The sequence below is a fragment of the Mycoplasma testudinis ATCC 43263 genome, from assembly GCF_000687795.1.
GTDB classification, from domain to species: domain Bacteria; phylum Bacillota_I; class Bacilli_A; order Mycoplasmatales; family Mycoplasmoidaceae; genus Mycoplasmoides; species Mycoplasmoides testudinis.
In genome coordinates this window covers 1-54,616 of the sequence record NZ_JHXT01000009.1, presented here as the reverse complement: position 1 = coordinate 54,616, position 54,616 = coordinate 1, and the positions used below count along the sequence as shown (strand labels likewise).

The 54,616-nt window shown below is 30.6% G+C and carries 52 protein-coding genes and 1 pseudogene; 27 read left to right on the top strand and 26 right to left on the bottom strand.

Features of this window, described 5'->3' with window-relative positions; genetic code table 4:
• Positions 1–205: 205 nt before the first annotated feature.
• Positions 206–691, bottom strand: a complete 486-nt coding sequence (locus tag T384_RS06985) for an IS30 family transposase (protein WP_052663467.1) — start codon at positions 689–691, stop codon at positions 206–208.
• 634 nt (positions 692–1,325) lie between these two features.
• Here T384_RS06985 and pgmB point away from each other — a divergent pair.
• Positions 1,326–2,015, top strand: a complete 690-nt coding sequence (pgmB, locus tag T384_RS0103005) for a beta-phosphoglucomutase (RefSeq protein ID WP_027119790.1) — start codon at positions 1,326–1,328, stop codon at positions 2,013–2,015.
• 4 nt (positions 2,016–2,019) lie between these two features.
• On the opposite strand, the gene T384_RS0103000 is transcribed toward pgmB, so the two are convergent.
• The 4 genes from T384_RS0103000 to T384_RS0102985 form a co-directional block, all read right to left on the bottom strand.
• Entirely contained in the window at positions 2,020–3,315 is a 1,296-nt protein-coding gene (locus T384_RS0103000; RefSeq protein WP_027119789.1) for an ATP-binding protein, read from the bottom strand.
• 185 nt (positions 3,316–3,500) lie between these two features.
• The gene (locus T384_RS06305; protein WP_036498972.1) at positions 3,501–5,222 is read right to left on the bottom strand and encodes a glycoside hydrolase family 13 protein; all 1,722 of its coding nucleotides are present in this window, start codon (positions 5,220–5,222) and stop codon (positions 3,501–3,503) included.
• 10 nt (positions 5,223–5,232) lie between these two features.
• On the bottom strand, positions 5,233–7,521 hold the full coding sequence (locus T384_RS06300) for a family 65 glycosyl hydrolase domain-containing protein (protein ID WP_052663465.1): 2,289 nt from the start codon (positions 7,519–7,521) through the stop codon (positions 5,233–5,235).
• A complete protein-coding gene (locus tag T384_RS0102985) occupies positions 7,508–9,109 on the bottom strand; it encodes an alpha-amylase family glycosyl hydrolase (RefSeq protein WP_027119788.1) in 1,602 nt (533 codons plus the stop codon). Before T384_RS0102985 ends, T384_RS06300 begins: the two co-directional genes overlap by 14 nt.
• A gap of 124 nt (positions 9,110–9,233) precedes the next feature.
• Between T384_RS0102985 and T384_RS0102980 the strand changes: the two genes are divergently transcribed.
• The 4 genes from T384_RS0102980 (at position 9,234) to T384_RS0102965 (ending at position 12,262) form a co-directional block, all read left to right on the top strand.
• Positions 9,234–9,551: a hypothetical protein gene (locus tag T384_RS0102980; protein ID WP_027119787.1), complete on the top strand. Its 318-nt coding sequence runs from the start codon at positions 9,234–9,236 to the stop codon at positions 9,549–9,551.
• 120 nt (positions 9,552–9,671) lie between these two features.
• A complete protein-coding gene (locus tag T384_RS0102975; RefSeq protein ID WP_027119786.1) occupies positions 9,672–10,505 on the top strand; it encodes a bifunctional 5,10-methylenetetrahydrofolate dehydrogenase/5,10-methenyltetrahydrofolate cyclohydrolase in 834 nt (277 codons plus the stop codon).
• Positions 10,492–11,385 carry a RimK family alpha-L-glutamate ligase gene (locus tag T384_RS0102970; RefSeq protein WP_027119785.1) on the top strand — a complete coding sequence of 298 codons (894 nt, stop codon included), beginning with the start codon at positions 10,492–10,494 and terminating at the stop codon, positions 11,383–11,385. The genes T384_RS0102975 and T384_RS0102970 overlap by 14 nt, the downstream gene beginning before the upstream one ends.
• Position 11,386: 1 nt before the next feature.
• A complete protein-coding gene (locus T384_RS0102965; protein WP_027119784.1) occupies positions 11,387–12,262 on the top strand; it encodes an ATP-grasp domain-containing protein in 876 nt (291 codons plus the stop codon).
• On the opposite strand, the gene T384_RS0102960 is transcribed toward T384_RS0102965, so the two are convergent.
• From T384_RS0102960 to T384_RS0102860, 20 genes are all read right to left on the bottom strand, one after another.
• Entirely contained in the window at positions 12,263–12,733 is a 471-nt protein-coding gene (locus T384_RS0102960; RefSeq protein WP_027119783.1) for a low molecular weight protein-tyrosine-phosphatase, read from the bottom strand. It lies immediately after the preceding gene.
• Between the two features lie 2 nt (positions 12,734–12,735).
• Positions 12,736–13,398: a thymidine kinase gene (locus tag T384_RS0102955; protein WP_027119782.1), complete on the bottom strand. Its 663-nt coding sequence runs from the start codon at positions 13,396–13,398 to the stop codon at positions 12,736–12,738.
• Between the two features lie 129 nt (positions 13,399–13,527).
• Positions 13,528–13,758 carry a DUF2188 domain-containing protein gene (locus T384_RS0102950; protein ID WP_027119781.1) on the bottom strand — a complete coding sequence of 77 codons (231 nt, stop codon included), beginning with the start codon at positions 13,756–13,758 and terminating at the stop codon, positions 13,528–13,530.
• A 176-nt stretch (positions 13,759–13,934) separates the two neighbouring features.
• On the bottom strand, positions 13,935–15,038 hold the full coding sequence (gene ychF, locus T384_RS0102945; protein ID WP_027119780.1) for a redox-regulated ATPase YchF: 1,104 nt from the start codon (positions 15,036–15,038) through the stop codon (positions 13,935–13,937).
• Positions 15,039–15,113: 75 nt separating this feature from the next.
• Positions 15,114–15,998, bottom strand: coding sequence for a class II fructose-1,6-bisphosphate aldolase (gene fba / locus T384_RS0102940; protein ID WP_027119779.1), 885 nt, complete (start codon positions 15,996–15,998; stop codon positions 15,114–15,116).
• A 10-nt stretch (positions 15,999–16,008) separates the two neighbouring features.
• Positions 16,009–16,434 (bottom strand): DNA-directed RNA polymerase subunit delta, encoded by a 426-nt coding sequence (gene rpoE / locus T384_RS0102935; RefSeq protein ID WP_027119778.1) that lies wholly within the window; start codon positions 16,432–16,434, stop codon positions 16,009–16,011.
• A 260-nt stretch (positions 16,435–16,694) separates the two neighbouring features.
• Positions 16,695–18,077, bottom strand: coding sequence for an HD domain-containing protein (locus T384_RS06295; protein ID WP_052663464.1), 1,383 nt, complete (start codon positions 18,075–18,077; stop codon positions 16,695–16,697).
• Between the two features lie 4 nt (positions 18,078–18,081).
• Positions 18,082–19,542, bottom strand: coding sequence for a glutamate--tRNA ligase (gltX, locus tag T384_RS0102925; RefSeq protein ID WP_027119777.1), 1,461 nt, complete (start codon positions 19,540–19,542; stop codon positions 18,082–18,084).
• Entirely contained in the window at positions 19,535–20,269 is a 735-nt protein-coding gene (locus T384_RS0102920; protein WP_027119776.1) for a GHMP family kinase ATP-binding protein, read from the bottom strand. Before T384_RS0102920 ends, gltX begins: the two co-directional genes overlap by 8 nt.
• On the bottom strand, positions 20,262–21,083 hold the full coding sequence (gene rsmA, locus T384_RS0102915) for a 16S rRNA (adenine(1518)-N(6)/adenine(1519)-N(6))-dimethyltransferase RsmA (RefSeq protein ID WP_036498943.1): 822 nt from the start codon (positions 21,081–21,083) through the stop codon (positions 20,262–20,264). Before rsmA ends, T384_RS0102920 begins: the two co-directional genes overlap by 8 nt.
• On the bottom strand, positions 21,073–22,227 hold the full coding sequence (gene yidC / locus T384_RS0102910) for a membrane protein insertase YidC (protein ID WP_036498941.1): 1,155 nt from the start codon (positions 22,225–22,227) through the stop codon (positions 21,073–21,075). The genes rsmA and yidC overlap by 11 nt, the downstream gene beginning before the upstream one ends.
• Complete coding sequence (rnpA, locus tag T384_RS0102905) at positions 22,228–22,581, bottom strand: ribonuclease P protein component (protein WP_027119773.1); 354 nt, start codon at positions 22,579–22,581, stop codon at positions 22,228–22,230. It lies immediately after the preceding gene.
• A gap of 14 nt (positions 22,582–22,595) precedes the next feature.
• A complete protein-coding gene (rpmH, locus tag T384_RS0102900) occupies positions 22,596–22,742 on the bottom strand; it encodes a 50S ribosomal protein L34 (RefSeq protein WP_027119772.1) in 147 nt (48 codons plus the stop codon).
• A gap of 88 nt (positions 22,743–22,830) precedes the next feature.
• Complete coding sequence (locus T384_RS0102895; protein WP_027119771.1) at positions 22,831–23,694, bottom strand: ATP-binding cassette domain-containing protein; 864 nt, start codon at positions 23,692–23,694, stop codon at positions 22,831–22,833.
• Position 23,695: 1 nt separating this feature from the next.
• Complete coding sequence (locus tag T384_RS0102890) at positions 23,696–24,325, bottom strand: hypothetical protein (protein WP_156933121.1); 630 nt, start codon at positions 24,323–24,325, stop codon at positions 23,696–23,698.
• 144 nt (positions 24,326–24,469) lie between these two features.
• Positions 24,470–24,694 carry a hypothetical protein gene (locus T384_RS0102880; RefSeq protein WP_027119768.1) on the bottom strand — a complete coding sequence of 75 codons (225 nt, stop codon included), beginning with the start codon at positions 24,692–24,694 and terminating at the stop codon, positions 24,470–24,472.
• Between the two features lie 79 nt (positions 24,695–24,773).
• A complete protein-coding gene (gene dnaA / locus T384_RS06290; RefSeq protein WP_052663462.1) occupies positions 24,774–26,108 on the bottom strand; it encodes a chromosomal replication initiator protein DnaA in 1,335 nt (444 codons plus the stop codon).
• Positions 26,109–26,111: 3 nt separating this feature from the next.
• On the bottom strand, positions 26,112–26,585 hold the full coding sequence (locus tag T384_RS06980; RefSeq protein WP_052663460.1) for a hypothetical protein: 474 nt from the start codon (positions 26,583–26,585) through the stop codon (positions 26,112–26,114).
• Between the two features lie 3 nt (positions 26,586–26,588).
• Positions 26,589–27,371 (bottom strand): ParA family protein, encoded by a 783-nt coding sequence (locus T384_RS0102865; RefSeq protein ID WP_027119767.1) that lies wholly within the window; start codon positions 27,369–27,371, stop codon positions 26,589–26,591.
• Between the two features lie 750 nt (positions 27,372–28,121).
• Positions 28,122–28,661: a DapH/DapD/GlmU-related protein gene (locus T384_RS0102860; RefSeq protein ID WP_027119766.1), complete on the bottom strand. Its 540-nt coding sequence runs from the start codon at positions 28,659–28,661 to the stop codon at positions 28,122–28,124.
• A gap of 112 nt (positions 28,662–28,773) precedes the next feature.
• Between T384_RS0102860 and dnaN the strand changes: the two genes are divergently transcribed.
• The 12 genes from dnaN (at position 28,774) to T384_RS0102800 (ending at position 42,741) form a co-directional block, all read left to right on the top strand.
• Positions 28,774–29,886: a DNA polymerase III subunit beta gene (dnaN, locus tag T384_RS0102855; RefSeq protein ID WP_027119765.1), complete on the top strand. Its 1,113-nt coding sequence runs from the start codon at positions 28,774–28,776 to the stop codon at positions 29,884–29,886.
• A gap of 3 nt (positions 29,887–29,889) precedes the next feature.
• On the top strand, positions 29,890–30,867 hold the full coding sequence (locus T384_RS0102850; protein WP_027119764.1) for a DnaJ domain-containing protein: 978 nt from the start codon (positions 29,890–29,892) through the stop codon (positions 30,865–30,867).
• 71 nt (positions 30,868–30,938) lie between these two features.
• On the top strand, positions 30,939–32,048 hold the full coding sequence (locus T384_RS0102845) for a DNA adenine methylase (RefSeq protein WP_027119763.1): 1,110 nt from the start codon (positions 30,939–30,941) through the stop codon (positions 32,046–32,048).
• A 167-nt stretch (positions 32,049–32,215) separates the two neighbouring features.
• On the top strand, positions 32,216–32,428 hold the full coding sequence (yaaA, locus tag T384_RS0102840; RefSeq protein ID WP_027119762.1) for a S4 domain-containing protein YaaA: 213 nt from the start codon (positions 32,216–32,218) through the stop codon (positions 32,426–32,428).
• A gap of 41 nt (positions 32,429–32,469) precedes the next feature.
• Positions 32,470–34,425, top strand: a complete 1,956-nt coding sequence (gene gyrB / locus T384_RS0102835) for a DNA topoisomerase (ATP-hydrolyzing) subunit B (protein WP_027119761.1) — start codon at positions 32,470–32,472, stop codon at positions 34,423–34,425.
• 14 nt (positions 34,426–34,439) lie between these two features.
• A complete protein-coding gene (gyrA, locus tag T384_RS06280) occupies positions 34,440–37,049 on the top strand; it encodes a DNA topoisomerase (ATP-hydrolyzing) subunit A (protein ID WP_084266115.1) in 2,610 nt (869 codons plus the stop codon).
• Positions 37,050–37,060: 11 nt separating this feature from the next.
• Positions 37,061–37,786, top strand: a complete 726-nt coding sequence (locus tag T384_RS0102825) for a glycosyltransferase family 2 protein (protein WP_027119760.1) — start codon at positions 37,061–37,063, stop codon at positions 37,784–37,786.
• Between the two features lie 40 nt (positions 37,787–37,826).
• Positions 37,827–39,098, top strand: a complete 1,272-nt coding sequence (serS, locus tag T384_RS0102820; protein ID WP_027119759.1) for a serine--tRNA ligase — start codon at positions 37,827–37,829, stop codon at positions 39,096–39,098.
• Positions 39,098–39,778, top strand: a complete 681-nt coding sequence (gene tmk, locus T384_RS0102815) for a dTMP kinase (protein WP_027119758.1) — start codon at positions 39,098–39,100, stop codon at positions 39,776–39,778. Before serS ends, tmk begins: the two co-directional genes overlap by 1 nt.
• Before the next feature lie 2 nt (positions 39,779–39,780).
• Complete coding sequence (locus T384_RS06975; RefSeq protein ID WP_027119757.1) at positions 39,781–40,611, top strand: hypothetical protein; 831 nt, start codon at positions 39,781–39,783, stop codon at positions 40,609–40,611.
• The gene (gene mnmE / locus T384_RS0102805; protein WP_027119756.1) at positions 40,604–41,953 is read left to right on the top strand and encodes a tRNA uridine-5-carboxymethylaminomethyl(34) synthesis GTPase MnmE; all 1,350 of its coding nucleotides are present in this window, start codon (positions 40,604–40,606) and stop codon (positions 41,951–41,953) included. The genes T384_RS06975 and mnmE overlap by 8 nt, the downstream gene beginning before the upstream one ends.
• A 2-nt stretch (positions 41,954–41,955) precedes the next feature.
• Entirely contained in the window at positions 41,956–42,741 is a 786-nt protein-coding gene (locus T384_RS0102800; RefSeq protein WP_027119755.1) for a TatD family hydrolase, read from the top strand.
• Between the two features lie 9 nt (positions 42,742–42,750).
• Here the strand turns inward: T384_RS0102800 and T384_RS0102795 are convergent, their stop codons facing one another.
• Entirely contained in the window at positions 42,751–44,256 is a 1,506-nt protein-coding gene (locus T384_RS0102795; RefSeq protein ID WP_027119754.1) for a DUF2130 domain-containing protein, read from the bottom strand.
• 305 nt (positions 44,257–44,561) lie between these two features.
• On the opposite strand from T384_RS0102795, the gene T384_RS0102790 reads away from it, so the two are divergent.
• The 10 genes and pseudogenes from T384_RS0102790 to T384_RS07600 form a co-directional block, all read left to right on the top strand.
• On the top strand, positions 44,562–44,828 hold the full coding sequence (locus tag T384_RS0102790) for an HPr family phosphocarrier protein (RefSeq protein ID WP_027119753.1): 267 nt from the start codon (positions 44,562–44,564) through the stop codon (positions 44,826–44,828).
• A 137-nt stretch (positions 44,829–44,965) separates the two neighbouring features.
• Entirely contained in the window at positions 44,966–45,427 is a 462-nt protein-coding gene (gene ispF / locus T384_RS0102785; RefSeq protein WP_027119752.1) for a 2-C-methyl-D-erythritol 2,4-cyclodiphosphate synthase, read from the top strand.
• 69 nt (positions 45,428–45,496) lie between these two features.
• The gene (gene hpt, locus T384_RS0102780; RefSeq protein WP_027119751.1) at positions 45,497–46,069 is read left to right on the top strand and encodes a hypoxanthine phosphoribosyltransferase; all 573 of its coding nucleotides are present in this window, start codon (positions 45,497–45,499) and stop codon (positions 46,067–46,069) included.
• Between the two features lie 485 nt (positions 46,070–46,554).
• A pseudogene (ftsH, locus tag T384_RS0102775) lies at positions 46,555–48,444 on the top strand (ATP-dependent zinc metalloprotease FtsH); the annotation flags it as partial.
• A gap of 83 nt (positions 48,445–48,527) precedes the next feature.
• Complete coding sequence (locus T384_RS06970; RefSeq protein ID WP_027119749.1) at positions 48,528–49,160, top strand: DAK2 domain-containing protein; 633 nt, start codon at positions 48,528–48,530, stop codon at positions 49,158–49,160.
• Positions 49,138–50,193 carry a hypothetical protein gene (locus T384_RS0102765; RefSeq protein ID WP_027119748.1) on the top strand — a complete coding sequence of 352 codons (1,056 nt, stop codon included), beginning with the start codon at positions 49,138–49,140 and terminating at the stop codon, positions 50,191–50,193. The genes T384_RS06970 and T384_RS0102765 overlap by 23 nt, the downstream gene beginning before the upstream one ends.
• A 2-nt stretch (positions 50,194–50,195) precedes the next feature.
• Positions 50,196–50,729 carry a methylated-DNA--[protein]-cysteine S-methyltransferase gene (locus T384_RS0102760; protein ID WP_027119747.1) on the top strand — a complete coding sequence of 178 codons (534 nt, stop codon included), beginning with the start codon at positions 50,196–50,198 and terminating at the stop codon, positions 50,727–50,729.
• Between the two features lie 171 nt (positions 50,730–50,900).
• Entirely contained in the window at positions 50,901–52,133 is a 1,233-nt protein-coding gene (locus T384_RS0102755) for an ATP-binding protein (RefSeq protein ID WP_027119746.1), read from the top strand.
• Positions 52,134–52,615: 482 nt separating this feature from the next.
• Positions 52,616–53,872: a hypothetical protein gene (locus tag T384_RS0102750; RefSeq protein ID WP_027119745.1), complete on the top strand. Its 1,257-nt coding sequence runs from the start codon at positions 52,616–52,618 to the stop codon at positions 53,870–53,872.
• A gap of 493 nt (positions 53,873–54,365) precedes the next feature.
• Positions 54,366–54,616: transposase (locus T384_RS07600; protein WP_036498934.1), on the top strand; the 251-nt coding region annotated here is incomplete at its 3' end.

The window sequence follows — 54,616 nt, the reverse complement described above, 5'->3', positions numbered from 1 at the left end:
TGATCCACGCTGGTAAGAAGCGTATGCATCAGCAGAATAAATTGGTAGTTTGTGTTCTTCACGAATAATTTCAAGGTTTGTAAATTCTTTCCCATTGTCTACTGTCAATGATTTAAACGTTCCAAGTGGATGGTCACTAATTAATTCCTTGATTGTGCCATTCATTGATGCAGCTGTTCGGTCTATAATCGGGATTAAAAAATATTTACGTGACCGGCGACAGATGAAGGTTGCAACACAATTTTTGGTAAGCCTTGCGGGGCGCAACGACCGTATCCCCTTCTAAATCGCCATTTCTACCGCGATTATCGATGATTTTAGGCCTTAGATGAATACTTATCCCTATGTTTGTTTTTCCGCGCCTTTCTTCGCCTTTTTTACGTTTCCTCTTACAAATCAAATCTTTAGTCGTTACATCGATCAATCCGTTGTAGATTCAGTTGTAAATAGTCTTAAATGATAATTTTCCTTGATAATTTCTGCCAATAATAATTTCTGGAGACCATTTTAACTTGATGTGCTTTTCAATTTCAGCTTTTATGTCTTCCGTCAATTTGGTTTTCCTGCCACGTTTTTTCAAAAGTTCTTCGGATGTTTGCTGGGCTAAATCATGGTCGTAATTTTCTTTACCACCACAACGGTTTATTTCTCGTGTTATTGTAGAAGCAGCAACGTTGATTTTTTTTCGCAATTTGTCGTGCAGATATTTTGGCCTTAAGAAGAATTGAAATCTGACTTCGTGTGGACATGTTAAGATTATTAAAACCCATAAGAGTACCTCTGTTATTGTTTACGTTTTTCAATAACATTTTACAGAAACTCTTATGGGTTTTCTAATTTTTAGTGTTGTATTTATTATTAGAATCTACCTAAATAAAATTCAATGTTTCTTCAACACTTTTTTAACAAGTGCAATTTATTTTATTCATCTAACTTCTTAATAAAAAAGGGCTCATTCATTATTTGATAAATGACGTTTTAACTTTTAAATAAAAATTAAAGTTACATTAATTACAAGCTAAAAATCTGTTAAAAAGATGGCTATGAATCAAAACAGAGAATAAAATTACAGCATAATTAATCATATTGTTTAGTGATATTTTTACGATAAATTACGCAGTAAACCGAACTCTAGTTCGGTTAACTTCTACCGCGGCATCCACTTATAAATGATATCCTCAAATGATAAACTTTAGCTTAGACAAACAAGCAATTTATTAATTCTAAGCCTGTGAAACATTGTTAAAAGATTTTGCATATTCAACCCAAAAAATATAAATGTGATTAAATAGCAAGTGAACAAATCTTAAAAAAGCAGGAAAAATATGGCAAAAAAACTCAAAGGTGTAATTTTTGATTTGGATGGAATTATCACAGATACAGCAAAATATCACTATCTGGCTTGAAAAGCAATTATCAAACCTTTTGGAATGAACTTAACTATAGATATCAACGAAGAAATTAAGGGTCTTTCCAGAAAAGATACGCTGTTAAAAATATTAGAAATTTTTAATTACAGTAAATTAGATACACAAAAAATAGATGAATTGTGTTTTGAAAAAAATGAACTTTATAAAAAATTAATAACAAATTTATCTCCGCAAGATATCTTGCCTGGAATTGAAGACTTTATCAAACAAATTAAAGAAGCAAATCTAAAAATGGCAATTTCATCAAGTTCTAAAAATGCAGCGAACATTATGGAGTTACTAAAACTCAAGGATAAATTTGATTTTTTTGTAAATCCCGCAACAATTATCAATGGAAAGCCACACCCAGATATTTATTTAGCGGGTGTTAAAGGTTTGAATTTACTGGCCGAAGAATGTATTGGGCTCGAAGATGCTTCTGTTGGGATTGAAGGCTTAAATGCGGGCAACATTTTTTCTGTTGGCATTAATGCTCATGATGAATATGTAAAAAAATTTTCTAGATATTATTTAACAAAAACAGAATTACTAGATCTTGAAAAAATCTATCAAGCCTTTTCTGGTAATCAAACGGCCAAAAATTAAACCATTATTTGAAAATTGTGTCAACAGCATAAAGAGGCAAATCGACATAGTCTTTATGTTTTAAGTACTGTTTTAGTGAAATTTTATACGCTAATTTAGGGTAGAATTTAGACAAAAAGGCACTAAATGATTTTGACTTTGTGTTAAACGCAGCCTTAACTTCCAAAGGAACAATACCATTTTTATATTGAACTACAAAATCGACTTCACTAGTATTTTTGTCATTTGCGTAATAAAAAAACATCAAATCTTCCTTTGCTTTTAATTCTTGGCAAATAAATTGTTCTGTTAACGCTCCTTTAAAAGTTGATAACAAACTATTTTCCTTTAGGATTAAATCAGGTTCAACACCTGCTAAACATCCTAAAAGCCCTACATCTAACGAATAAAGTTTAAATATATTAATGTTTTCATAAATTTTTAGTGGTAATCCAATTTGGTTAACACAATTGACCTTAGTAGTCAGACCATATTCGGACAACCAAAGCATAGCTTGTTCAAACTCAGAAGCCCTTGCTCCCGTGCGCAGCAATTTATAAATAAATTTCTTATTTTCCTTTGCTAATTGGCTTGGTAAACTGCGCCAAACCTGTTTGATTTTAGGTACTTGGGCTAGCGGTGGATGTTTAGAAAAATCGTTTTCATAAGTTTTTAAAATATCATTTTGTGCTTGACGCACATGCAAATAATTTTGAGTTTGTAAATAAGAATTAATTGCTGCTGGCATTCCCCCAATAAGGTAATAAAGTTTTAAATAACGTTCATATGTATTAGAAAAACGATTCATTGTTTCGTAATCACATTGTTCCAGAATTTCAACAAGACGTGTTTCATTAAAGGCTAATAAAAATTCTGTAAATTTAAAGGGAAATAAATTTAAAAACTGTACTTTACCTACAGGGAATGAATTGTTTTTGTGAAGAGCTACACCTAATAACGATCCTGCAGCGACAACAAAATATTCAGGCGCATCTTCACAAAAATATTTCAAACTCTGAAGGCCTCCTTCTACCATTTGAATTTCATCGAAAAAAATTAACGACTTTTTAGGAACAATTTTCTTGCTCAAATAAATCTCTAAATCATTAATTATTCTTTTTGGATCTAGATCATTTAAAAACAAATTTGAAAGAATTTTATTTTTTTCAAAATTTATATACACAAGATCTTCAAATTCACTATTTCCAAACTCTGAAATAAGCCACGTCTTTCCAACTTGCCTTGCACCTTGAACAATCAAAGGTTTTCGGTCAAAGCTATTTTTTCATTTGATAAGTTTTTCTAAAGCAAATCTTTTCACTAAATTACACTTTCCAGGCCGAAAGAGGACCTTGTTTATTGTTTATAAATATAATTTTATATTTTATTAGTTAATTAATTACATTTATTCCCCACATAAAAATGTAATCCATAACACTTTTACCCCACATAAAAATGTTATAAATGTTTTGTTTATATATCTTCAAAAATCGAAAAATTTAATATTTAAGTCAATTTAATCTTTAAATTAGTTCAATCTATCTTAACGTTAATTTTTTTGTTTTTATATTTTTTAACTAGCGACGTTGAATGAAAATCACTTGTTTTTTCAAGAGTTCATTCCCCTTTCGCAAATATATCGTTTTTCTTTCTTTGTGCTATTAAGTTTTTAATTTCTGACAAAAGGTTCTGATTTTGTTCTTTTGAATCCCAAATCATACACTTGCGACACCCTGGATCTTGATCTCCATCCAGACCAATTTCATCTCCATAAAAAATACATGGCGAACCACTAAACAAAAATAATAGTTGATAAGCAAACAAGAATTTATGCTCATTACCTTTTAAAATTGTTAATAATCTCGGTACATCGTGACTGCTTAATATATTGAACATCCCTGTCGCATCGTACGCGTTATAAGAAAGTAAAAATTTAGAAAAGTTGGTTTCAAAAAATTTCTTGTTAGGGTGCAGTGCTGCATCTATAATTAGCCCTCGTAGCGGATAATTCATAACTCCATCAAACATATCCCCTGATATCCAGGGTGTAGAATCGTATCAAATCTCGCCTAAAATATAGATATTAGGATTAATTTCTTTAGCTCATCTTCTGAAATTTCTCCAAAACTCAAAAGCGGGTTCGTTGGCAACATCTAATCTTCATCCATCAATCCCTAATTTTGTTCATTTAGTAACAACTTTCTTTAAATATTCTTGAACCCCTGGATTCATTCAATTTAATCTAGGCATATAAGCTGCAAAAGCAAAAGTTTCGTACGGATAATAATTAAAATTGAAATTCTTTTCATCTGTTAAATCAATAGAAGATCGAAGCTTTTTTAACTGATTAAAATTATTAATATAAAACCAGTTTTTATATTTTGATTTATCTAAATTTTTAATAACATCTTGCCACGGCTGAAAAAATCATCCGCTATGATTAAATACAGCATCCAACATAACGCGAATACCCTTTTGGTGAGCACTATCAATTAATTGCTTTAAAACTTTTTCATCCCCAAAATCTGGTTCTATACTTAAATAGTCTGTCGTATCATATTTGTGATTAGATTCGGCTTTAAAAATTGGAGTTAAATATAATCCTGTAATTCCTAAATTTTTAAGATAATCTAATTTTTTTATTATTCCTTTAAGGTCACCACCAAAATAATTTAACCGTCCTGGTTCTTTGCCTCATAGATCTAAAGGTTTGCGTTTTTTCTTTCCAGTTTTAAAAAAACGATCAACAAAAATTTGATATCAAACGGTGTTTGGCAACCAATCTGGAATGGTTTTCAAATTTCCTTTTGTTAAATAAGCTCATGTGTAGCACTCGTCGTGAATATTTTTCGGTCATTCATCATATAAATTGAATCGCGTAAGATAAAGTGATTTTTTACCAACTTGTAATTCAAAAAAATAATGCAGACGTTTGGTTTTTATTGTTGTATTTGCACGATAATAGTCAAAGACTCCATCTGACACAAAGAACTCCATTTGCTGATTAAATGAGTGTTCTCATACCTGCATATTCCCTATTTTTTCATTTTTCTTAACTCAGGGAGAATCACTTCTTAAAACCGTATAAGGATCGCCATAATGTAATAAAACTTTTTTTAGTTTAATGTCCTTACGAATTTGGACAATTAAGCCTAGCGTATCTTCGTTAATTTGATAAGCTGTTTTCCAGTACGGATTGTGAAAAACAAAATCATTTTTAATAAACATAGAAATTTCCTTATTTAGTTTTTTTAGTTGTTGGTTGTAGTGTAACTGAATTGAATGAAATTAATTTATCTCCTGTTGCAATAATTTCTTTTCATTCATTTAAAAATTTAACTTTTGTTTTAATCTGTCCTAATTCTTTTGGAATATACGGGTTTACTTCAAGTTTTTTATTTTGGGAAAATCTTAATCCTAAAAACCCTTCTACCATCGCAAGCCAAGCTCCCGACATAGAAGTAATATGCAAACCATCGTCAGTGTCATCGTTGTAATTATCTAAATCTAAGCGGCAAGTGCGAGCCATCGTTTCTAATAAAGTTCCTGTTGGTTTATTTAAACGCGCTGCCAAAATCATATGAACACATGGAGATAATGAAGATTCGTGGACTGTATACGGTTCATAGAAAGAATAATTTCGTTCAACTTCTTCATTTGTAAATTTTTCTGGAAAGAAAAACATTGCTTGTAAAACGTCAGCTTGTTTGATATAACAAGAACGCAAAATTTTATCTCAGGACCAGTGCTTATTAATTGGTCTTTCGTTCTCAGGAATTTCGCTTTTGGGTTTTAAATCTTTATCTAAAAAAGTATCTGATTGAACAAATATTTTTTTCTTTTCATCATAAGGTAAATACATTTTTTTAGCAATCGCTTCTCATTGCTTTAAATCGTTGGCAGTGAGATTATATTTCTTAAGATTGGAAACTTGATATTTAGCAATACATTCTAATGCGTATTCCAAACATCATTTGGCCATATAATTAGTGTATCAGTCATTATTAACATTATTGTCGTATTCATTTGGCCCTGTCACGCCATGAATCATATATAGTTTTTTGGATTGAGCAAAATGGACACGGCTAGCCCAAAACTTGGCAACTTCAAAAATTACTGGGAAACCAAATTCTTGCAAGTACTTTTCGTCTTTGGTTCATCTAACATAATTGTAAATACCAAAAACCATCGAAGCATTACGGTGAATTTCTTCGAAAGTGATTTCTCATTCATTATGGCACTCAACCCCGTTGAAAGTAACCATCGGGTATAAAGCCCCGTTCAATCCAAGTTTTTTGGCGTTTTCAATTGCTTGCGGTAATTGCAAATAACGGTATTTAACCAAATTTTTAGTTATTTCTTGGTCTGCGGTTGCTAAATAAAATGATAAGCAAAAGGCCTCTGTATCCCAATAAGTAGCCCCACCATATTTTTCTCCCGAAAAACCTTTAGGACCAATATTTAATAAAGGATCTGCGCCAGAATATGTCGATAAAAGTTGATAAATACAAAATCGAACACCTTGTTGTAAAGGAATGTTTTTTTCTATTAAAATATCACTTTTTTCCCAACGAATCAATCAGGCTTTTGCTTGTTTCAATAATTGTTCATCAAAATCTGATTCGTTGAGTTTTTTTAAAGGGCTAACTACATAAGTTTTAGCTTTTTTAAAATCCATATTAAAATCTGATTTGATAAATACATGCTTATCAATATTTAATAAATCACCATCTTCTTTTGAAGTTCAAGATAAAGATGCTTGATATCCGGATATAAATTTTTTATAGATTATTTTTTTTGAATTTATTTGATTTGAAAAAATTTTAAAACCACTATAAACATTAAATTGTTTAACGTTAAAATCGTTTTCTTTAGTTTTTGTGTGCATGACGAACAAATCTTTGGAAATTGTTTCAATATCTATCAAATCTCAAAATGAAACTTGTTCAGCAGCATCATAATTAGTAATATCATTGCGAACACGAGTGCAAAACTCTATTTTTGTATCTTTTGGAACTTTAAAAGAAAAACGGGTTAAGACTCTTTCAGTATCTACAATACTATAAAATCGTAATACTTCGTAAGAAACTAATTTATTATTAATTTTGAATGTTACTTTTCGGGTGTATGTTCCTTTTTGCATGTCTAATTCACGAGAAAAAGAAGCAATTTTAAGTTTTGATAAATCTAATTCAATTTCATCAATAAAAATTTGAGTATCTAAAAAATCAACAGCATTAATCATTTTCCCAAAATATAAAGGATATCCGTTTTTTCATCACCCTACCCGAGTTGGAACTGGCAGCCAAACGCCTCCCAAATAATTTCCTAAATGCTTAAATGAACTAAAGGTTTCTTCAAATGTAGCGCGTGATCCGATCAACCCGTTAGTAGATGAAAAAATGGATTCACTAAAATAAATATTTTCTTCTTTTAAAGGCAATTCATTTTGAATAACTTTTCAGTTGTCATAAATTAGTCCGGTTCTGCTTTTTTGCTGTGTCTTTTTGATGCTATTTTTTTTCATAAATTCGTGCCTCGTATGGAAATAAATAATTAGATATGGATTTCTGGTAATTCGATTTAATTAATTTCTCTTTTGGAGATTCTACCCTCTTTATTTTTCTTTTGGAAAAATTAAATTCTAACCTTCAAATCTTTTTATTCTTGATAATTTCTACTATCCCTTTTTTGTTGTTAAATTCCACAATATTAAAACTTTTATAACTTGTTAACATTGAACCTTTAAAACTCTTTCTAAATAGAATTAACTCAGTCAAAAAACGAGATATGCTAAATTCTTTTTTAAAATCAGATACTTGGTTTGGATTTACAATTTTTTGCCCTAATTTTACTCAAGGAACGCCTTTCGAGAACCCACCATATTTTTTGTTATTATCTCAGTATAAAGGGGATCTTGAAAGTGCTCTGGCACCTGATTTTGCTGCTTTAATAAACTCTTCAGTTGTTAATTCTTTTCGTTTTAAAACCCGTCCGGAAAATTGATCTTTAATTGTGTAGTCGGGATATTCGTCTAAACTATTGTATTCGGGCTTAAGCATGCCAAATTCTTCACCTTGAAAAATAAAAGGTAATCCTTTATTAGTAAATAAAAACATGAACATTAACGATTGTGCATAAAAATGTAAGCTATCCGAAACATCAGGGAAATAACGAGAAATGGCTCTTGGAGTATCGTGGTTACTTCATGAATTAATGAATACCCCGCCATATTCAATGTATTTATACAAATTTTGCAAATCTTTAAAAACAGGTTTATTTTTTACTGGCGCAAAAGCGGCATACTTATTTCTTCAATCCAAATCATGTAACCCGCTATAAAAAAATCCTTCAACAATTTTGTTTTTAGAGTTTGTAAATTTTTTTGCAATTGATTTAGTTAATGACCAAGCTTCCGCAAAAACCTTTAATTTGTAAGGCCAAAAAACTTTTTCGGCAAGTTCATGCATATATTCGTAATGATGCTTACCATATTTGATAACAAAAGGTTTTATTGTTTTCCCAATATGTTCAAAAGCATCAAGTCTAAAATATTTAACACCTTGCTTTGCCCAAAAAACAATAATTTCTTGCATTCAAATGCGAACCTTTGGATTATCTCAATTGAGATCTGCCTGATTGCTCGCAAAAAGATGCAGATAATAACTTTTGGTCTTTTCGTTATACTGTCAGGCAGTTTCACCAAAATATGACTGTTGAGTAATATCAGGGTTGTCTTTTCAAATAAAAAAATCATATTCTTGGGCTGCCTTTGATAATTTGGCTTTTTGAAATAATTTTGAATTTGTTGAAATATGATTAATTACCAAATCCATCATAATTTCAATTCCTAATTTTTTTGCTTTAGTAACAAGTCTTTTAAAATCGTTTAGAGTTCCATATTTATGGTATATCTTAAAAAAATCAGTAATATCATATCCTGCATCAATCATATCGGACTTATAAATGGGGCATAGTCAAATTAAGTTAACACCTAAATTGTGAAGGTAATCAAGCTTCTCAATTAAACCTTTTATATTCCCGTTGCCTGTAGTTCCACCATCAAAAAAAGATCGTAAATAAATTTGATAGCCAACAATATTTTTGTTTTGCATACCTATATTTTACATCCTAATAAAAAGATTTAAGTGCATATGCAATATGAAAAACAAGAATTAAAAAATTACCTCTTATTGAGATTAAAGAGATTTCTTTTTGTAATAGGACAAAATAATAAAAATGGAGTTTCATATAAAGTATGTAACTATCTGTGTTATCGAAAGAACCTGTCCGGTCGGGGACATTGTTGGCAGTGCTTTAAAAGAGGTAAGAAGCGAGTTACGAATAGTTAATATTAAAAACTTAATCAAACACAACGGTTTCGTTTGAGTTTATATTACTCACAAAGATTTATTTTCTTACTACTTCAATAAATCAATTTGAGAATTAAAAGCAAAAAAATCAGACGATAATTCCCAGATTAAAAAATTAACTAAAATTATTGAAAGTAAAATAAAAAAGCGAAAAATAGATAACGGTTTAAATGGTAAACATTAATCTTTCGAGTAATCTGTTAGTCCAAAAAAATAAAACTTTGAAAAACTACATTGTTGTCTTATAATTCCAGAAAATATTTAAAATATCTTACTGCTTAGATTTATATTATCGAGATAACTTATGACAAGATTAGATGGAAAAAAATTAGCTTCAGAAATTGAACTAGAATTAAAAAAAGAAACAAGCAAAAGCTTGCATCATTTGGCCATCATTCAAGTCGGTAATGATTTTTCAAGTTCCATATATATTAAGAAAAAAATGGAAGTGTGCTCGCGCATAGGAATAAAGACATCTTTTTATAAACTTGAAAAACCCACTCAAGAAGAATTATTACTAACGATTGATAAACTAAATAAGAATCAAAGAGTTCATGGAATTTTATTACAATTGCCATTGCCAAAAGAAATGAACCCTGACGTTTTTTTACAAGCAATTGCTCCTGTGAAGGATGTTGATGTTTTTTTAAACCAAACTTTAGAATTAAAAACAAAAGACGGAAAATCTCCATTACCTTGCGTAATGAATGGAATACTTCATCTGAAACAAACTTACAAACTTTCGTGAGATGGTAAAAAAATTGTAATTATCGGGAAAGGTCGAACGGGTGGACAGCCCATAATTAATTGATTTAAAAAAAACAATTACCAAACTTATAATTATGAAAAAAACGATCCTGATATTAACGAAAAAATAAAAGATTCTGATATTTTAATTACGGCAATAGGCAATTCTTCAGTCATTGATACTACCAAATTAAAACCTGGCGTTATTTTCTTTGACATAGGTATATCGAGAAACCAAAATAATAAAGTAACAGGCGATATCAATTATCAAATTGCTGAAAAAATAGCATCATTTGGAACCCCTGTGCCTGGTGGTATCGGTCCGCTAACAATTGTGATGTTACTTAAAAATTTGATTATTCTAAAAAGGATTCAAGATGAAAAAAAATAATTTAACCATTATTTATAATCCTTTTATTAGCAAGAATAAAAGTTTTGAGCAAATTAAACTTTTAAAACAATCTACCAAAAATTTAAAAATAAAAACTAATTTCATAAGTGTAGAAACAGTAAATTGGTTTGCTGACAAAAAATTTGAATCAAATGCGTTTGGAAAAAAAATTTTATTTTTAGATAAAAACATTGCTGTTTCACAACTTCTTGAAAATTCTGGATATTGGGTTTATAACAAAACTTGCGCAATAAATTCATGCGATAATAAGGCCTTAACTCATGCGTCTATTTCGCACATAAAAATAAAACAGGTAAAAACCTTAATTGGACCCATGCTTTTCATAAACGGAAAAATTGATGAAACAAGTACTTTCATAAAAAACATAAACAAAAAATTCTCTTATCCACTAGTAATTAAAGATGTTTATGGATCGTTTGGTACAAATGTTCACTTAGTAAACGATCAAAAAGAGGCAATAAAAATTATCAATTCAACAAGTGGTGGGCAAGTTATAGTTCAACCTTTTTTAAACAAAAAAATAGGTGAAAGTATACGCGTAATTGTCGCCGGAAACAAAGTAATTGGAAGTTTACATCAAAAAAACAATAAAGATTTTCGTTCTAATTTAACTCTTGGGGCCACTAGTAAATACGTATCTTTAAATAAGTCTATCAAAGATTGTGCGACCAGAATCAGCAAGACTCTTGGTCTTTTTTACAGTGGAATTGATTTCTTGTTTGATAATAATCTACAATTACTATTTTGCGAGGCTAATTCTAATGTCCAATTATCAAACGCTTCCAAAGCATTAAATAAAAATATTGGAGATGAATTATTACAAGCCATAATGAGCGACAAGGAGTATTACAAAAACTAAGATGAATAAGCAAAAAAAAGAAAACAAAACAAGTATTGCTTTAATCTATGCAAAAAATGATTATCAAATTAATCATCACTTTGCGGATGCAATATTAAAAGAATTTGAAACACATAATCATTTAGCTAAATTAATATTAATTGATCCTAATAAAGATGAAAAAATTGACCTAACGGGATTTGACGTAATCATTAATCGCTCTAGAAAAATAGAATTTTTGGAAGGATTTCAAAATAAACGCCACATTTTCAATCAGCCTGATTTTACAAAAATGGCTAACGACAAATTCTTAACATTTCAATGAATGAAATTTAATTCTATAAGATGTCTAACAACTGAACTTCTAAACTTTAGAAAAGCTAAGGATTATAAATACCCTATAGTTGTCAAAAAACGCGACGGTCATGGTGGATCTGAAGTTTATAAATTTAATTCATATAAAGATTTAGAGCTAAAAAATCTAGACCCTCAAAGCCATATCGTGCAAGAATTTTTTAAAAATGGAGATGTTGATGTTCGGGTCTATGTAATGTTTGGCAAGATTCTTAGTTCGATAAAAAGACAATCACCGCAAGATGATTTCCGTAGTAACGTAAGCGTTGGTGGCGGGGGAAATGTTTACAAATTAACTTTTTGAGAAAAAATTTACATAAAAAAAATTATTAAAATGCTTCCGCTAGGATATTATAGCTTGGACTTTTTTTGAAAAGCGAATAAACTTATACTAAACGAAATCGAAGATGTCACAGGTTCAAGGATGATACAAAGACTTGGACTCAAAATAGATATTCCAAAAATCTTAGTTAAAAATATTATTCACAGATTAAAAAAGGCCGATAACTTTCAAAACGAAATTTTGACCAGTATAAAATATTAGTTAAATGAAACTTTTTTTAATAAATTGAAGAAGATTTTTGCACCCATGCAATAATGTATCATAGGTCTTTTTAAAATCTCGAGTGTACCACGGATCGGCTACTTCTGTCAAACCTAATTCACTAATAAATTGAGAAAATTTTAAAACTTTTGCTAAATCTTTACGAGACGAAAACTTATCTAAGACGTCCTGGTAATTTTGGTTGTCCATAACGATTACAAAAGTACTTCAGTCAAATATCTGGTTTGAAAGTTGTTGGCTTTTTCTGGGTAAATAAGTAATGTTATTCATTTCTAGTTGTTTTGTAGATCCATAATGCATAGGATCTCCGCGAACGAAATCAGCTGTTCCTGCGCTTTTTATTTCAATTAAGTGTTCGCTATGATCTTTAAACACTAAATCGCGAAAAATATGTTCTGCTAATGGAGAACGGCAAATATTACCCAAACAAACAAAAGTTATATTACACATGTTTAATTTTGTTTACCTAATTCGTACAATTCTCTAGTTTTTAATTTCTTTTTAAAATTAGTTGTACGATCATGAATTGGTCTACCAGGAACGCGATGGTGATGACGACATCTTGCAGTATAACTTTCTTGGTTACCAATTAAAATTTGAGGTGAGTTATATGGGGCTTCTTTGCCATCAATTAAACGTTGCGAGCGAGTTGCTTCAGCACCACATTCAGTACAGATGGCAGTCAATTTCGTAATTCGTTCTGCAATAGTTAATAAAGCTGGAATCGGACCAAAAGGTTCTCCTTTAAAATCTCTTTCTAAACCAGCAATAAGAACATTAATTCCATTATCTGCAAGTGTTTGAACTACTTCAATTATTTCGTTTCCAAAAAATTGTGCTTCATCAATAGCCACTAAATCTGGGTGCTTCTCATCAACATGATCATATATCTTGTAAGCATCTGAAACAACAATTGCATCTACATATCTGCCATCCCGGGATTCCACACCTTTAGAACGAGAATCAACTAAAGGCTTAAAAACTAGGAAATTAACTTCAGCATAACGCACTCGATTTATTTTTCTAATTAATTCTTCTGATTTTCCGGCAAACATCGGCCCACAAATAACTTCCACTCAGCCTGATTGATAAGATAAAGCGTTTTTTTTAGCCATAAATGTCTCCGTTTGTAAATTTTTAAATTAAGGAATAAATAAAATATTAAAAGGTATTTTAATACGTTTATAAATATTACAAAAATATTAAAAATATGGAACTTTTTTCGACAACTAAATCACTTAAATTTATTCCAAATTCCAATTAGTTTTTTTGAGACTTTCGATGATTACGGTGGCTGACTTGTTTTTAGCCATTCGTTGGGCTTTTTCAATGGCTTCTTCTTTAGTTTTGAAAAACCCAGCAATTTTTTTGGCTTTTTCTGATTTTACTACTCAGCCAATTCCTTTTTTAGTTATTTCATCGAAACGGCGGGTGATGTAATAGATATTACTCCTAATTCCATTTTTCTTTTTCATAGGATGCCTAGAAACTAAATTTTTTACATTTTTAGTTTAATTTATTTATGATTTCAAAATGTTAAAAATAAAACTAATGGGCAAAATATTTAAAAACAAAAATCGTTATTAAGTAAATATTTACTTACATGATAATTCCTTTTGTATTGTATATAAGACAAAATGCTTTACTTGACTTAAACGTTAAACCTGAAATTGCAAACATCTCCGTCTTGCATTTCGTAATCTTTTCCTTCTAAACGTAGCTTACCAGCTTCTTTCACCTTCAATTCAGTTTTATAATGAAGTAAATCTTCAACCCGCATAACTTCGGCTTTAATAAAACCTCGTTCAAAGTCCGTATGAATAATGCCAGCACATTCAGGAGCTTTCTTACCTTTTAAAAAAGCTCAGGCTCTAGTTTCTTTTTTTCCAAACGTAAAATATGTTCAAAGACCTAAAATATCATATGCACTTTTGATTATTTTATCTAATCCTGAAATACTTCCCATTCCTAGCAAATCCATCATTTCTTTCCGTTCTTCAGCAGAGTTGGCTTTTGCAAGTTCACTTTCAATTTTTGCACTAATTGCAATTATGGTTGCTTTTTTCTGGTTTAAGTGAGATTTAAGTTTAATGAAGAGTTCTGATTTTTCTGGTTCTGATATTTCTGATTCAGCGATATTTGCAACGTAAATAAAAGGCTTAGAAGTTAATAAATTATAAGATTTTACTAGTATTTGATCTTCTGTAGATTCAGTTACAGAAGAAGCAAATTCACCTTCATTCAAAGCTTCTTTTATGCGAATACAAAGTTCTAGTTCTTTTTGAGAAAGTTTATCACCAGATTGGGCCTTCTTAGAAATGCGGGCAATTCGGTTTGTTATAACATCTAAATCAGCAATTATTAATTCAGTATTTACAATTTCTAAATCCGCTATCGGGTCTACAACATTATTCACGTGAGTGATACTAGAGTCATTAAAACAACGAATAACATGACAAATACAGTCAACTTCTCTGATATTTGCTAGAAATTTATTACCCAAACCTTCACCTTGTGAAGCGCCTTTGACAAGCCCTGCAATATCTACAAATTGAAAGGTGCTAAAAACAAGTTTATCAGGTTGAATTAACTCCGCTAAAGCTAATAGTCTAGGATCACGAACATTCACAATTCCAACATTAGGATCGATGGTTGCAAAAGGGTAATTTGCTGCTTCTACCTGCGAATTTGTAATAGCATTAAATAAAGTTGATTTGCCTACATTAGGTAAGCCAACAATTCCGGCTGATAACATTTCAAGTCTCCTAAATTAAAAATAAACAAAAAATAAAAATAGGTACAACCTATTTTTAAAAACCTAGTGAAGTTATTATGCCTTACCAACAGCACCAAACAAAGTGAACTTTTCAATACACATTGCTTTGATTGCATCTGTTCCTGGTTTCAACAATTTTCTAGGATCATAGCCTTTTTTGTGTAGGTCCAAATCCTTTTTTTCTTCGATATATTTTCGGGTCGCTTCAGCAAATGCTAATTGACACTCAGTGTTTACATTAACTTTATTAATTCCGAGGTTTACTGCCTTTTGAATTTGTTCGTTAGGAATTCCAGAACCTCCGTGCAAAACTAGAGGCATATTTGTAACTTTACGAATTTCTTGTAAACGTTCAAAGTTTAATCCTTTTCAGTTGGCTGGATAAATTCCGTGAATGTTTCCAAAACCAGCCGCTAGCATGGTTATGTTTCCTAATGAAAGCAATTTGATACAGTCTTTTGGATCAGCTAATTCTCCAGAACCAATCACGCCATCTTCTTCACCGCCAATAGTTCCAACTTCAACTTCAACGGAAACATTGTGTTTTAAAGCATTTGCTATAACTTCTTTAGATTTAGCAAAATTTTCTTCGAATGGTAAGTGTGAACCATCAAACATAACAGAAGTAAATCCTGCATCCATAGCCTTAAATGTTGCGTCAAAAGAACCGTGATCTAAATGTAATGCTACAGGAACAGTAATATCTAATGTTTCCATAAGATCATCCACCATATGGAAAGCAATTTTATAACCTCCCATATATTTTGCAGCACCTTCAGAAACACCTAAAATTAATGGAGTTTTAGTTTCTTGAGCAGCAGTTAACGCAGCTTTAATTCATTCTAAATTGTTGATGTTAATGTGCGGAACAGCATAATTATTCTTAAAAGCCTTTTCAATCATGGCTTTAGTATTTTGTAAACGTGTTGTGTGATTCATATAAATCTCCTTAATTATTTTCATCGTCATCAGGGACGTTAGTACTTAATAATGATTCCACATAACTTGTATCTGAAACATTATCTTCATTACTCATATCTGGGCCAATTTCTTCAGTCATTGAATCTTCTTCTTTGTTAACTAAATCTTCATAGCCTTCTTCATAATATTCTTTAACACCATACATTGATTGAGAAATTTTGTCCCATTCTTCATATTTCATAGTTGTTCGCAACCGTCATTTGCGATCTCCAACATGAACAAATCTGGGATCTTGCAACAAATCTACATAAAATCCACCAATTAGATTTGGTTCTTCTTGTTTTGATATTTTAGATGCTTTACTAACTTCACTTCATAGTCTTGTAAAAGCAAAAGGTTTGTCCTTAAATTCCTTAAGGGCGATATCGTATGCTTTATTAATTAAATCTGACATTTTCGTTTCCTGATTATCTGAGTTGTTTGAATACCTATCAATTATATAAAATATAATTTTTTTCAAGTGAAGATATAACAAAAAATATTTTTAAATGAAAAATCATAAAAATTTAATTAACTAATCGATTTAGAAAATTTGGTTACACAACAGATGTTAAAAAGGAAAATAAAAAGACAAAAAGCAACCTAAAGAATAAAAAACAATATTTTAGAAAAAAGGTAAATTTTGTTTAACAAGCGTAAACAAACGTGCAAAAATTATCTTTTTGCTCGAGCCAATAATTGTTTTAAAACAGGCAATTGTTTTTCTAAGTCGCTGTGAATTAAAATACCAAATTGAAACAAAGCCTGTGTTTCAAAAATTTTATTGCCGTTGGCAATCAAAGCACTTTCGTGCTCAATTGGAACGGCTTTTTCGCCAAGTTCATCACAGACCATAATCGATTTATTTTTAGATCCGCGATAAAAACTAGTATGCTGTCAATCATATAAAACGGCTTGATATTGCAATTCCTTTGATTGCAAATTCATTTCGTCTCAAACTAAATCGCGTTGCTCTTTGTTATTAAAAAAGATGATTTTGTATTTATTTTCTACAAAGAACGACTCAAATATTTTAGACAAAATTTTATCGTTGGAATGTTCATACAAATGAGCTAAAAAGGTTTCAAATGAATGATCATCCATTCTTAAATAATCATCGATATTTGCTCCACCTATTTGCTTATTGTTAAACAGAACCTTCAAAACTCTACCTATATAATCGAAAGGGCCTCATTGAAAATTATTTTCTTTTACCAATTCTTTGATTCGTCTAAAAGCAAATCATAGAACAGCACTAGCTAAAACAGTCTTGTCATTAAAATAGACTGTTTGGTACATATGAAAACGACCAACTAAAAAATTTTCAATAGTTGGGATAGCTTTTCTAGAAAATGCTACACAGTTTTGTTTAGGAATAAAATAAGCTCAGTGTAAAAGTACATTAGCATCGATTTGACCATAACTGGTTCCCGAATAATAAGTATCTCTTAATAAATAATCAATCCGATCAACATCTAATTGAGAAGATAATAATTGAATCATTCAAGGATTTAAGTTCTTATTGGATTCATTAGCTGTAATTAAATCAGCAACATCTTGTGGGTTAACACCGCTTTTAATTAAAATTGGATAAATTTCGCCAAGAGGATTGGTAATTAACTCAGATGACATATCTTCGTGAACAAAAATTTTTTTACTATCTAAAGTAAAGTCAGTATAAAAATATTCTTCAAATGCATGCGAGTGCGGCGCGTGACCTATGTCGTGAAGTAATGCACCGGTCAATAACGTCTTGCGACATTTTTGGGAAACCTGCGAAAAGCTAGTGTTGTTAAGTATCCGACGCATCACTTCATAAACACCTAAACAATGTGACGCACGCGTATGAGTTGCTCCGGGAAAAAACCGGGGTGACAAGCCTAATTGTTTAATTTTTTCAAGTCGTTTAAACTCGTTGGTTTCCAAAAGTTTAAACATCCACTTGTTATTGTTTTCAAAAAGAATTTCATTATGAATAGGGTCTTTTAAAAACTGACTTTTAGCATTTGAATTAGAAGACAAAATTCTAATTTTTTTCGAAAGGTTTGATTTTTTCACTTTACTAAATTCCTGCACCGTGAATAAATTGTTCGATGATTGAACAAAGTTTTTCTTGAGGGTAAACGTTCATAATTTTTGCAAGTTCAGGGCCATGCGCTTGGTTAGACACAGCTAAGCGAATCGGCATAAACAAATCTTTACCTTTGATGGCTAATTCATTCCCTGTTTCTTTAATAGCTGTTTTGATTTCTGTTTCATCTCATGATGACAACGATTTTAACTTCTTTAATAAAGTAGATAGCAACATTTGTACATGAGAACTTTCTTTAATGTACTTTTTGTCGTTTTCTGCTAATTGCATTCATGATAATTTAGTGTGAAAATTTTCATTAATTAATGAAGTCAATTCTTGACCATATGACAATTGTTGTTTAAATAATAGTGCTAATTCTTTTTTCTTAGAAACTAAAACCGGATTGCTAACTTCAAAAAAAGGCTCTACAAAAGATAAATAAGCCTTTTCGTCCATCTTTTTAAAATATTCATTAGATAATCAATTTAATTTTTTAATGTCAAAAAAAGCTGGGGATGAGTTAACTCGTTCAATGGTGAATTTTTTTATCAAATCATTCATGCTTAAAATTTCTTGATTACCTTCATCAGTTCAACCTAGCAAAGCCATAAAATTTACCATTACTTCAGGTAAATAACCTTTGTTTCTAAATCCTTCAATAAATTGTTCTAAGGCTAAATTTCTCTTAGACAATTTCTTTCCTGTTTCATCGACAATAATTGATAAATGGCCATATATAAAATTATCTTTGTATCCTAAAGCTTCTTTGATAGCAATTTGATAAGGAGTGTTAGAAATATGCTCTTCTCCACGGAAAATGTGCGTAATTTTCATATCATGATCGTCTACTACCACAGCAAAGTTATACATTGCAATTTTACTAGACTTTAAAATAACAGGGTCTGTCATAGCAGAAGATGGCACACTCATATCTTTCCGAATTAAATCGTGCCATTCATAAATTCGATCATCAGGCAATTTCAAGCGAATAGCAAAAGGAATTTTAGCATCCAGTTTTTTTTGAATATCGTGTTCAGACAAGTATAAACAAGTCCGTGCATATTTGGGAGTAACACCTCGCTCCAAGGCAAGCGAACGAGATTTTTCCAGCTCTTCTGATGTACAAAAACAACGGTAAGCTTTATTTTCGGCAAGTAACTGGTTTGCAAGTTTTTCATAAACGTGCAGTTTTTCACTTTGTCGATATGGTCCATTTTCTGTTGGATTTAAAATAGATTCATCAGGAAAAATATTTAATCACTTTAAATTATCCAATTGTGATTCAGCACCGTTTTCAACGTTACGTTCAGTATCTGTATCTTCTATCCTAACGATAAATTCACCGTTATAGTGTTTGGCATATAAATAATTAAAAAGAGCAGTCCTTGCTCCACCTATGTGAAAATATCCAGTTGGAGAAGGTGCATATCGAGTGCGAACTTTATTCATAATTTAATCCTTTAAAATTGACAAATGAACTACCAGATCCAGACATAATAATGTGAGGGTATTGTTTTTTTAACTGCAAATAAATCTTTTTTAATTCAGGATAAACCGCAAAGGCAGCAGCCATTAATTGATTTCTTTTGAATTTCTTTTTATCCTTAGAATTTTCAAACTCTTCAAAAACTTTTGTAGTATTACAATTAATATTATTAATTATAATACGATGATTAATTTTGCGAGAATTTATTAATGTGACCTCATCACCAAAATTTGAAACAAAAGCTACATCGTAACCACTCAAAAAAAAGGGAATATCTGATCCTAATTCAGTTGCAATATAAAAATAACTTAACTGTCTTTTTTTTGCAATTTTAAATTTTTGATAAAATCAAAAAATAATCGTTGCGGCATTTGAAGATGCCCCGCCTAAGCCTGACCCTAATGGAATTTTTTTATATATTTCTATCCGGTAGCTATCAATTTCTTTTTTGTACTTTTTAGATAATAAACTCAAGGTTTTAGAAACTAAATCATTTTCAATAATTTTGCATTTCTTATTGAAAAAATAAAAAACGCCCGAATTAACGTTATTTGGGTAAATTTTAATTGTATCTTTAAACTGTTTTGAAAGCACAAATACACTAGATAACCGATGCTTTTTTATTTGTTCATCATAAGAATCTATTTTTAAAAATAAATTTACTTTAGAAGGAGATAATAGTTTAACCATTTAACACCTCAAATAATATGTAAAATTCGGACGGAGACAACTCTTGTGGGCGAATATTTTCTTTTTTATTCATGTTTTTTAATGCTTGCAAAATGTGTTCAGATTTAAACTGCGGGCGTAAATTATTCAACAATGTTTTGCGTCTTTGTAAAAAAGAGATTTTTAAAAATTTTTGAAAATCTTCGCTTGCTTGATCTTTCATATTTTCATTTTTTGATAACAAAATTAAAGAAGAGTCTACTTTAGGTTTTGGTATAAAAGAATTATTAGCAATAGATAAAAGTTTCTTGACTGTTAAATTAGCTTGTAAAAAAACACTAAAACCATTATAATCTGCAGAACCAACCTTTGCACATACGCGTTCTGCCATCTCTTTCTGAACCATAATAATGGCTACCTTGGCTGCACTAGTTTCGATAAATTTAGCCATTAAAAGCGTCGAAATCGAATATGGTAAATTACCAACAACAGCTATTGGTTTATTATCATTAAACAACTCGTTCCAATCCACTTTTAAAGCGTCATCGTTTTTAATTAAGTCTTTGGGTATTATTTTTTGTTCAATTAGATAGGCATTCATTCTTTTGTCTAATTCGATCGCAAAATAAGGATTTTTCAGTTTTTGTAAATTTGTACTCAAAGCTCCTAACCCAGGACCTATTTCTAGTATATTATGACTCTTGATTTCTTTTTGTACTAGCTCAACGATCCGGTTGATAACATTCAAATCAACAAGAAAATTTTGCCCCATTTTTTTTGATGGAACAAATTTTTGTTTTTTTAAATAATTAATTACTGTTTCGCTAAACTTCACGATGGACTATTTTATCTAGTTTTGAAGAACCTTGAACTCTTTGACGGCGCTTCATTATCAATAAGTGAGTGATATAAGATTGCGCAATTGTGAAGAACGAGTTCATAAATCAGTATAGACCTACCCCAGCAACTGAGAAAGCTGTAATAAAGGCAATAACAACTGAGAAAATTAATTGAATACGTCTGGTCTTCTTTAATTGTTCTGCACCTTTTAACGACTGAGCCCGGGCGTTTCGGTTTCGTTTTTGGGCTCATACTTGTGGAAGTTTTTGAGCAACAAACTGAACTGGAATAACAATTACTAAGAAGAAGATATAGATTCATCCACCATTTGTAAAATTACTAAACAATTCTGACGTTGGTGTTTTCGATAAATCCCAAATCGTAAATAGAATAGTAGCTTTTATTGGGCGAAGGGTTGATACCACACGGAAGACAATTAAAAAAATCGGTAAAGTAACAAACATTTGAACAAATATGGCAGAAGACTTAATCTTGTGTTTTTTATACAAACGCATTGTTTCTAATTGTTTTGCACGTTTAGAAGCCGGGTCTTTTCGGTTTTTATATTTCGCATTTATTTCAGCAACTTTACCTTGGATTTCAGTCATTCGTTCTGTCGCAAAAATTGAATTTAATGTAATTGACATTGTAATGATCCGGATAATCAATAACAATATGAAGATAGAAAGAATAGTATTAAATCCGAGTTCAGGTGTCCCGAAAGTCAAAGGTGTTCTTGCAGCATACATCAATTGTAAAACTATTTGTGATGCTGGTCAGACAAAGAACGCATAGAAAGGACCAAAATTAAGCGATCAGTTCGAGAATGCGAAGAACGGCGCACCTCCACTGGATTGTAAATCGTATCGGAAATCTCCAGTAGTTCCATAATTAAAACCAATTTCAAGACCTGTACCAAGAGTTGGGTTAGTTCCTACTCAAGGTTCTGCAAAAATTTGGGTACACCCTCACAAACCAACAACAGTTAAAAATAGATATATACAAATTTTGAAAAATTTAAAAATCAAAGCTCCGGCTTTTTTTAGCGGTTCTTTATATTTATTTTCATTTGCTACACTAGCCGACCAAAAGGGGTTAAATGTTCTTGCCGAAATTTTTGTCGTTTTAGATTTAGGCATCTACAATCCTTTTTTTGATTCAAATGAAGTAACGATTTTTTTTATCTGTATTAAAAAATCTGTTTGATTCTTAGCATAACTATCAGTGATATAACCTGGGCTTACAATTAACAACAAATCAAGAGGAATATTTTTGTTCGGAATTTTATCAAAAAAGGTTCTTACTTGACGTTTAATCTTATTTCGAACCACTGCAGATTTGAAATTGGCTTTGGAAGTAATGATAGCTATCCGAAAATGTTTAGAATTGTTTTTCTGAAAATGAATTAAATATTTTTTAGAAGCAATTTTTTTTCGGTTTTTAGTTATGGTTTCAAAGACTTTTCGTTCTGCTAATCGATAAACCTTTTTCACTGCTCTACAAAAATTTAGTTTTCGTCAGAAACAGTTAGTCGTTCCCGACCTTTTTTACGACGTGCACTAAGTATTTTTCGTCCGGAAGCAGAAGCCATCCGTTCTCGAAAACCGTGAGTTTTAGCTCGTTTACTTTTATTTGGTTGATATGTTCTTTTCATAACAATAAAAAATCCTTAACTTTTTGTATTGGCCGAGGCGATTAAATGACTTTATATTATACCTTAAAAATGATAGAAAATAAACTCTCTAAGCAACAGGTTGATGTTTTTTTGATTTTTTTGTAAGTTTTATATTTTTTTTAAGCATTTTTTTATCAGCAGTTGAAACCGAATATGGAGCGAGATCTTTATCTTTAATATTTCAGAATTTTCCTGGAATAGTATTTTTATGCTTCTCTTTTTCATCATCGGTTGCTATTTTTACTTCTTCAAATATTTTAACAATATCACTTTCATTAAATTTTTCAGCTTGGAGTGATTTAAAAATCAATCCTTCGTTTAAACAAATAATTTTGTTACATACTGAAGATATTTCATATGTGTTGTGCGAAACAATAACAACAGTAATCCCAGATTGAATTAAAAATTCTCGGATTTTAAGATTTGTTTCCAAATCAATACTATTGGAGAATTCATCTAAAAAAATGATCTTGGGTTTACAAGCAAGAATTGAAAATAAATTGATCTTTTGTTTTTCTCCGCCTGAAAGACTTTTATATTTTTTGTGGTAAAGATTATCTATATCGGTTAAATGAATTATTTTTAAAATTCATTCTTTATCAAATAATCCTTGAAATTTAGTATCTTTCATAATTAAATGAAAAATTTCTCTAACTTTGAAAAATTTAGGAAACAAAAATTCCTGTGGCAAATAGGCTATATCATAAAATCTGTTTTGCAACTTGTTTGAAATTTCAACCTTTCCTTTGTTTGGTTTAGTTTTCCCTAAGATCATATTAATTAGAGTCGTTTTCCCTACACCATTTTTTCCTATTATTCCTAAACGGTCATTTTCCAAAATTTCAAGGTTTAGATTGTTTGCAGTAGTTTTAATACTTCCTTTGTTTTTGTATTGTTTGAAAATATTATTTAACTTTATTATAGTGTTCATATTATTTTTTTAAACCTTGTCTTGTATTAAGAGTCAAGCCGAAAATGGCCGCAATCACAATGATTGGAATGAATATATTTAAAGGTTGGTCTCAATGATAGTAAATAAACGATTTTGTAGGAGGCGGTGGAACAAAATTACCATCAGCATCAACTGTTCCTGGTCCGCTACCGAATGGAGAGAATACAGTAAATGGTTTTTCAAAATTAAAAATATTTGTATTGTCGATGTTCACCGGGGAGCCGGCTTGATTACCAAATCCTGTAGGGTTGTTATTAACATTTTGGGTAAAGCTATTAATAGATTCATAACCTAGACCATTGACATATGTATATGGCGAGAAATACGAAGCTATTTTAGCGCTTGGTAAAGCGTTCGGATCTTGGTTTGGTGAAAACGACAAATAAGGAGAAACTGAACCTGTAAATCCGGCCATGAAAATAAAATATAAACCAAATAGAATAGCAACTAAATTTGCAGTTAATTGCGAATTAAAAAAAGTATATCCAAAACTTAACAAAGAGGTTGTTAATAAAGTTGTCAGAATTGAGGTAAAAATTAAGTCTCCTCAGTTTGTTGCGGTAAACAAATTTGCTGTCGCAAACATTGGTGCGAGATTAAATAAACCCATAATTAAAACATTTCATCAATACATTAAAAACACAAGTACAAAAACAAATGTAGCGGGGAATAAATTAGCATAAATTGGTCTTTTAGCAAAGACAAAAAACTTATCTACAATTGAGTTCTTTTTTATACTTATCAAAAACGAAAGCTAATAAAAGAAAGGCATAGCTATCGCCGTAAAACTTAAAAGAAAAGGCGCCAATAAATTAGAAGCAAAAGAAATTGACCCCATAAGAATTAATGTTAGTACTGGACCAAACAAAACAGCTGAAGCGACACCCATTTTAGAACGCAAAAAAGAATTTCCATAAAACAAAAACATAAAATTGTATTTGCGGAAAAACTTCACAAAGAAATTATTTGTTTTTTTCATAATATTCCAAGCTGTAAATTTTTAACACTATATTTTAACACTACACTAGCAATTTATATTGGCAAGCCCAAAAAAGTATTTACAACTTAGAAAGCATTGATTCAATAAATTGTTTTAGAGTTAAATCTTTTTCCATCATTTTTTCAACCCCGTTAATGGAACTCATTACTGTTGAATGATCACGTTGAAAAACTTTGCCTATTCCTGCAAGAGTCATATTTAACTTATTTTTTAAAACGTACATACATATTTTTCTAACGTTGGTTAATTCACTTTTTCTAGAATCAGAAAGAACCCCCTCTTTAGAAACATTATAGTTTCGACAAATTCTTTCGATTATTCCGTCAGGATTTTTATTTAATTCAGCATTTATAGATTTATATTCTGATTCCAATATTTTGTCAATGTGTGTTTCTTCTAACAAAGTTAAATTTTCATAATTGGTCATAACATAAAAAACTATTCGGTTCAAAATACCCTCAAGTTTTCTTACATCTGTATTAAATAAATTTACTACTTTAGCAATTGCGTTATTTGTCATTTTGAAAGAACAATCAGCTTCTTTTAACTTCAAAGAAAGAATATCACACATTGTATCTGCATCAGGTTTAAAAACTTCAACAGAGAGTCCGGATGAAAAACGAGAAATCATTCGTTTATCAAAATCGTGCAGCTCGTCTGGACGTTTATCTGATGTCATGACAATTCTTTTCTTGTTAGTTATCATATCGTTAAAAATATTAAAAAATATTTCGTTTGTTTTTTCCCGTGTGGCCAAAAACTGTATATCGTCCAAAATCAATAAATCAAATGATTTAATTTTATTTTTAAAATCTTCGACAGTTGAATTACTTATGGATGCAAAAACTTCTCTTGTAAAATCATCACTATTGATGTAAACTATTTTTTTCTCCGGAAAATTCTTTGAAAATTCATTTCCAATAGCATTAACCAAATGTGTTTTTCCCAAACCAGTAGAACCAAATAAAAATAGGGGGTTTCATTTCGTATTTGTTTGTGAAGCTACTGCTTTTGCTGCTTCAAATGCTTGTTTGTTAGATTTACCAACAATAAAATTAGAAAAAAACATATTTTTATTCACGCCTTGAACAACTGTGTGAATATTTTTTTCTTTTTGAATATTGTTTGCTGTCAATTCATCCTGTGAGACAAACTTTATTTTATAATTCTCTCCAGAAATAGAAATTAAAGCTTTATTAAATTTATCAATATACGACTCGTTTAAAACAGTGCGGACAAATGCTGAATTTGGTATTACATAAATAGTATTATTTCGGAATATTTTCGGAGTTAAATTCTTAACGTGCGTTTCAAAAAAAATAGAAGGTTCAATAAATCCTTCGGCTTTTTTTAAAATTTCTTTTCAAAGTGCTTTTAGTTTTTCTAAATCCATAAATTATTCTTCTCTTATTGTTTTATCTAGGATCATTGTAATAAGTCTTGAAAGTTTAATATTTTTTTCTTTGGCACATCTTTTTACTTTGTCCATTACTCTGTCATTTGAATAGAAATGAAAACCTTTAACTAAAGGTTCTTCTCCTTCAATATTTAAAACGTTGGATATAACAGTATTCTTTTTAGGTTCGTTTGTAGATTCTTGCTGAGTAGAAGATTCTTTAGAATCAGATATTTTTAAATCAGTTTCTAAATTTCTGGATTTTTCTTCTTTTTTTTCTATGGGTGTGAATTTTTCCTCTTCTGTTGGTGTTGGTGATTCAATTCTTGTATTTTTTAATTCTTTAGATTTATCTGTAATTCTTGTTTTAGAAACTGTACTAAGTTTTTCGTTTTTATTGTTAGAAATAGAAAAAAAATCGTCATCTGATAAATCAATAAATGTTTTTCTTTTCTTACTGCTTGTTGAACTCATAATTTACTTCCTTGTATCTGATTTAACAATATTTAATATTTCTTTTGCGATTGAAATATATTCATCCTGATATTTGGTTTTTGCTCCAACCAAAACTATAGGAAGTTTTTCATAACCAACCGCTGCTGCAGATTTAGTAGTATATGACACAAACGATTTACTTATTGGGATTTTTTTCTTGCTAACTTTAGCTTTTACTAAATCCATAACATCCATGTGCAATCTTGTTCTCAAATTGACTTTTGTTGGAACAACTAATGCTGACAATTTTACATTTTTCTTTTTAAAACTGTCTATAGTTTCCGCAATTCTCATAAGTCCTAAAATGGAATATTGATCAGGTTCAAAAGGAATAACTACAAGCCTAGAAATACTCATAGCTACAGAAACTATTGTTGACATAGCAGGTGGAGTGTCTACAATGACATAATCATATATTTTTTCTAGATTCTTAATCAAATCTTTAATATTTGATGCCTTATACTCCCCGTGAGACACGTCTAAATCTACAAAACTTAATTCGAAATTACATGGAAGAATATCTATTCCGGGGTAAACATTAAGAATACACTCATCGTATTCCTTTTCGCCTCTAAATATATCTATTAACGTATTTTTTAAGCGTTCTGGATGCTGACCAAAAGTAGCAGACACATTACCTTGACCATCTAAATCAATGATGATGGTTCTAGAATTTGGGTTTATCTTTGAAATCGCTCCCGCTATATTAGTAGAAAGAGTTGTTTTTAAAACTCCTCCTTTATTATTTATGAATGAAATTATCATAATTCTTTTCCCTTAATTTTTCTAACATTTAATTGATATTATAACAATACTATTTTAATATGTATTAAATACTTTAATAATACTTTAAAAATACTTGTTCAATAGTTAAAAAGTACTTAAGTAATACTTAAAAAATACTAAAAAAGTATTATATTGGTATAAAGTTAATACTTTAAAAATACTAAGACAGTATTTTATTAATACTTATGTAGTACAAATTGAATACCTTAATAGTATTATAAAAATACTTTTTTAATATAAAAATAGTATTATATTACTATTAAAATAATACTTCTTTTATATTTTATAAGTATCTTTTTGCTATTGTTTAAATATGATAATAGTATTATTACAATATCTTAACAGTATTTTTATAATATCATTTTAATCTTTTAACACTATCATAAAGATATTGAAAAAATATCACATTAGTTTTATATAGATTATAAAGTTTTGACCATTTATATGTTATAACCATACCACTAATATAACTTAGAGATAATACTAAAATAATATCTTAATGATATTTTTTTAGTATTATTTAATGCTTTTAGAACTTATTATTAACTTGTTTTAAACTATTCATTACCGTTTTTATGTGATAGCTTGTTGTTGTTTTATAGTTTTCCACATTGATGAGGAAAAAGTAACTATATTACATAGTAATATAGTTATTATTTATTTATAGCCTTATATATAATAGCGTTTTTTTCGTTTTTTTCGTATTATATAAGAATTAAATATTTATATTTAATTCTTTTTTATTATTTTTTCAAACGAAATTCTGTAAAAAGATTTATTTTCAAGGTTTTTTGATATAATACTACCAGCAGCTAAGAAACAATCTTCGCCGATCTCGATTGGTGATATGATTGTGCAATTGGCACCCACTTTTGTATTCTTTCTTATTTTGGTTTTAAATTTATTTGAAAAATCTGAATTAGCAATTACTGTACCGCACCCTATTTGTACACCTTCACTAAGCTCAGCATCTCCAACAAATGTCCTGTGATAAATTTTCACATTATTCTTCAGTTGTGATCTCACAATTTCACAATGAGGTCCTACGACACAATTATTTTTAATTTTTGTTTTATCTCTAATTACTGTAAATGGTCCGATAAAAACATTATCTCCTATTTCACAATTATTAGATATTAAAGTCCCGTTCTGAATGGTTACATTTTTTCCTATTTTACAATTTTTTTCTATTACTACTCCAGGATATATTTTGAATCCTTTGTCAATTGAACAAGAATCGTCTATTTCGTAAAATTTGTTTTTCTTCATTTTTGTTTCTCTTTTAAGTTTAATATTTTAGTTTTCCACAAAATTCTCTATGCTAATATTAATAATTAATATAAAATATATTAACTAATTATATATAAAGATGTAAGGTTTTATGAAAGTAACAATTAACAAAAATGTTTTAATAGAAGCGTTAAAGTTCTCTAACAACATCATTTCAAACAATATTTCGAATGCAGCTTTATCTTGTGTTTTGCTAGAAATAACAGACACTGATTTTAAAGTGATATCATCTAACGGAATCATATCATCAGTTTATAAAATAAAAGAAAATATAGATATAGAATCTCCTGGAAAAATATTGGTGAAAGGGAAACTTTTCTTTAATATCGTTTCAAAAATAAAAGAAGAAAATATTGATCTTGAAGAAATCGATTCATCTTTACAAATAAAAACAAAAAATTATATTTCAAACATAAATACATTAGATCACTCTTCTTTTCCGAACATTGATTTCGATTCAACAGGATGAACACAAATTAAACTAAATAGTAAAACTCTATCTACTGCTGTAAAAAAAGTTTCTCACTCAGCTTTACAACAAATAGAAAGAGTTAACAGATTAAATGGAATTTATTTTGATAGTGAAAGCGAAAAAAACGTTTTACGAATAGTTGCAACAGATTCATTTAAGCTTTCGGTTTTTAAAACTTCTTACGAAGGAGATCCTTTTAAATTTTTAATAAATGCAAACGTTATGAATTTAATCAGTTCTTTCTTAAAATTAAATGAAGAAGTAACATTTCTTACAAAAAACAAAAATGTAATGATTGAAACTAAAGATTTTATTTTATCGTGTAATGTAATTGATTCTGATTATCCAAAAATAGATTCTTTAATAAATTGTTCTGGAGAAACAACTTTAAAAATATCTAGACACAAATTGATTGAAGCATTAGATCGAGTTATTACTTTTGCTATCTCTGAAAAATCTTCTATTTGTAATATCAAAATAACTAATAGTGTGTTTTCGATAAAATACAAAAGTTTGGAATTAGGTAGTTCCAAAGAAGATATCGTTATTGATGATTTTACAGGACAACCAATAGAGTTTTCTGTAAATGCAAGTTTCTTGGTTGAGCACCTTAAAGCATTTGATCACGATCAAGTTATTTTTAAAATAGAGGGTGATCTTAAACCTTTTAATTTGGAAGATGAAGAACAACCAGGGTTTTTACAAGTGTTGGTTCCAATGCGAAGCTTTTAACATATGACCTTATATGATTTGTTAGAAATATCTTCGGATGCAAGTCCGAAGGAAATTAAATATGCTTATAAAAAACTTGCAAAAAAATACCACCCAGATATAAATAAGAATGGTCAAGACATGTTTGTAAGAATAAACAATGCCTATTCTATTTTGAGTGATCCAATACAAAAAGTTAAATACGATATGATGGTGAATATAAGTAATTCGCGTACATTTGAAATTTTTTCAAATTCTGGGCCCCAAGCAGATTATATGAGCCAAAGCGATTTATGACACCAATCCTTTATGCAAAATAACACCCCAACCAGACAATGAAATTTTGATTATTCTTCTGCTTACGAACCAACAAGAAATGTTCAAACAAATAATTACCAAAATTTAACAGTAGACGGTTTAGGAGCTTTTTTAGATAAAGATATATCCTTAGCTTTTTATGAAATCTACAAAGATTTTAAAATTAGTCCAATTTTGCAACAACGCCTTTTGGTTAAACCAGAAATGAAGATTAATCGAGTAAATCAATCAAATCTTATTGAGTTTTTAAAACTTAAATACGATTATTCAGCATGAATAGAAACTAAAAGATTTTTTGATATCGAAGCTATCCTAGAATTAACACCTGAAGAAATTAGACAAAGTTCAAATATTAAAATGCCATTAAAAATAAAAGTTATAAATGATGATCGGCGTTATGAAATTTGACATGAAGAATTACGAAATTACGCTTTCAATATTCCGACAAACACCCAAAATGGTGAAATTTCAGAATTTTTTAATAAAGGTAATAAAGCTTTAGGTTGACAAGGGGATTTGGTTATTACAATGAAAGTTGTGCCACAAGTAATTCGCCGTTTAAAGATTTATTCGAATATGTTAAATACGGACCGAACCCATTTGTGATTTTTTATTCCAAATAACAAAGTAGAAAATCCTAACAATAGGATTTTTGATTATAAGACATACGAATACAAAGATTAAAAAATTATAAAACCAATTATTAATTTTTTAATAATTAAAAAATTACCGCGAAGAACTCTGGTGCAGATAAGTTGAAAAAAAATATCAAATTTAATAATTTAACTGTTGGAATTAAATACGCTGGTTCTAAACTTAAATTGCTACCTTATATTTTGGAAATCATTAACAATCTAAAAGTTAAATCAGTTTTGGATGGTTTTAGCGGAACAACACGAGTATCTCAAATTTTAGCAAAACAAGGTTATGTTGTTACATCTTCAGATGTCTCTGTTTGATCTGAAGCTTTTGCAAATTGTTTTTTAATAGCAAAAGAATCTAAAAGCGGGTTTTATCAACAAAAAATTGATGAATTAAATAATCTTGACGGAAAGTTAGGGTGGTTTTCCAAACAATACGGCGGCGATCCAAAAAATCCTTTTTCTAAAAAACCCTTTCAACTGAAAAACACAATGAAGTTGGATGCTATTAGACAAAAAATAGATGAATACCATTTAAATTTCGTTGATAAAAGTGTTTTACTTACAAGTTTAATTTTAGCTTTAGATAAAGTCGATAGTACAATTGGTCATTACTCTTCCTATTTATCTAAATGATCTTCTAGATCATTTAAGGATTTAAAACTAAAACTACCTGAATTAAATAATTATTCGGTAAAACACGAAGTGATTAAAGGTGATATTTTTAAAGTTATTAATAACAAATGTTTTGATCTTGCATATTTAGATCCTCCTTACGGCTCAAATAACGAAAAAATGCCCACAAGTAGAATACGTTACGCAGCATATTATCATTTCTGAACTACTGTTATTTTGAATGATCAACCAAAATTATTTGGAAAAGCCAGCCGACGAGAGGATTCTCGTGATATGTTTACATATTCAGTTTTTGAAGATTTTAGGAAAAATGATCAAAACGAATATATAGCCATCCAAGCTATCGAAAAATTAATTAATGATATAAATGCAAAATACATTTTGTTTTCTTACAACAATAACGGACGAGCGTCTAAAAACGATTTAATTAAAATTTTTTCAAAAGCAACTGAAATCAAAAAAATAATTGAAGTTGATTATAAAAAAAATGTGATGAGCACGATGAAGTGGACTGATGAGTGAACCAAAGATTCTAAAAAGAATGTTGAATATCTTTTTTTATTAGAAAAACCCACAAAAACCGCCTAAAACTATTCAATTAATTTACAGGCTTTGTTTTACAAAAACCTTAAAGATGGTTATCCAAGGTTTTTTTGTGGCTTGGCGGCTTTTATTTTGCGTTTTATAATGGTTTGCCTATTTATAAAACCTGATAGATGATATAATATTATATATTATATATAAATTGAGGTCCAATGAACCAGATAGTCAAATTAAAAACAAAATTTATTACGCTTGGGCAATTGCTTAAACTTATTAATAAAATTTCGAGTGGTGGAGAAGTAAAGGCTTTTATTTCTACTCATCAAATTACTGTTAATAAAGAAATTGAAAAACGTCGGGGGCGAAAGTTATACGACGGAGACATAATTGAAATAGAAAACGAATCATATCAAGTAAATTGTTAGTTTTGTTGAATTATTTGATACGGATTTAGAAAGGGTTTGCTATGGCTAAAACTAAAGAAATTGAAAGCTATAATGCCGATAATATTAAAGTCCTTGAAGGATTAGAGGCTGTTCGAAAACGACCTGGTATGTATATCGGTTCAACCGGAGAAAAAGGATTACACCACATGATTTGGGAAATCGTAGATAATGCGGTTGACGAAGTTATGGGTGGATTTGCAGATACTGTAAAAGTAACCATTTTAGATGACGAATGAATTCGGGTAGAAGACAATGGTCGGGGAATACCCACTGACCTTCACCCCAAAACCGGAAAATCTACAGTTGAAACAGTTTTAACAGTTTTACACGCTGGTGGTAAATTCGATAACAACTCTTATAAAGTTTCTGGAGGGCTACATGGTGTTGGTGCTTCAGTTGTTAACGCCTTAAGTTCTTCTTTCAAAATCTGAGTTTATCGAGACATGAAAGTGTTTTTTATGGAATTTAAAGATGGTGGTTTGCCACTTGAAGATTTAAAAGTTATTGATGAACTTAAAGAGCATAAAACCGGGACAATGATCGAATATAAGCCAGATTATTCAATCATGGAAAAATGAGAATACGATTCAAACGGGATTCAAAGTCGTTTACAACAACTAGCTTTTTTGAATAAAGGCTTGAAAATTATCTTTGAAGATAAACGTGTTGGTAAAGAAACTACAAACGAATGACATTATGAAGGTGGTATAAAAGAATATATTGAGTATTTAAACTCAGAAAAAGAACCCTTAATAGCTTCAATTATTTATGGCGAAAAAGAAGATAACGTTAAAGCCCCAAACAACAATGATGTCTATAGTGTAAAAGTCGAAGTAGCTTTCCAATACAACAAAACATACAACAACTCAATTTATAGTTTCTGTAATAACATTAATACTACTGAGGGAGGAACTCACGAAGATGGTTTTAGATTTGCCATCACTAAAATTATTAACAAATATGCTCTTGAAAAGAAATTTTTAAAAGAGGGTGATGAAAAAATATCGAAAGAAGATGTTAGTGAAGGTTTAACGGCAGTAATTTCAGTGAAACACCCAAACCCACAATACGAGGGACAAACCAAACGAAAATTTGGAAATACTGAAGTGCGTTCTTTCACATCTCAAGTTGTGGGTGATATCTTCGAACGCTTTATGTTAGAAAACCCTGAAGAAAGTGTTTTAATCATTAAAAAAGCACTTCTTGCAATGGAAGCTAGAAAAAAATCACAAGAAGCTAGAGATTTAACTAGACGAAAGTCTCCTTTTGATTCTGGATCTCTTCCAGGAAAACTAGCAGACTGTTCTACCAGAGATGCATCGATCTCAGAAGTATTTATTGTCGAAGGAGATTCGGCAGGTGGTTCAGCTAAAATGGGAAGAAACCGATACTTTCAAGCAATTTTACCTTTACGGGGAAAAATCTTGAATGTGGAAAAAGCTAAACTTGAACGAATATTTGAAAACGCCGAAATTTCAACCATGGTAACTGCAATTGGCGCGGGAATTAATCCAGAATTTGATTTAGAAAAAATTCGTTATAACAAAATAATTATTATGACCGATGCCGATGTCGATGGTGCACACATCCGAATTTTGTTATTGACTTTCTTTTTCCGTTACATGCAACCTTTATTAGAAAAAGGACATGTTTTTATTGCCCAACCACCGTTATTTAAAGTTGGTTATGGAAAGACGAACATTTACATGCATTCGGAAATAGAACTTGAAGAATGAAAACGGAAAAACCCAACTCAAAAATACGATTTGCAAAGATATAAAGGTTTAGGGGAAATGGATGCGATTCAATTGTGGGAAACGACAATGGATCCAGAAAAACGAGTTCTTTTAAAAGTAAGCATTGAAGATGCTGCAATTGCAGATAAAGCTTTTTCATTATTAATGGGCGATGAAGTTTTGCCTCGAAAACAATTTATCGAAAAGAACGCTAAAAACGTCAGAAACATTGACTTCTAGGACAGGATATAGTAATGAAACCAAATGATATAAAAGACGAAATTCGTAATGCTCTTGAAAAGTCAACTGTAAAAGAAACATCAATCTCTTCTGAACTTGAAGAATCATTCATGGAATATGCCATGTCTGTTATTGTGGCTCGGGCATTACCTGACGCTCGTGACGGATTAAAACCAGTTCACCGACGGATTTTATACGGAGCTCATGTCGGGGGAATGACATACGACAAACCCTACAAAAAATCCGCACGTATTGTCGGAGATGTAATGGGTAAATTTCACCCGCACGGAGATTCTGCTATTTACGAAACCATGGTGCGGATGGCTCAAGACTTTTCGATGCGATATATGTTAATTGATGGCCACGGAAACTTTGGATCAATCGATGGTGACAGCGCTGCTGCATCTCGGTATACAGAAGCAAGATTGTCAAAAATAGCTGCTGAAATGTTGAGAAACATTGATAAAAATACAGTGGATTTTATCGACAATTATGATGCCACCGAAAGAGAACCATTAGTTTTACCGGCTTTATTTCCTAATTTGCTAGCTAACGGAGTTTCAGGGATTGCTGTCGGTATGGCTACAAACGTACCTCCTCACAATCTGCGTGAACTTGTTGAAGGGGTTAAATTATTAATTAGTAATAAAGATGTTACTACTGAAGAATTAAGAAAAGTAATTCATGGTCCTGATTTTCCAACTGCTGGTGAAATTTTAGGCGAACGAGGGATTGCAGATTATTTTGCAACCGGAAGAGGAACTGTAACGGTTCGTTCCAAGGCTCACATTGAAACTCATGCAAACGGCAAAGCTTCAATTATTGTGACCGAGATTCCATACATGGTGAACAAAGCAACATTAATTGAAAAAATAGCTGAGTTAGTTAAAACTGAACAATTACAAGGGATTGCTGATTTAAGAGATGAATCTTCACGCGAAGGAATCCGGTTGGTGATAGAAACTAAACGTGATGTTGTTCCAGAAGTTTTATTAAATCAATTATTCAAAACCACTCAATTACAAACAAATTTTAACGTTAATTTGTTATCACTTGTTAAGGGTGAACCAAAACTTTTAAATATTAAGCAAGCGCTTGAAATTTATTTGGAACACCAAATAGAAGTCTTAACTCGAAAAACAGAATATGAGTTACAAAAAGCAAAAGAACGGGCTCATATTTTAGAAGGTCTTGTGATTGCTACAAAAAATATAGACCCTATTATTAAATTAATTCGCGAAGCGGCCAATAATGAAGTAGCTACGAAACAATTAATGGAAAAATACTCTTTAACTGAAATCCAAGCAAAAGCTATTTTAGAAATGCGTTTGAGGAATTTAAGTGGATTAGAGCGGGAAAAACTTCAATCCGAGTTAACTGATTTGCTTGCACAAATTAAAGATTTTGAAGACATTTTAAAAAACATCGATCATAAATTAAGAATTATTAGCCAACAATTAGATGAAATAGCTAAACGCTATGGTGATGTCAGAAAAACGGAAATTATTTATGGCGCCTCATCATCAATTGAAGACGAAGATTTAATTCCAGTAGAAGATGTAGTTATTACTATGTCTGCATTAGGTTATTTGAAAAGAATTCCTGTTGATACATATAAATCCCAAAATCGGGGTGGTGTTGGTGTTAAAGGAATGAATACTCATGAAGATGACGACGTTAGCAAATTATTAATTTGTTCTACCCACTCAGATTTATTGTTTTTTACTGATAAAGGAAAAGTCTACCGAATTAGAACCCACCAGGTTCCTGTAGGATCTCGAATTTCAAAAGGAATTCCAGCAGTAAATATTATTGACATTGACAAAGATGAAAAAATTCAATCCTTACTTTCTGTTGATGGGTATCAAGAAGGATTCTTCTTTTACTGTACTCAAAAAGGTGTAGTTAAACGAACTAATTTAGCAGAGTTTGAACGAATTAACCGGAACGGGAAAATAGCAATTAGTTTAAATGATGGAGATAATTTATTCTCAGTTATTAAAACAACCGGTGATAATGAAATTTACATCGGCGTTTCTAATGGAAAAATGGTCCGCTTCAAAGAAATCGATGTTCGGGCAATGGGGCGAACAGCCGCCGGAGTTCGCGGAGTTCGTTTAGATCCAACTAAAGACAATGTAATTGGTTTGTCTTCGTCATCAAACGGAGATTTAGTTTTATCAATTGGTGAAAATGGAATTGGAAAAGTTACAAACCGCGACTTATACAGATTAACAAACCGTGGATCACAAGGTGTTGTAACTTTAAAAACTAACGTAAGAACAGGGAAAGCAATTTCAACTAATTTGGTTCAAGGTGATGAAGATTTATTGATGATTTCTACATCCGGAAAAATTATTCGGATTCATTTAAATTCAGTAAGTCAAACAGGAAGATCTGCTTCAGGGGTTAAATTGTTTAATCTTAAAGGAAATGAAAAATTGCAAACTGTAGCAATTTTTGAAAAGCAGTCTTCATTAGATGAACCCAATAATCAAGAAAATGTAGAGACAGCAAATAGTGTTTCTCAACCAGCTGATAGTAATAACATTGCTGATTTATCTGAGCCTATCAACGAAAATTCATCTAACGATGAAAATAAACCCGAAAATTCAGATATGTAAAGTTTAGTGTTATGTGAACTACAAAACGTGATAAACACAGCTTGTTGGTTATAATTCCGGCTTATAATGAAGCAGAATGTATTGTACACGCTGTTAAAAAATTGCAAGCTGTTGTTAGTTTTGATTATGTAATCATTAATGACGCTTCGACAGATGAAACAAAGAAAATTTGTGAAGATCACGGATTTAATTTAATCAATCATAGTAAAAATAAAGGTTTATCTGGTGCTCTTCGATCAGGGATGATTTATGCTAAAAAGCACGGATATAAATTTGTCGCACAATATGATGCAGATTGTCAACACCGACCAGAGGATTTGCTGTTTTTGGCAAACTATGCAATTACGAACGATCTCGATATTGTAAGTGGATCGCGGTTTTTACACGAATCCAAAAAATTACGCCATCAAAATGTTTTAAAAGAAATTGCTAGAAAAGTTTTTATGCATTATTTTGAAAAACAAACATCAAAAAAAATTACTGACCCTACTAATGGATTAAGAGTTTTTAGTTCAAAGTTTTACGAAGCATATTTAGAGTATGAAAAATTTGAAGTGGAGCCGTCTACGATTGCTTATGCCATTCGGGTTAAGAAAATGACTTTTGCTGAATTACCTGTTGTTATTGAAAACCGAATTGCTGGAGAATCCACTTTTAAAAATTTTTATTCAGTGATTAAATATATGGGAAAACAGTTGCGACGCTTGATGTTTTCTACAAAACGTTGAAGATATTAAAACCGTTTTAAAATTATAAGAAAATAGAAAGAAGATAGTTATGTTAGATAAAGCACTACTTAAAACAAATACAGAAGAATTAAGACAAAAATTAGTTAACCGGGGATTCTCATTAACTCTTTTTGATGAGTATTTAAAACTAGACAAACAAGCTAACTCTTTATTACGTTCAATTGAAAACCTTAACGCAGAGCGAAATGCTGTTGCTAAAAAAATAAGTTTAGCCAAAACCAAAGATAATGCTTCTAAAATTAAGGAATTACAATCTGAAGGTGCCCGTTTAAAACAAACGGTTGATGCGCAAGAAGCAAAATATAACGAAATTGCTAAACAAGTAGACGAAATTGCTTACGTGATGCCAAATTTAGCAGACGATTCTGTGCCTGTCGGTAAAGATGAAAAAAGCAATTTAGAAATTTTTAAAGAAGGTAGTAAGCCCTCATTTAAATTTTCTCCAAAAGCGCATTGAGATTTAGCGGTAACTTTAGATATGGTTGATTTTGAAAGAGCTGTAAAAGTAACGGGAACAAGATTTGTCACATACAAAGGTATGGGGGCAAAACTGATTCGCGCTTTAAGAACATTTACATTAGACACACATACTAAAAAATATACAGAAATAATGCCGCAAGTAATTGTTAATGAGGCGTCATTTTATGGCTCTGGCCAATTTCCAAAATTTAAGGAAGATGTTTTCAAACTAGAAAATAGTAATTATTATTTGTCTTCAACATCTGAAGTGCAATTAGTTAATTATCATCGTGACGAAATTATCGAAGAGAAAGTTTTGCCTAAATACTATGTAGCATCAGTTACAAATTATCGTTCTGAAGCCGGAAGTGCAGGACGAGATACAAGAGGGGTAATTCGCCAACACCAGTTTTACAAGACAGAATTAGTTAAAATTTGTTTACCTCAAGATTCTAAATCCGAACATGAAAAATTAACACAAGATGCCGAAAATATTTTGAAGTTATTAAAATTACCTTTTCGAAGAATTGTTTTATGCACAGGTGACATGGGATTTAGTGCTTTAAAAACTTATGATTTAGAAGTTTGATTACCATCTTATAATGATTATAAAGAAATCTCTTCGTGTTCTAATTGTGGTGATTTTCAAGCAAGACGGGCCAAAATCCGTTACCGAGATCGGGTTTCTAAAAAAACTAATTTTGTACATACATTAAATGGTACTGGTGTTTCGATTGATCGTTTATTCGCTGCGGTTGTTGAAAACTACCAACAAGCAGACGGGACTATTTTAGTTCCTAAAGTTTTAGTTCCTTATATGGGAGTTGAGGTTATTAAATAATGAGTCTTCCAGGACTTTTTATTTCGTTTGAAGGACCTGATGGATCTGGTAAGAGTTCTGTTTTAAAACGACTTCAAAAAGAAATTTTTGATTACTTTACAATCGAAAAAAAACTTTGTCAAAAAAAAGATAACAAACCGATTGAATTTATTTTCAAAAGAGAACCGGGTGGAACACCAATAGGAGATAAAATTCGCGATTTGTTGTTATCTGTAAAAAGCGACATGCTTTCAATTACTGAAGCTTTTTTATTTGCAGCTAGCAGGGCTGAACTTTTTCATGGAGAAGGACTGGAACATTTGAAGAATGGTAATGTTTTAATTTGTGATCGCTATGTAGATTCTTCGATTGCGTATCAAGGTGCGGGAAGACAACTAGGAGAAAAATTAGTATCAGATATTAATAGTTTTGCTACACAAGGAATAAAACCTGATTATATTTTCTTTTTAATGGTTAAACCCTACGAGGGTTTAAATCGTATTAAAAAAAACCGCGATAATCCAGACCGTTTAGACCAACTTGAAATTGATTTTCACCAACGCGTTTACGACTCTTATACCACTATGATTAATAAACATAAAAAACGGGCGATAGTTATTGATGCTAGTCAATCAGAAGAAAAGGTATATAGCGATGTTTTTGTTAAAATGAAAGAAGTCATTACTAAGCATTACAAATAATTATGGAATTTAACTTACAGCATCACTCACATGCGATTTTAATAACAGAAAGCCAGGGGAGTTATCTGACGCCATTTTTAACTGCTTATTTAAAATCCATTGTATGTACTTCTAAAATTGAAAACAAATCATGTGATGCATGTGAGAATTGTACTAAGATAAAAAATAATTTATATTACGACATAATAGATGTTGATGGCAGCGTTGAAACAATTTCAAAAGATCGGATCATCGAAATTCAAAACCGTTTCTTACGAATGGGTTTAGAAAGAGGCAATAAAAAAGTTTATATTATTCATCAAATTGAATTAGCTTCAAGTCAGGCTGTTAATGCGTTACTTAAATTTTTGGAAGAACCCCCAAACAATACTTATGCGATTTTGACTACACGTAACCAATTAGTTATTCCACAAACAATAACTAGTCGTTGTCAACGAGTATTATTAAAAAAGAATAATTTCGATTGATCTCAAACAGCAATCAAATACAATCTAAAAAAAGCAGATATAAAAAGTCTCACCGATATATATTGAACAATTGATGACGCTTTAGCTGCTTTAAAAGACAATACTTTTAGTGAAGTTTCAGAACTAAGTTTTCGCTTTTTAAATACAAAAAAAAGTCTTGAAGAATTAAATGCTATATTTGAAAAATTTAAAAGTTTAAGCTTTCGCCAAATTCAACTAGTTTTAAATTATTTGATAGTTAATCTTGACATTACTTGTTGGGACGTATTAGTCAGATTATCGAATGATTTAAAATTAAATCCAATTCGGAGCGCGATGTTTTGGCAAATAATTAGAGTTATAGAAAGATGCCAAAAAAATGGTTAAAACAATTTATGCGTTAGCCACAGCTCCCGGAATGGGTGCGATTCATATAATTCGTGTTTCTGGTCCTAAAACTTTTTGTATATTACAGAAAGTTTGTAAGCAAAAAATTGAAAAGAAACATTTTTCTATTGAAAGAAACACGATTTATAACTTTCAAAAAAAACAAGAAATAGATGATGTTCTTTTGATGAAATTTTTGTCTCCAAAAACATATACTGGTGAAGATTTAGTTGAAATAAATTGCCACGGGAATATGCAAATTGTTAATGAAATATTTAGATTGTTGTCCCAAAATGGAGCAGATTTAGCAACTCCTGGTGAATTTACAAAACGAGGGTTTATGAATAATAAAATAGATTTGACTCAAGCGGCCGCTGTAGATGTTTTAGTAAAGACAAAAAATCCTTTCGTACGTTCACTAGCGCTTGATTCAATTCTTGGGAAAACCTCATTAAAATTGAAAAATTTACAAAATGAAATTTTTAAGTTAATTGGATCTATTGAAGTATTAATAGATTACCCAGAATTTGAGGATGTAACCAAAGATTTTAAAATCTTTGATAAACAAGCCACAGAAATAAAAAAGGTTTTAGAAAACGTAATTATTAAATCCTCTAAAATAATATCTTTAGATTCAGGATTTAAAATTGCAATTATAGGAAGACCTAATGTGGGGAAATCATCCCTTTTAAATGCTTTATTAAAGAAGGACCGTGCACTGGTTTCGTCGCAAGCAGGGACTACTAGAGATGTTGTCGAAGCACAAACAGAGTTCAACGGGTTTCCCGTAAGTTTCTTAGACACAGCAGGAATTCACAAACACCGTTCCCAACTAGAAAAAATGGGGATTATAAAAACATATAAGACCATTGACGAAGCAAACTTAGTTATATTTTTAACGGATGTTAGCAAAAAAGTATCTAAAGATGAGCTCGATTTAATATCTTATTTGAAACAAAAAAATAAGAAATATGTGATTTGTCAAAACAAAAAAGACTTAGTTAAACAAAAAACTACAAATAAAAAGAATGACGTCATCCAAATTAGTGCAAAGCAAAATGAGATTTCCCAATTATTAAGCTATTTAGAAATGTTACTAAAACAGGAACAATTAAATGATACTGATGCCTTGATTTTCAATAGAGAATGGCAACTAAATTTAGCACGTAGTTGTATTTTGCATTTGGAAGAATTTATTAAATTACTCAAACTAAAACCTTATTTAGATTTGATTATTGAACCATTGAAACAAGCTAATGAGGATTTACTTAAAATTGTTGGTGAAATTCAAGATTATGATCTTATTAGTGAAATTTTTAAAACTTTTTGTTTAGGAAAATAAAAATGAGACTTTACGATACGCATTGTCATTTAATGGTTGACCCTTTATCAAATGTTAATGAAGAAGTTTTTCAAGAAGCAAAAGAAAAAGAAATGCTAATGAACGTTGTAGGTTTTGATCTTGCCTCTTCAAAGAAGGCTATTGAGTATTCACTTAATTACGATTTTATTAAGGCTTGCGTAGCAATCCACCCCAATGACGTTCAAACCCACAATTACGAAGAAGTTGAAAAAACATTTAGGTTATGATGTCATCAATATCAAAATCAGATTGTTGCTATTGGTGAGTGCGGATTAGATTTTCATTACACCAAAAAATATGTAGATTTAGAATATAAATTTTTACTGATGCAAATGCAAATAGCACTTGATTTTAAATTACCTTTAATGTTGCATATCAGAGATGCTCATTACGAAATTATTGATTTTCTAAAATTACACAAGCCAAGTGTTCCAATTATTTTTCATTGCTTTAGCGAAGGAGTTGAAATTTCTAACAAAATACTTAGTGAACTTAAAGAACTAAATTTTTATTTTTCAATTCCGGGGATTGTTACATTTAAAAATGCTGTTCCTTTTCAGGAGGCTGTAAAAATTTTACCTTTAGAAAAGTTAATGGTAGAAACGGATTCACCGTGGTTGACACCAGCACCATTTAGAGGAAAAACGAACAAACCTTCGTACGTTGAATACACAATTAAACAAATTGGTTTATTAAAAAATTTGAATCCGGAAATAGTGGCAGAAACAACATTTAAAAATGCTTGTAAAATTTTCTTAAAAAAATAACTTTAAGCTTTATTCTTCTTCGTCTAATTCATCCGTTAACCCCATTCTACTGAGTTTTAATGGAGTAAACTTATTTAACTTATTCTTAGCTGTTTCAAAATGGGTTTCTACTATAACTTGGATAGAACCCAAGATGATTTCAGCATCTTTCGAGATGGCAGCAGCATTATCTTTAATATTGTTTGCTTGTTTTTGAATTTTATCAAAATTGTTTTGGATATTTTTGAAGGTGACTTCTAAAATACCGTTTTTTAAATCATTGAAATCTTGTAATATTTCCTGTTTCTTACGGAACTTAAGATCTTTTAATTTTAAATCTCTCCCCTTATATGAAAAATTTTGTAATAAAGATAATAGAGATACTAAATATTGGGGTCGAACAATAAATATATTAGATTCATTTCCTGATTTTTTAATTAAGAAATTTCCATCTTCTGAATCCAACTCAAGTTCAGAAACTAATATCCCGTACTCAGCGCCTTCTTTATCACGGTCTTTAATAAGCTTATCAATGTGATCTTTATTTTTTTTCTTATTTTCAGCATCGACAGTTTCACTTTTAACCTCAATTACTGCACTTGTCAATAAATTTTTATTTTTGTCTGAAATTTCGCTGTCAAAGGTTTTAAACAAAAAATCTGCTTTTGTTCCTTCTTTTGAAATATTAATTTTTTCAAAAGTGTATTTTTCGTTGTTTAGAAAACTTTCATTAACTTGGTTTTCAACCCAGTTTTCTAAATTCTCCCCAACTCGCTTGATATTGAGAACTTTTTTATTTCTTTCTAACTCATCAATGTGTTTTTGTAATATGTTGAGTTTTTCATTTTTTTCTGCAATTTCTTCAAGTTTTGTTTTTTCAATTTCAGCTTTTGTGCTTTTTATTTGTGCTTGTAAAATTTCTTCTTTGGCTTTTAATTCGGTTTCTTGTTGAGACTTAATTGTTTTTAATTCCTGTTCTAGTCTAGCAACTTCTAATTTGTAATTATTAATTTCTTCTTGAGATTTATTTTTTAGTTCTTCTTCTTTTGACTTAACTTTCAATGCGAATGTTTCTTCATGTTTTTGCAGCAAACTATTTATTTTTTCTTCGTAATTTTTCTTTAACTCATCCATTTGTTTAAAAATTTGAAATTTTTGATCTTCCAAAATTCTCTTTTCCGCATCTTTGGAATACGTTAACTCAGTCAATCTTTTAACTTCATTTTCTAATTTTAGTTTTGTTCCGTCAAATTGACGGATTTCTTCTTGAAATTCAGGTGTTTTTTTATATTCTGAAAATAATTTTTTCTTAAAATCGTCTTCACTTATCTTAGGATTTTGTTTCACGTATTGAGTGTATTTGCTTATAAAATCATTATTATAACCAATGTTTTTTAATTCATTTTCAATTTCCAGTCAAGTTAATAAAACTTTATCGTTTTTATCAGCACTTTCAAGAAGTTCTTGTTCAAAAATTGTTTGATTAGTATCAGGATCTTGTACAGCTGTAATTCTTGTTTTAATTATTTTAGACATATGCATCTCCATACCTTTGCAAATTAATTATATACTGCTAATTTTAGATAACGCGTCAGAAACGTCTTTCACTTTAAATTGTTGACTGATAATTTTTAATATTTCGATTTACTTTAAAGTTTATGGGGAATATTCATAGTTTTTTCAGGTAATAATATTTGCAATAATTACATAGTAATGTTTGTAAAAATTTATCAGTTTTGGTGACACTCTGTGTTCGTTTACATAGAGGTTATTGCTTTTTTAAGACTAAAAATTGGTAAAATAGGAGTAACTATCAACAATTTTCGAAAGGCTATTTTATTATGAAAAGTTTTAAAGCAATAGTTAAAGACCCCACAGGATTACATGCACGCCCAGCAACACTTTTAGTCCAAGCGGCCACTAAATTTAAATCTAAGACAACAATCAAAACTCAAACAGGTGCTACAGGGGATGCTAAGTCTATTATTAACTTGATGGCTTTAGCTGTTAAACAAGGCGATAGCTTTGAAGTAATTTTCGAAGGTGAAGACGAAGATCAAGCAATTGAAGCTGTTAAAAAGTCGCTAGAAGACAATAAAATTATCTAGTTTTTTAAATAGATTTAAGAGACAAATAACAGATTAAAAAATTGCGAACAATTTTTAGAGATTTTATTGTTCAATATTTTTTAAATAAACAGAGTAATTCTAAAAGAAATACTTAGAAAGCAGGGCAGTTATATATCATGGAATACCGAGTAGGTTTAGGATTTGACAGCCACTTATTGAAAGCTAAGAAAAACAATATCATTAAAATTGGTGGAATGCCAGTACAGTGTGATTACAGTGTTGTAGCTCATTCAGACGGTGATGTTGTTTTTCATGCAATTTCGGACGCTCTTTTAGGAGCGGCCGGATTTGGAGATGTTGGTGTTTACTTTGCAGACAGTGATCCAAAAACAAAAGATATGGATTCAGAAAAAATTCTCTTACATACTTTGAAGATGATTGAAAAACCTAAGTGGCAAATAGTAAACATAGATATCAACATAGTGGTTGAGCACATCAAAATTGACCCAGTCAGATATTTATTAGTTGAGAATCTTGAACGGATATTAAAAATTAAAAACATCAACATTAAAGCAAAGCATTACGAAGAACCAAAAAAAGAAATTTCTTGCCAAGTAATTGTGATGTTGCAAAAATAGATTGGGTAGATCAAAATGAAATTATCGCAAAAAACTAGCACTAAAAAAGTTGTTAAAGTTTCGCAAAGCATGACTGATTTTGATCCAAGAATTGACGAATTACTTATTTCGTCTGAAGAAGTTGAAAAAGGCTGTATGCTAGCAGCACAATGAATTAATAAAAAATATAAAAATAAAAAGTTCTTGATGGTTGGGATTTTAAAAGGCTGTATTCCTTTTATTGGAAAGCTCATTTCTCAAGTAAAGCCAGATGTCCTTTTAGACTTTATGACTATTTCTTCGTTTAAAGGTCAAACTAAAGCGGTTGGAGCTCCTAAAATAGTAATGGACTTAGCAACCAGTGTTAAAGACCAACATGTTTTACTTGTTGAAGACGTCGTAGATACTGGTAATACCATTAAATTAGTCTTAGACATGTTAAAACTGCGTGGTGCAAAGAGTGTTAGTTTAATGACTTTTGTGGACAAACCAACAAAACGCCAAGTTGATGTTAAAATCGATTATAGTTGTTATAAGTTACCAGATAAATTCTTGGTTGGTTTTGGTTTGGACTACCAAGGCTATTTAAGAAATTTACCTTTTATTGGAACATTGAAACGCAGTGTTTATGAGCCAAAAGGTAAAGCCAAAACTAAAAAATAAGAATTTTTCTTTTCGTTTTTTTAATTCGAATTACTAATTAAATAAAATTTCAAAGCGATTTGTTTAATTCTTAGATTTCTATTGTTAATATATTTAATATATAATCTAAAAACTTAATTCATCAGTTAACCAGTGTTAACTATGTTGTTTATTTACTTAAAAAGGATAATTCAATGGCCAAAGCCAAAGCTAATTCAGGAGAGAAAATTACTGAATCAAAGATGGATCCTAGACGCAAGCGATCGATAATTATTAGTACAATCATTTGATTAGTAATTATTGGAATAATTATTGCGCTAATTGTTGTAGCCACTTTACCAGGAACTCCAACAGTTTCAATTAGTGACGTTCGCTGGGATGGAACCAATTTGTCTGCTCTTATAAATAATGCTAGCAGTAGATCTAATATAAATCTTGGTGGTTCTTCTTTTGCGACAGCATTTACAAATGCTAACCACTTTAATATTGCCTTAAATATAGGTGGCAATAACGTCTTTGTTTCAGGAGACTTTATTAGTGGGTCCACTATTAATACTGGAGGCGCTCAACCAGTTGTAACTATTGCAGGTCAATATCAAATTGCTAATTTAATAATTGATAAAGCTGCAGGCACAATTACAATCACAGGTCAAGCGACCCCTCAAGTATTTGGACCTGCCGCTGGACAAACCTCTGTTCCTGCACAACTTACTCGTTTATTTGCTATTGGTACAGTAGCTACTCCAAATACTACTGGAGCAATTATAGGGAATGTTGTTATAACTCTTATCCCTTTGATTTTTTACGTTATTATTTTTTACTTTATTTACCGCTTCTTACGTCGCGGTATGGGTGGCCTTGGCGGAGGCGGAGGCGGTGACGGTGAAGGAACCGACAACGTTTTTACAATTGGTAAATCTCAAGCAAAACTTGCTAAATCCACTGTTCGCTTTGCAGATGTTGCAGGAATCGAAGAAGAAAAGAATGAATTAATCGAAATTGTTGATTATTTAAAAAACCCAGGTCGTTATGCTCAAATGGGTGCAAGATCACCGCGAGGGGTTATCTTATATGGTCCTCCAGGGACTGGTAAAACTTTGTTAGCAAAAGCTGTTGCTGGTGAAGCTGGTGTGCCTTTCTTTCAGGTTACAGGTTCAGCTTTTGAAGACATGTTAGTTGGTGTAGGTGCAAAGCGGGTTCGCGATTTGTTTAATAAAGCAAAGAAAGCAGCACCTTGTATTATTTTCATCGATGAAATTGACTCGGTTGGTTCGAAGCGTGGTAAATTAGATGTGTCTAATTATTCTGTAGCTGAACAAACTTTAAACCAGTTGTTAGCAGAAATGGACGGATTTAGTAGTCGAACTGGAGTTGTAGTTATGGCTGCAACAAACCGCTTAGATGTTCTAGATGATGCATTATTGCGTCCGGGCCGGTTTGACCGCCATATTCAAGTTTCATTGCCAGATGTGAAAGAACGAACAGCAATCTTGAAAATTCATGCAGTGAATAAAAATTTATCAAGTAAAGTTAATCTTGAAGATATTGCTAGAAGAACCCCAGGATTTAGTGGTGCCCAACTAGAAAACGTTTTGAATGAAGCCACATTGTTGGCTGTAAGGGCAAAACGTAATACCATAACAATGGAAGATTTAGATGAAGCGATTGACCGGGTTATGGCAGGTCCTGCTAAAAAATCTCGAGTAATGAGTGAACAAGACCGAAAGTTAACTGCTTATCATGAGGCTGGTCACGCAATTGTTGGTCTGCACTTAAAAGGAGCCGATGAAGTTCAAAAGATTACCATCATTCCTCGTGGTCAAGCAGGTGGATACACTTTGTCTACTCCTAAGGATGCAGAAATGTTAATGAAGCGTAAAAGTGATTTATTAAACATGGTTGCTGGCGCCTTAGGTGGACGTGCAGCTGAAGAAGTGATTTTTGGTGCCGAAAATATTACTACAGGTGCTTCTAATGACTTTTATAAAGCCACTAACATAGTTCGAGCAATGGTAACACAATTGGGAATGAGTCGTTTGGGAATGACCCAATTTATTCCTAGTGAAGGTGCTGTTAACCCAAATGTCAAATTATATTCAGATAAAACCGCTGAATCAATCGATGTAGTAATTAACGAAATTATTCAGAAACAATATGAAGTTGCAAAACAAATTATTGAATCTAACCGAGAAGAACACGAATTAATTGTTCAAACCTTATTAATTCAAGAAACTATTGTAAAACGAGATATTGATTACATTCACGAACATAAAAAGATGCCTCAAGGTGCAATTGATTTACAAAAAGCAGCTGAAGATGCTAAGATGAAAAAAATGAATATGTCAACAGACGACCCAGTTGATGATAATCACCAAGCTTCAGGTAGTGCGCGATAAAATATACAAATTATTGGTTTATTAAAACCATTTAATAAAATAAAATACGATTGAGCATAGCCATCGTATTTTTTATTCACTTTATGACTTTACTAAAAAAATATATCTTTAATCTAATTCTTGAGTTTCATAACGATGAAGCCATATTTAATAAAATAGACGCCAAAATAGGAAGCGGAAATTTTGGCACCCGTATTAAAGCTTTCTTTGATGATCTATCATATGAGTTTGATAAAATAAGATTTGAAGAAATATCAAAAGCAATAATTGTTATTACCGAAAAATTTTTAAAAAAAGTCGAAGGTTACTTTGCAGTATTAATATCTGGTTACATGATGCATTTTGCACGCAGTATGCATGGACTTCCTTATAATGTTGATAATATTTGTACCAGTATGTATTTAAGTAGTCGAAAATTAGCGGCTGAAAATAAATTAGCACGGAATCAAAAAACTTTTTTTGATGTTCTGTATGCGGTTTGTGATTGAGCATATTTCAATAAAGAACTACCCGTAAGTCAATTATTAGAAGGAATAGAAAAAACAGCCAAAAATGCTTTAGAAAATTCTCGGTTGTTAAAAAGTAAAGTTTGACCCGCGCGTTATCTTGGTACAAGAGCGATTGGTTTATATGATAGTGGTGCATTATTTATTTACTTGTTAATTGAAAGTTTTTATCGAAACTGGAAAGAGTATGAACTTGAAAAAAATAAATAAAAAACAAACAAATAAAAATAAAGATATTTACTGGTTAGATCGGTTAGTTTTAAATACTAAAAACTTTAGAACCATTGTTCAAATATTAATGTTTATAATCGTTATTTTATTAATTGTTTTGGTTGTAAACGAATTAGTTTTAAAACAAACTCTAGCTTATATTCCCTTGCTTGCAATTACAATTGCAGGGACTGTCATTTTGTTTTTGTTAACTGTTTTGTTATCTTTTTTAAAAGGTCATCGTTACAATCACTTTAATAAGGGAGATTATACGCAACTTTTATTTAATCATTATTTGACTAATCCTGAAGTTAAAGACTTTCAGATCCCTGATTTACCTAAACCGGATGGATCACTCCAAGTTAGTTCATGAATCCCAAATGCTTATAAATTTATTGATAATTCAAAGTGATTAAAATTAGAATTTAAAAATGAAAAAACTTTAGGTATTGAGTATTTTTTTTCACTATACCAAAGCCCTTATAGAAAAGATTTAATAAATGTTGAAGGAAATGTAAAAAAAATAGTGGTTGTTAAATGTGCTTCTGTCTCAAAAAACACTTTTTATTTTGCAGGAGAAACATTTAATTTTGCGGACGATAAAAACATTTTAGTAAATAATTTAAAACTTGTAGCCCAAGGGAAAACAGAAAGTTTTCATGTTTATGGTTTGGAAAATGAGGATTATGATCACCAACAGGAATTAGATTTTGATGTCATCGATCAATTTTTGTTTAATCCCTCACATACTTCAAGAAAATATGATTTTTTTAATACTCCCACAGCTTCGTATTTAATCGCAACAGCGCCATTAATGTTTATGAATAGTAAATTAGAATTACACGAAAGTATTTCTAATTTTGCTGAGAATTTAAGAAGACAAGCAGGATATGACATTGTGTTTTTACAATTATTAGCAAATTTAAAAACGATCATTGATACTCAACTTTTGAATAATAAAAAAGTATCAGAAGGGAAAACTTTAGATCAACCCGAAATCAAGAGTTCTGAATCCATTGTAAAAATTAACTAAATATGAAAAATAAATTAGCCCCTGAGTATTTTTATTTACAAACTTTTGAAACACCACTAGGAGCAATGCAAGTAGGGGCGAATATTCGTAAATTGTATTATTTACAGTTTGTTTGTGATGTCGATAGCAACGAAGAAGTAGAGAATATTGCCAGAACTCTTAATTTAGAGATAACACATCAGACTAATTCAATTATTGAATTAACTAAAAATGAAGTGTTAAAGTATTTTGCTAAGAAACTGAAAAATTTTAGTATTCCTTTAGGATTTATAGGAACGCCGTTTCAAATTCAAACGTGAAATGCAATTACTCAAATTCCTTATGGTGAAGCGATCTCCTACAAGCAATTGGCCAAAAAGGTAGATAAGCCTAATGGTTATCGAGCAGTTGCTAATGTTAATGCTAAAAATAAAATTGTAGTAATTGTACCGTGTCATCGAGTAATTGCTCACGATCAAACCATTGGCGGATATAGTGGCGGATTAGATCGTAAAAAACTGCTTTTAGATTTAGAAGAAATTAAATACAAAAAATAGTATTAAGCAAACAAAGACATTAAAAGTTTGATCTTGTTGAGTAGTAAACAAAAATAAATTCTTGATTTTTCGGGAATTAATTCCTGTCTTTTCGGGAGTATAATCCTGTTTTTTCAGGAATTTTTTTCTTTTTTATATAATAAAATAAAAATATAAGATAGGATTTTAATTATGATCAAAAGAACAATCAAACAAAAACTGGTTAATACTATAAACGAATATCCTGTCACCTTAATTACAGGAGCTAGACAAGTTGGCAAATCGTTTCTTTGTAATCAGATTAAAGAAGAGTATAAATGAAATTATGTTTCTTTAGATGATAAATACGAATATGATCAAGCTAAAAATGATCCGCGTTTTTTCTTAGAGCAGCACGGGTGACCTCTAATAATCGATGAAATACAGAAGGTTCCTGAATTATTCGAATATATAGCTCCAATTGTTAACAATGCAAGATTAAAAGATGGGAATATCAGCGGTATGTATTTGCTCACTGGATCACAACAGTATACTCTTATGAAAAATTTAAGAGAATCGCTGGCTGGAAGAATCGGAATATTAAATCTATCTACTTTATCTTATAGTGAAATAACAGGTAGGGAAGAAATTCCGTTTGAAATAAATCCCAATATTATGGCGATGCGAACAGATAAAAATTTTTCAAAAGAAAAACTTTATGAAATGATTATTAGAGGTTCTTATCCAAAAAATTTTACAAGTACAAATCCCAAAATTTTTCAATTTTACTCAAATTATGTGCAAACATATTTGTCAAGAGACGTAAACGAAATAATCAACATTAGGAATTTGAAAACATTTCAGAACTTTATTAAATTGCTTGCATTACACACTGGACAAGAATTAGTTTATGAAAGCATAGCTAAGGATTTATCTGTTGACAGAAAAACTTTAGTAAGTTGAGTAGGGATTTTAGAAGTGCTAGATATTATTTATTTATTAGATCCTTATTTTGAATCATCTGTTGAAAAAAGTGTTTTAAAACGTAAAAAAATTTATTTTAAAGATACAGGCCTTGCTTGTTTTTTGGCTGGGCAGCATGATTCAAAAACTTTATCCAGAACTAATCCTGGCGCGTTTGTAGAAACATACGTTTTTAATGAAATTTTGAAATCTTTTGAAAACGCAGAAATAGCGCCACCAAGTTTGTATTACTATCGTGATCGAACAGGCTGTGAAATTGATTTAGTTTTATTAAAAAATGGTGAGTTAAATTTAGTTGAAATCAAATCTGGTACCACATACTCTAAAAAAGATGTTTTAGCTTTTGAAAAAATGAACAAAAGCAAATATCAAATAGGAAGAGGTGCGGTAATTTGTACTGCAGAAAAATTGTATGCAATTTCTCAAAAAGTTCATGCGATTCCAATTAGTGCAATTAACTAAAATAAATTTTTCCTCTTTTTTTAGAAATTTATGATGGAAAAACAACAATTTTTATTTTTTGTGATGATGATTAAAAAACTTGTAGTTTTTATTAATTTACATAAATTCTTAAGTCTGTATTCTGTAGCTATAAATAAATTTATTATATGTTTAATTGGCAAACAATAAGAAGAGGACTAAAATTGATTTTTATTCTGATTTATGAATTTTTATCCATTGGTTTTTAGGTTCAAATCACTAAAAATTGTTTAGCATATACTAATTTTTATTTTTTGTAAATTAAATAAGTTTATAAACAAAATATCTAGTTAAAAATACCGTTAATCAATTGGTGTTACACCAAAAAACATTTTTTATTTTTAGTGTCTATAATTTTAAGTTGCATTTTGAAATTTATTGAATACAAACGTCTGATTCCAAACTCTCATTTGTTTTTATAAATTGAAGTGAAATTGAATAATTCTGGGAGATTTAATAAAATTATGAAAAAGAAAATATGATTCTCTGCCATAGCTTTAGGACTACCGGTTGTTGGTGTTATTGCAGGTGCTTGTGGCAACAATAATTCTCAAACTAAAAAACCTGAAACAAAGGAAGATAATTCTCCATCTGGGAATGTCGTGATAACACAGAATGATCGGATAAAAACATTTTACGATAGCGTTAATACTAATACAAGTGGTTTAACTCTTCAAAATAAACAAACAGTTGATTCATCTGTCATAGCATCTTCCATTAAAGCAACCGATGTTGATTCTTTATCTAAGGTAAACTCTTTGCTAACCACGAATGATAAAATTTTAAATTTGGATCCATCCCTAAAGGGTTTTAGTTTAAAGTTTACATTAGCCTCCAAAACTGACGGAACAGATTTCACTGCTGCCACACCAGTTGATGATAATGCAGGTGAATTAACGATTAAATTGGTTGTTACTGATGGTATTAATTTTTATGATAAAGATGGAAATGTTTCCAAAAACGAAGCTGATGCTGGAGTCAATATTGCAATTGATGGTTTCAAAAAAGTTCCAAGACCATTGGCCCAACAAGAACAAGATGTAAAAGCCTTTTACGCCAAGGTTGGAACTACAAGTGGTGGAGATGTTAGTAACACCCCAATAGGGCCCCAAACCCCAACTGAGGCCAAGAAATTTATCGATCAAAATATTGCTCCACACAATAAAGATGAAGGTCTTGTAAATGCAATCAATGCTACTTTCAAAAAGCAATTACTAAATTCTTTCTTCCGATTGCAAAACGATGTCTATAATTTTCAAATAACCGGAACAACTGCACATGATGATAAACGAACACTAGACATTAGTTTTAATATTACGAATCCAAGTGGCGTGGTGATGGATCTTAATGGTAAACCTGATCAGAATTTAAAGAATACTGATAGTGTGGTGACAGTTACTGCTACTAATTTGAAAGCACCAGCAAATAATCAAAAAGATTTAAAAGACGCTGTAACAGTAGATAATAATGTTACAGGTGGCGGATTCTTTTTAGCTGCCAAAGATGGAGTGACTTTAAATGATGCTAAAACTTTAATAAATAATTACGCCTCATTACAACAAAAAGCAACTGATATTTTTGGTCAAGATTTGGCACCTTCGTTGCCTGAAGGTTTTGATGTAACCATAAATAATTTTAAGGAAATTCCTACTCAATCTGGTGATACTCCTGAAACATTACAATTTGATTACTATATTTATAAAAATATAGTCCCGAAATAACTAATTGAGTGTAAGAAAAAACTCAAATTTGTTTATGCTTTATTGTAACTCATAATTACAAGATCAATAAAAAAGGCTCGTTAAAATAAAAAATACTATTACTAAGTAATAGTATAATTTTTATAGATTTAATAAATATTAAAGATTTTTTCAAACAATTCTGCTAGGATAAACTAGCAACAGTACAGGCTTATATCTGTTCTTGTAACTTCATGAAATCAATTTACTAAGATTCAAATCGTTATGTTTAGCTTTCTTAACTTGAATCGCTAGTCGTGTATCTTCTTTCGTGGCTAGTAAATCAACTGAAAACATTGAGTCCAACAGAACAGTAGATTTGGTAACTTTATAACCTATCTTTTCAAGATACATTTTGGATCTAAATTCACTTTTAAAATTTTGAAAATTTTCGTAAGCTAGGTAGTAATGAAATAAGTGTGTTAAATTGGCATCGTGTTAAAATTCAAATAATTAATTAAGGATGATTAACAAGATGGCAAAGAAAATAACTCCAAAACCACCTAAATCTGAAAATTATCGAAAAGTAATGGACCAATTTAACCAATTGGTACTAGGAAACCCAGATATTTTTGATGCTAGCAGTGCCAATAGTTTAATTAAATCAATGACAGAAGTATTTTCTGAACCACTGAATGCACTTCTTAAAGCCGAAATGGATGAACATTTAGGAAGAAGCGAATACGAGCGTTCTGAAAACTCCAATCGCCGGAATGGTTTCATTGA